General features: G+C 65.0%; 53 protein-coding genes, 1 tRNA gene and 2 pseudogenes (1 of these 56 running past the window's edge). 36 read left to right on the top strand and 20 right to left on the bottom strand.

Features of this window, described 5'->3' with window-relative positions; genetic code table 11:
* Positions 1 to 262 precede the first annotated feature (262 nt).
* From PMN64_RS09095 to PMN64_RS09145, 11 genes are all read left to right on the top strand, one after another.
* Positions 263 to 814: an NADPH-dependent FMN reductase gene (locus PMN64_RS09095; RefSeq protein ID WP_411780455.1), complete on the top strand. Its 552-nt coding sequence runs from the start codon at positions 263 to 265 to the stop codon at positions 812 to 814.
* Positions 815 to 955: 141 nt separating this feature from the next.
* Positions 956 to 1270, top strand: a complete 315-nt coding sequence (locus tag PMN64_RS09100) for an FtsB family cell division protein (protein ID WP_028339710.1) — start codon at positions 956 to 958, stop codon at positions 1268 to 1270.
* Between the two features lie 162 nt (positions 1271 to 1432).
* Positions 1433 to 2452, top strand: a complete 1020-nt coding sequence (gene pdhA, locus PMN64_RS09105; RefSeq protein WP_411780456.1) for a pyruvate dehydrogenase (acetyl-transferring) E1 component subunit alpha — start codon at positions 1433 to 1435, stop codon at positions 2450 to 2452.
* A gap of 45 nt (positions 2453 to 2497) precedes the next feature.
* Positions 2498 to 3904 carry a pyruvate dehydrogenase complex E1 component subunit beta gene (locus PMN64_RS09110; protein ID WP_304495496.1) on the top strand — a complete coding sequence of 469 codons (1407 nt, stop codon included), beginning with the start codon at positions 2498 to 2500 and terminating at the stop codon, positions 3902 to 3904.
* A gap of 5 nt (positions 3905 to 3909) precedes the next feature.
* Complete coding sequence (locus PMN64_RS09115) at positions 3910 to 4215, top strand: DUF5076 domain-containing protein (protein WP_018271806.1); 306 nt, start codon at positions 3910 to 3912, stop codon at positions 4213 to 4215.
* Positions 4216 to 4217: 2 nt separating this feature from the next.
* A complete protein-coding gene (locus PMN64_RS09120) occupies positions 4218 to 5585 on the top strand; it encodes a pyruvate dehydrogenase complex dihydrolipoamide acetyltransferase (RefSeq protein WP_411780457.1) in 1368 nt (455 codons plus the stop codon).
* 12 nt (positions 5586 to 5597) lie between these two features.
* Positions 5598 to 5774, top strand: a complete 177-nt coding sequence (locus PMN64_RS09125) for a hypothetical protein (protein ID WP_162832423.1) — start codon at positions 5598 to 5600, stop codon at positions 5772 to 5774.
* Positions 5775 to 6017, top strand: a complete 243-nt coding sequence (locus PMN64_RS09130) for a hypothetical protein (RefSeq protein ID WP_411780458.1) — start codon at positions 5775 to 5777, stop codon at positions 6015 to 6017.
* Between the two features lie 17 nt (positions 6018 to 6034).
* Positions 6035 to 7456, top strand: coding sequence for a dihydrolipoyl dehydrogenase (lpdA, locus tag PMN64_RS09135; protein WP_411780459.1), 1422 nt, complete (start codon positions 6035 to 6037; stop codon positions 7454 to 7456).
* A 162-nt stretch (positions 7457 to 7618) separates the two neighbouring features.
* Complete coding sequence (locus PMN64_RS09140) at positions 7619 to 8860, top strand: threonine synthase (protein WP_411780460.1); 1242 nt, start codon at positions 7619 to 7621, stop codon at positions 8858 to 8860.
* Positions 8861 to 8939: 79 nt separating this feature from the next.
* Entirely contained in the window at positions 8940 to 9908 is a 969-nt protein-coding gene (locus PMN64_RS09145; RefSeq protein WP_411780461.1) for a tripartite tricarboxylate transporter substrate binding protein BugD, read from the top strand.
* 67 nt (positions 9909 to 9975) lie between these two features.
* Here the strand turns inward: PMN64_RS09145 and PMN64_RS09150 are convergent, their stop codons facing one another.
* On the bottom strand, positions 9976 to 12195 hold the full coding sequence (locus tag PMN64_RS09150; protein ID WP_411780462.1) for a transglycosylase SLT domain-containing protein: 2220 nt from the start codon (positions 12193 to 12195) through the stop codon (positions 9976 to 9978).
* Between the two features lie 300 nt (positions 12196 to 12495).
* Between PMN64_RS09150 and PMN64_RS09155 the strand changes: the two genes are divergently transcribed.
* Positions 12496 to 13344: an SMP-30/gluconolactonase/LRE family protein gene (locus tag PMN64_RS09155; protein WP_411780463.1), complete on the top strand. Its 849-nt coding sequence runs from the start codon at positions 12496 to 12498 to the stop codon at positions 13342 to 13344.
* Positions 13345 to 13364: 20 nt separating this feature from the next.
* Here the strand turns inward: PMN64_RS09155 and PMN64_RS09160 are convergent, their stop codons facing one another.
* Positions 13365 to 13565, bottom strand: coding sequence for a hypothetical protein (locus PMN64_RS09160; protein ID WP_155258393.1), 201 nt, complete (start codon positions 13563 to 13565; stop codon positions 13365 to 13367).
* An 80-nt stretch (positions 13566 to 13645) separates the two neighbouring features.
* On the opposite strand from PMN64_RS09160, the gene PMN64_RS09165 reads away from it, so the two are divergent.
* Complete coding sequence (locus PMN64_RS09165; RefSeq protein WP_155258394.1) at positions 13646 to 13783, top strand: hypothetical protein; 138 nt, start codon at positions 13646 to 13648, stop codon at positions 13781 to 13783.
* 39 nt (positions 13784 to 13822) lie between these two features.
* On the opposite strand, the gene PMN64_RS09170 is transcribed toward PMN64_RS09165, so the two are convergent.
* The 3 genes from PMN64_RS09170 to dctP are packed head-to-tail and all read right to left on the bottom strand — an operon-like array spanning position 13823 to position 16751.
* Complete coding sequence (locus tag PMN64_RS09170) at positions 13823 to 15181, bottom strand: TRAP transporter large permease (protein ID WP_028339719.1); 1359 nt, start codon at positions 15179 to 15181, stop codon at positions 13823 to 13825.
* The gene (locus tag PMN64_RS09175) at positions 15178 to 15732 is read right to left on the bottom strand and encodes a TRAP transporter small permease (protein WP_016842495.1); all 555 of its coding nucleotides are present in this window, start codon (positions 15730 to 15732) and stop codon (positions 15178 to 15180) included. The genes PMN64_RS09170 and PMN64_RS09175 overlap by 4 nt, the downstream gene beginning before the upstream one ends.
* Positions 15729 to 16751 carry a TRAP transporter substrate-binding protein DctP gene (gene dctP, locus PMN64_RS09180; RefSeq protein ID WP_038385172.1) on the bottom strand — a complete coding sequence of 341 codons (1023 nt, stop codon included), beginning with the start codon at positions 16749 to 16751 and terminating at the stop codon, positions 15729 to 15731. The genes PMN64_RS09175 and dctP overlap by 4 nt, the downstream gene beginning before the upstream one ends.
* 362 nt (positions 16752 to 17113) lie before the next feature.
* Here dctP and PMN64_RS09185 point away from each other — a divergent pair, with 362 nt between their 5' ends.
* The gene (locus PMN64_RS09185) at positions 17114 to 17347 is read left to right on the top strand and encodes a pentapeptide MXKDX repeat protein (RefSeq protein ID WP_016842498.1); all 234 of its coding nucleotides are present in this window, start codon (positions 17114 to 17116) and stop codon (positions 17345 to 17347) included.
* Between the two features lie 56 nt (positions 17348 to 17403).
* Here PMN64_RS09185 and PMN64_RS09190 read toward each other — a convergent pair whose 3' ends face one another.
* Both PMN64_RS09190 and PMN64_RS09195 read right to left on the bottom strand, forming a co-directional pair.
* Positions 17404 to 17760 (bottom strand): DUF6481 family protein, encoded by a 357-nt coding sequence (locus PMN64_RS09190; protein WP_411780464.1) that lies wholly within the window; start codon positions 17758 to 17760, stop codon positions 17404 to 17406.
* A gap of 208 nt (positions 17761 to 17968) precedes the next feature.
* On the bottom strand, positions 17969 to 18193 hold the full coding sequence (locus PMN64_RS09195; RefSeq protein WP_411780465.1) for a hypothetical protein: 225 nt from the start codon (positions 18191 to 18193) through the stop codon (positions 17969 to 17971).
* A 188-nt stretch (positions 18194 to 18381) separates the two neighbouring features.
* Between PMN64_RS09195 and PMN64_RS09200 the strand changes: the two genes are divergently transcribed.
* Together PMN64_RS09200 and PMN64_RS09205 are read left to right on the top strand one after the other, a co-directional pair.
* Complete coding sequence (locus tag PMN64_RS09200; protein WP_162832424.1) at positions 18382 to 18558, top strand: hypothetical protein; 177 nt, start codon at positions 18382 to 18384, stop codon at positions 18556 to 18558.
* 140 nt (positions 18559 to 18698) lie between these two features.
* Positions 18699 to 18968, top strand: coding sequence for a hypothetical protein (locus PMN64_RS09205; RefSeq protein WP_411780466.1), 270 nt, complete (start codon positions 18699 to 18701; stop codon positions 18966 to 18968).
* A gap of 91 nt (positions 18969 to 19059) precedes the next feature.
* Here the strand turns inward: PMN64_RS09205 and PMN64_RS09210 are convergent, their stop codons facing one another.
* Positions 19060 to 19236, bottom strand: a complete 177-nt coding sequence (locus tag PMN64_RS09210; protein WP_171947593.1) for a hypothetical protein — start codon at positions 19234 to 19236, stop codon at positions 19060 to 19062.
* Between the two features lie 196 nt (positions 19237 to 19432).
* Here PMN64_RS09210 and PMN64_RS09215 point away from each other — a divergent pair, with 196 nt between their 5' ends.
* The 3 genes from PMN64_RS09215 to PMN64_RS09225 all read left to right on the top strand — a co-directional run bounded on the left by PMN64_RS09215 (position 19433) and on the right by PMN64_RS09225 (position 21352).
* Entirely contained in the window at positions 19433 to 19648 is a 216-nt protein-coding gene (locus PMN64_RS09215) for a hypothetical protein (RefSeq protein WP_026192800.1), read from the top strand.
* A 142-nt stretch (positions 19649 to 19790) separates the two neighbouring features.
* Positions 19791 to 20705 carry a 2-dehydro-3-deoxygalactonokinase gene (locus PMN64_RS09220; protein WP_411780467.1) on the top strand — a complete coding sequence of 305 codons (915 nt, stop codon included), beginning with the start codon at positions 19791 to 19793 and terminating at the stop codon, positions 20703 to 20705.
* A gap of 11 nt (positions 20706 to 20716) precedes the next feature.
* The gene (locus PMN64_RS09225) at positions 20717 to 21352 is read left to right on the top strand and encodes a 2-dehydro-3-deoxy-6-phosphogalactonate aldolase (protein ID WP_411780468.1); all 636 of its coding nucleotides are present in this window, start codon (positions 20717 to 20719) and stop codon (positions 21350 to 21352) included.
* 24 nt (positions 21353 to 21376) lie between these two features.
* Here the strand turns inward: PMN64_RS09225 and PMN64_RS09230 are convergent, their stop codons facing one another.
* Positions 21377 to 21682: a hypothetical protein gene (locus PMN64_RS09230; protein WP_028339727.1), complete on the bottom strand. Its 306-nt coding sequence runs from the start codon at positions 21680 to 21682 to the stop codon at positions 21377 to 21379.
* Positions 21683 to 21915: 233 nt separating this feature from the next.
* Between PMN64_RS09230 and PMN64_RS09235 the strand changes: the two genes are divergently transcribed.
* Complete coding sequence (locus tag PMN64_RS09235; protein WP_016842508.1) at positions 21916 to 22329, top strand: SRPBCC family protein; 414 nt, start codon at positions 21916 to 21918, stop codon at positions 22327 to 22329.
* 697 nt (positions 22330 to 23026) lie between these two features.
* Here PMN64_RS09235 and PMN64_RS09240 read toward each other — a convergent pair.
* The gene (locus tag PMN64_RS09240; RefSeq protein WP_411780469.1) at positions 23027 to 23497 is read right to left on the bottom strand and encodes a DUF992 domain-containing protein; all 471 of its coding nucleotides are present in this window, start codon (positions 23495 to 23497) and stop codon (positions 23027 to 23029) included.
* 920 nt (positions 23498 to 24417) lie between these two features.
* Positions 24418 to 24498: pseudogene (locus PMN64_RS09245) on the bottom strand (peptide deformylase); the annotation flags it as partial.
* A 235-nt stretch (positions 24499 to 24733) separates the two neighbouring features.
* Between PMN64_RS09245 and PMN64_RS09250 the strand changes: the two are divergent.
* Positions 24734 to 25252: a hypothetical protein gene (locus PMN64_RS09250; RefSeq protein WP_411780470.1), complete on the top strand. Its 519-nt coding sequence runs from the start codon at positions 24734 to 24736 to the stop codon at positions 25250 to 25252.
* Between the two features lie 403 nt (positions 25253 to 25655).
* Positions 25656 to 26978 (top strand): alpha/beta hydrolase domain-containing protein, encoded by a 1323-nt coding sequence (locus tag PMN64_RS09255; protein WP_411780484.1) that lies wholly within the window; start codon positions 25656 to 25658, stop codon positions 26976 to 26978.
* Here PMN64_RS09255 and PMN64_RS09260 read toward each other — a convergent pair.
* Positions 26965 to 27125, bottom strand: a pseudogene (locus tag PMN64_RS09260) (transposase); the annotation flags it as partial. The gene PMN64_RS09255 and the pseudogene PMN64_RS09260 sit on opposite strands and share 14 nt — an antisense overlap.
* A gap of 128 nt (positions 27126 to 27253) precedes the next feature.
* Here PMN64_RS09260 and PMN64_RS09265 point away from each other — a divergent pair.
* Positions 27254 to 27886 (top strand): TetR/AcrR family transcriptional regulator, encoded by a 633-nt coding sequence (locus tag PMN64_RS09265; RefSeq protein WP_212057715.1) that lies wholly within the window; start codon positions 27254 to 27256, stop codon positions 27884 to 27886.
* Here PMN64_RS09265 and PMN64_RS09270 read toward each other — a convergent pair.
* Both PMN64_RS09270 and PMN64_RS09275 read right to left on the bottom strand, forming a co-directional pair.
* Complete coding sequence (locus tag PMN64_RS09270; RefSeq protein ID WP_411780471.1) at positions 27876 to 28142, bottom strand: hypothetical protein; 267 nt, start codon at positions 28140 to 28142, stop codon at positions 27876 to 27878. The two genes, PMN64_RS09265 and PMN64_RS09270, sit on opposite strands and share 11 nt — an antisense overlap.
* Positions 28143 to 29015: 873 nt before the next feature.
* A tRNA-Arg gene (locus PMN64_RS09275) sits at positions 29016 to 29092 on the bottom strand.
* A gap of 286 nt (positions 29093 to 29378) precedes the next feature.
* Between PMN64_RS09275 and PMN64_RS09280 the strand changes: the two genes are divergently transcribed.
* From PMN64_RS09280 to PMN64_RS09310, 7 genes are all read left to right on the top strand, one after another.
* Complete coding sequence (locus PMN64_RS09280; protein ID WP_411780472.1) at positions 29379 to 34586, top strand: alpha-2-macroglobulin family protein; 5208 nt, start codon at positions 29379 to 29381, stop codon at positions 34584 to 34586.
* A gap of 80 nt (positions 34587 to 34666) precedes the next feature.
* On the top strand, positions 34667 to 36697 hold the full coding sequence (gene pbpC / locus PMN64_RS09285; protein ID WP_411780485.1) for a penicillin-binding protein 1C: 2031 nt from the start codon (positions 34667 to 34669) through the stop codon (positions 36695 to 36697).
* Positions 36698 to 36860: 163 nt separating this feature from the next.
* On the top strand, positions 36861 to 38525 hold the full coding sequence (locus PMN64_RS09290; RefSeq protein ID WP_304495456.1) for an ArnT family glycosyltransferase: 1665 nt from the start codon (positions 36861 to 36863) through the stop codon (positions 38523 to 38525).
* Position 38526: 1 nt separating this feature from the next.
* A complete protein-coding gene (locus PMN64_RS09295; RefSeq protein WP_411780473.1) occupies positions 38527 to 39372 on the top strand; it encodes a phosphatase PAP2 family protein in 846 nt (281 codons plus the stop codon).
* Positions 39373 to 39438: 66 nt separating this feature from the next.
* Positions 39439 to 40230 (top strand): glycosyltransferase family 2 protein, encoded by a 792-nt coding sequence (locus tag PMN64_RS09300; RefSeq protein ID WP_304495454.1) that lies wholly within the window; start codon positions 39439 to 39441, stop codon positions 40228 to 40230.
* Positions 40230 to 40568: a lipid-A-disaccharide synthase N-terminal domain-containing protein gene (locus tag PMN64_RS09305; protein ID WP_016845896.1), complete on the top strand. Its 339-nt coding sequence runs from the start codon at positions 40230 to 40232 to the stop codon at positions 40566 to 40568. The genes PMN64_RS09300 and PMN64_RS09305 overlap by 1 nt, the downstream gene beginning before the upstream one ends.
* 141 nt (positions 40569 to 40709) lie before the next feature.
* On the top strand, positions 40710 to 42509 hold the full coding sequence (locus tag PMN64_RS09310) for a M23 family metallopeptidase (RefSeq protein ID WP_411780486.1): 1800 nt from the start codon (positions 40710 to 40712) through the stop codon (positions 42507 to 42509).
* 49 nt (positions 42510 to 42558) lie between these two features.
* Here the strand turns inward: PMN64_RS09310 and PMN64_RS09315 are convergent, their stop codons facing one another.
* Entirely contained in the window at positions 42559 to 44256 is a 1698-nt protein-coding gene (locus PMN64_RS09315; RefSeq protein WP_411780474.1) for a Na/Pi cotransporter family protein, read from the bottom strand.
* 338 nt (positions 44257 to 44594) lie between these two features.
* Here PMN64_RS09315 and PMN64_RS09320 point away from each other — a divergent pair, with 338 nt between their 5' ends.
* On the top strand, positions 44595 to 44840 hold the full coding sequence (locus PMN64_RS09320; RefSeq protein ID WP_026192789.1) for a PilZ domain-containing protein: 246 nt from the start codon (positions 44595 to 44597) through the stop codon (positions 44838 to 44840).
* A gap of 140 nt (positions 44841 to 44980) precedes the next feature.
* A complete protein-coding gene (locus PMN64_RS09325) occupies positions 44981 to 45805 on the top strand; it encodes a tetratricopeptide repeat protein (protein ID WP_411780475.1) in 825 nt (274 codons plus the stop codon).
* Positions 45806 to 45824: 19 nt separating this feature from the next.
* Here PMN64_RS09325 and PMN64_RS09330 read toward each other — a convergent pair whose 3' ends face one another.
* The 5 genes from PMN64_RS09330 to metC all read right to left on the bottom strand — a co-directional run bounded on the left by PMN64_RS09330 (position 45825) and on the right by metC (position 51628).
* Complete coding sequence (locus PMN64_RS09330) at positions 45825 to 47093, bottom strand: CpaE family protein (RefSeq protein WP_028339755.1); 1269 nt, start codon at positions 47091 to 47093, stop codon at positions 45825 to 45827.
* Entirely contained in the window at positions 47090 to 47827 is a 738-nt protein-coding gene (locus tag PMN64_RS09335; RefSeq protein ID WP_304500312.1) for a CpaD family pilus assembly protein, read from the bottom strand. The genes PMN64_RS09330 and PMN64_RS09335 overlap by 4 nt, the downstream gene beginning before the upstream one ends.
* A 33-nt stretch (positions 47828 to 47860) precedes the next feature.
* Positions 47861 to 49309 (bottom strand): type II and III secretion system protein family protein, encoded by a 1449-nt coding sequence (locus PMN64_RS09340; RefSeq protein ID WP_411780476.1) that lies wholly within the window; start codon positions 49307 to 49309, stop codon positions 47861 to 47863.
* A 34-nt stretch (positions 49310 to 49343) separates the two neighbouring features.
* Positions 49344 to 50144 (bottom strand): Flp pilus assembly protein CpaB, encoded by an 801-nt coding sequence (gene cpaB / locus PMN64_RS09345; protein ID WP_016842117.1) that lies wholly within the window; start codon positions 50142 to 50144, stop codon positions 49344 to 49346.
* A gap of 287 nt (positions 50145 to 50431) precedes the next feature.
* Positions 50432 to 51628, bottom strand: coding sequence for a cystathionine beta-lyase (metC, locus tag PMN64_RS09350; protein ID WP_411780477.1), 1197 nt, complete (start codon positions 51626 to 51628; stop codon positions 50432 to 50434).
* A gap of 327 nt (positions 51629 to 51955) precedes the next feature.
* Between metC and PMN64_RS09355 the strand changes: the two genes are divergently transcribed.
* The 4 genes in view from PMN64_RS09355 to PMN64_RS09370 are tightly spaced (at most 23 nt apart) and all read left to right on the top strand, a layout consistent with a single transcriptional unit that may run on beyond the window.
* On the top strand, positions 51956 to 52972 hold the full coding sequence (locus PMN64_RS09355; RefSeq protein WP_028331912.1) for an amino acid ABC transporter substrate-binding protein: 1017 nt from the start codon (positions 51956 to 51958) through the stop codon (positions 52970 to 52972).
* Positions 52973 to 52995: 23 nt separating this feature from the next.
* A complete protein-coding gene (locus PMN64_RS09360) occupies positions 52996 to 54201 on the top strand; it encodes an amino acid ABC transporter permease (RefSeq protein WP_411780478.1) in 1206 nt (401 codons plus the stop codon).
* Entirely contained in the window at positions 54198 to 55718 is a 1521-nt protein-coding gene (locus tag PMN64_RS09365) for an amino acid ABC transporter permease (protein WP_411780479.1), read from the top strand. The genes PMN64_RS09360 and PMN64_RS09365 overlap by 4 nt, the downstream gene beginning before the upstream one ends.
* 11 nt (positions 55719 to 55729) lie before the next feature.
* On the top strand, positions 55730 to 55979 hold the 5' end (the start) of the coding sequence (locus PMN64_RS09370; protein ID WP_028331915.1) for an amino acid ABC transporter ATP-binding protein. The gene runs 491 nt beyond the window's last position; the window shows 250 of its 741 coding nt (coding positions 1-250); the start codon lies at positions 55730 to 55732; the stop codon falls past the right edge of the window.

Here is a 55979-nt window from a genome sequence, read left to right on the forward strand (position 1 = left end):
CGTTGCAGGAGACCCTGCAGCTCGACAACATCGCCGTCTACAACAAGCGCGCGACCGGCGAGAAATTCCTGATCAACCCGAACAAGGGCTGAGGATCGAAAACGAAGGGCCGTCCCGACAGGGGCGGCCTTTTTGCTTTGCATAGACCAATTCGGCGAAACGCTGCGTTTCCGGAATTGAACGATCCATGCACTTGCATCTTTCTTGGTGCGCCGGTAGGTGAGGGCCACCAGTTTCACGCGCAACCCGAGGGGAATTTGCTATGGCCTATAACATCGTCACCATCGTCGGCAGCATCCGCAAGCAGAGCTTCTCGCTCAAGATCGCCAATGCACTGGCCAAGCTTGCACCGGCGTCGCTCAAGCTCGATGTGACGACGCTTCAGGAAATTTCCTTCTTCAACCAGGACCTCGAGGCCGCGCCGCCGGCGGACTGGCTCGCCTTCCGAGAGAAGCTGCAGAAGTCGAACGGCGTGCTGTTCGTGACCCCCGAATACAACCGCTCGATCCCGGGCGTGCTGAAGAACGCCATCGACGTCGCCTCGCGGCCCTACGGCAAGAGCTCATTCATCGGCAAGCCGATCGGCATCATCGGCAATTCGCCCGGACCGCTCGGCGGCGTCAGCGCGGTGAAGCACCTGCAGAACATCCTGCCGGGCATTTCCGGCCCGATCCTCGGTCAGCCGGAAGCCTATCTCAACGGCGTCGGCGATGCCTTCGACGACAGCGGCGAACTGACCAAGGAGTCGCTCAAGGGCGTGCTGCAGCAGTACCTCGACGCCTTCGCGGCCTTTATCGAAAAGCAGAACCGCTGAGCAAGAGCCCCGTTCCGATTGAATCGGAACGGGACTCTGAACTTGTTTTGACGCGCTTTCGTTCACGCGAACCGGTATCCACTTCGCTCGAAAACGCTCTGGTTCAGCGTTCGTTAACCCCATGGCCGCATGCTCGCGGCCATGGTTTCCCGCACACGCCTCAAATCGATTCTGACCGGGCTCGCCCTCTATACGCTGGCGGCGCTGATGGTCGGCTATTTCGGCGTCAACGCCTACACCGGCAAATACGGCTTGAACGCGCGGCAGGAGCTCGATCAGGAGATCATCGCGCTGACCTCCGAGCTGGCGCGGCTGAAGAAGGAGCGGGCCGAGGGCGAGCAGCGGGTGTCGCTGTTGCGGTCGGACCGGGTCGATCCCGATATGCTGGACGAGCGTGCGCGCTTCCAGCTCGACTACGCCAATCCGCGTGATCTCGTGCGGATCAACAAGAACTGACGACGCGTTCTCAAATTTCAAAATCATTCGCGTGCTATCACAAAAATGTCGCGCTGCGCTGCAGTGCGGCATAGCAAAATTCCATCGGGCGAACGCAATCCTTCCAAGGCGATTTGAGTTGGGTTAGAGAGGGTTCTCCGACTTCTCTCACCCGGAATTGCCATGGCCGCACCCAAGAAAAGCGTCGCAAAAGAATCAGGGCAGGAGAAGGCCGGTTCTCCCCCCGAATTCACCAAGGAGCAGGAGCTCAAGGCACTGCGGGACATGCTCCTGATCCGGCGCTTCGAGGAGAAGGCCGGTCAACTCTACGGCATGGGCGCGATCGGCGGGTTCTGCCATCTCTATATCGGCCAGGAAGCGGTCGTGGTCGGCATGCAGATGGCGCTGAAGCCGGGCGACGAGGTCATAACCGGCTACCGGGACCACGGCCACATGCTGGCCTGCGACATGGAAGCCAAGGGCGTGATGGCCGAATTGACCGGACGCCGCGGCGGCTATTCCCGCGGCAAGGGCGGCTCCATGCACATGTTCAGCAAGGAGAAGCACTTTTACGGCGGTCACGGAATCGTGGGCGCGCAGGTCTCGCTCGGCACCGGCCTTGCGTTCGCCAACCGCTATCGCGGCAACGATAACGTCAGCGTGACCTATTTCGGCGACGGCGCGGCCAACCAGGGCCAGGTCTACGAAAGCTTCAACATGGCGGAGCTCTGGAAGCTGCCGGTGATCTACGTGATCGAGAACAACCGCTATGCGATGGGCACCTCGGTGTCGCGCGCATCGGCCCAGCAGGATTTCTCCAAGCGCGGCGCCTCCTTCAACATTCCGGGCAAGCAGGTCGACGGCATGGACGTGCGCGCCGTCAAGGCCGCCGCCGATGAGGCCGTGGCCTGGTGCCGCGCCGGCAACGGTCCAATGATTCTGGAGATGCAGACCTACCGCTACCGCGGTCACTCGATGTCCGATCCGGCCAAGTACCGCACGCGCGAGGAGGTCGAGAAGGTGCGTCACGACCAGGACCCGATCGAGCAGGTGCGCAACCGCTTGCTGGCCTCGGGCGCCAGCGAGCAGGATCTGAAGGCGATTGACGCCGAGGTGCGCGAGATCGTCAACGCGGCCGCCGACTTCGCGCAGCACGATCCGGAGCCGGATCCGGCCGAGCTCTATACCGACATCTACCGCTGACCCCACCCGCGCAGACGAATTTCAAGACCGATTTCGGGAGCCGATATGCCCATTCAAGTGCTGATGCCTGCGCTGTCGCCCACCATGGAGAAGGGCAACCTCGCCAAATGGCTGAAAAAGGAAGGCGAGACCATCAAGTCCGGTGACGTCATCGCCGAGATCGAGACCGACAAGGCGACGATGGAGGTCGAGGCAACCGACGAGGGCACGCTCGGCAAGATCCTGATCCCGGAAGGCACCGCCGACGTTGCGGTGAACACGCCGATCGCCACGATTCTCGTCGACGGCGAGAGCGCCGCCGACCTCGCCAAGGCGCCGGCGGCACCAGTGCCGCAGCCGAAGGCCGCCGAGGCCGCGCCGGCCGAAGCCAAGGGGGATGCAAAGGCGGAAGCGCCGCAGCCCGCGGCGAAGGCGCCGGCCGCGCCCGCGACCGAGCCGCTGCCTGATCCGGAAATCCCTGCGGGGACCGAGATGGTCACGCAGACCATTCGCGAGGCGCTGCGCGATGCGATGGCCGAGGAGATGCGCCGCGACGGCGACGTCTTCATCATGGGCGAGGAGGTCGCGGAGTATCAGGGCGCCTACAAGGTGACGCAGGGCCTGTTGCAGGAATTCGGCGCCCGCCGCGTGATCGATACGCCGATCACCGAGCACGGCTTTGCCGGCGTCGGCGTCGGCGCGGCGATGGCGGGCTTGAAGCCGATCGTCGAGTTCATGACTTTCAACTTCGCCATGCAGGCGATCGACCAGATCATCAACTCCGCCGCCAAGACGCTCTATATGTCCGGCGGCCAGATGGGATGCTCGATCGTGTTCCGCGGCCCGAACGGCGCCGCCGCGCGCGTCGCCGCGCAGCACAGCCAGGACTATGCGGCGTGGTACTCGCAGATCCCGGGCCTCAAGGTGATCGCGCCGTATTCGGCCGCCGACTACAAGGGCCTGCTCAAGGCCGCGATCCGCGATCCCAATCCGGTGATCTTCCTCGAGAACGAGGTGCTGTACGGCCACACCGGCGAGGTGCCGAAGCTGGCTGATTTCGTGGTGCCGATCGGCAAGGCGCGGATTGCCCGCGCCGGCAAGGACGTCACCATCGTCTCCTGGGCGATGGGCATGTCCTATGCGCTGAAGGCTGCCGACGAACTCGCCAAGGAAGGCATCGAGGCCGAGGTGGTCGATCTGCGCACCATCCGTCCGATGGACACCGAGACCGTCATCAACTCGGTGAAGAAGACCGGCCGCGCGGTCACGGTCGAGGAGGGCTGGCAGCAGAGCGGCGTCGGCTCCGAGGTCGCCGCGCGCATCATGGAGCACGCCTTCGACTATCTCGACGCGCCGGTGGCGCGCGTCTCCGGCAAGGACGTGCCGATGCCCTATGCCGCCAACCTCGAAAAGCTCGCTCTGCCCTCCGTCGCCGAGGTGGTCGCCGCCGCCAAGGCCGTATCCTACCGGTAACGCCGATGGCCGGTCCCAAGGAGCAGCCGCTGCCGCCTGACGTGATGGGCCGCGACGACGCCATCGAGGTGCTGCGCGCCTTCGTCGTCGATGGCGGCCTGTCGATCGCGTTCCAGCGCGCGTTCGAGGAGCCGGACATGTGGGGGCTGATGCTGGTCGACATCGCCCGTCACGCCGCGCGCGCCTATGCGCGCGAGAGCGAATACACCGAGGACGAGGCGCTCGCGCGCATCGTCGAGATGTTCGAAGCCGAAATCGCCCGGCCGACCGACATGGGCCAAACCAAACCGCGGTCGCAACAAGGTCACTGACAATGCCGATCAATATTCTCATGCCCGCGCTGTCGCCGACGATGGAAAAGGGCAACCTCGCCAAGTGGCTCAAGAAAGAGGGCGACAAGGTCAAGTCCGGCGACGTGATCGCGGAGATCGAGACCGACAAGGCGACGATGGAAGTCGAGGCGGTCGATGAAGGCACGATCGCCAAGATCCTGGTGCCCGAGGGCACCCAGGACGTGCCGGTCAACGACGTCATCGCGGTCATGGCCGGCGACGGCGAGGATGTGAAGGCGGCGGCCAGCGCCGGAGCGGGCGCAGCACCGGCGGCCAAGCCCGCCGAGGCGCCGAAGCCCGCCGCCCAGGCCGCGGCGCCTGCGGCGGCTCCCGCACCGGCGGCGGCGCCCGCGCCGAAGCCGGCCGCAGCGCCGGCAGCGGTGCCGCAGGCCGCTGCACCGGCCGCGCAAGCCAACGGCCACGCGCGGGTGTTCTCATCGCCCCTGGCGCGCCGGCTGGCAAAAGAAGCCGGCATTGATCTCGCCCGCATCACCGGCACCGGCCCGCATGGCCGGGTCATCGCGCGCGACGTCGACGAGGCCAAGTCCGGCAAGGGCCTGAAGGCGCCGGCGGCCGCGCCCGCCGCAGGACCGAGCATCGCGCCGTCGATGTCGGACAAGCAGATCCTCGCGCTGTTCGAGCCGGGCTCCTACGAGGTGGTGCCGCATGACGGCATGCGCCGCACCATCGCGCAGCGTCTCACCGCCTCGGTGCAGAACGTCCCGCACTTCTACCTCACCATCGACTGCGACATCGGCAAGCTGCTCGCCGCGCGCGAGGAGATCAACGCCGCAGCGCCGAAGGACAAGGAGAAGAAGCCGCTCTACAAGATCTCGGTCAACGACTTCGTCATCAAGGCGATGGCGGTCGCGCTGCAGAAGATTCCGAACTGCAACGTCAGCTGGACCGAAGGCGGCATGCTCAAGCACAAGCATTCCGACGTCGGCGTCGCGGTGGCGATGCCGGGCGGCCTGATCACCCCGATCATCCGCAAGGCCGAGACCAAGACGCTCTCGACCATCTCCAACGAGATGAAGGATTTCGCCGCGCGCGCCCGCGCCCGCAAGCTGAAGCCGGAGGAATATCAGGGCGGCACCACCGCGGTCTCCAACCTCGGCATGTACGGCATCAACCACTTCACCGCCGTGATCAATCCGCCGCATGCCTCGATCCTCGCGGTCGGCACCTCGGAGGAGCGTCCGGTGGTGCGCGGCGGCAAGATCGAGATCGCGCACATGATGAGCGTGACCCTGTCGTGCGATCACCGCGCGATCGACGGCGCGCTCGGCGCCGAGCTGATCGGCGCCTTCAAGCAGCTGATCGAAAACCCCGTGATGATGATGGTGTGACGGGCATCCGCCATGTACGCGATCTACGGTCCGTACGTCCTGCTCGCGGCCGTCGCCGTCGCGTTGCTCGTTGCGGTCAACCGCGACCTGATATCGACGATCCAGTTCAGGATCATGATGATCGGCGCCGCGGTGCTGGCGCTGGCGTGGTCCGTGTTCCTCGGTGCGGTATGGCGGGAGTACGGATGAATGGCCGGCACGGCTCGCACGCGCTGGCCCTGGATCTCGCTATTGCTGTCGGCCGCACTGGTGCTCAATCCGGTCGGATTGGATTTTCTACACTCCGCGTTCTTCGCCGGCGAGCAGCTGGCGCGGAACATCGCCCAGCCGATCGTGCTGACGGCCCTGGCCATCATGGCCCTGGTGATCGGGTTCGAATGGCTGGTCAGGTCATTGATCGCAAGAAGCCGCGCCCGCGGCGCCACACGTTGAGTTGAACGGGAGCCGCCATGGCCGACACATCCTTTGACGTCATCATCATCGGCTCCGGCCCGGGCGGCTACGTGACCGCGATCCGCGCCGCGCAGCTCGGCTTCAAGACCGCGATCGTCGAGAAATCCTATCTCGGCGGCATCTGCCTGAACTGGGGCTGCATCCCGACGAAAGCGCTGCTGCGTTCCGCCGAGATCTATCACTACATGCAGCACGCCAAGGATTACGGGCTGTCGGCCGACAACGTCTCGTTCGATCCGAAGGCGGTGGTGCAGCGCTCGCGCGGCGTCTCGAAGCGCCTCAATGACGGCGTCGGCTTCCTGATGAAGAAGAACAAGGTCACGGTGATCTGGGGCGACGCCACGATCGATGCGCCCGGCAAGATCACGGTGAAGAAGTCGGCGGTCGAGGCGCCGAAGGGCGCCAGTGGCGAGGGCACCTATCAGGCCAAGCACATCATCGTGGCGACCGGCGCGCGGCCGCGCGTGCTGCCCGGGCTCGAGCCCGACAAGAAGCTGATCTGGACCTATTTCGAGGCGATGGTGCCGGAGCGGATGCCGAAGTCGCTGCTGGTGGTCGGCTCCGGCGCGATCGGCATCGAGTTCGCCTCGTTCTTCCACACCATGGGTGCCGACGTCACCGTGGTCGAGGTGCTGCCGCAGATTCTCCCGGTCGAGGATGCGGAAATCGCAGGGCTCGCCCGCAAGCGGTTTGAGAAGATGGGGATCAAGATCCTCACCTCGACCAAGGTGACAAAGCTCGAGAAGAAGGCCGACAGCGTGGTTGCGACCATCGACGACGGCAAGGAGAAGCCGCAAGCGGTGGAGTTCGAGCGCGTGATTTCGGCGGTCGGCGTGGTCGGCAATATCGAGAATCTCGGGCTGGAGAAGCTTGGCGTCAAAACCGACCGCGGCTGCATCGTGATCGACGGCCTCGGCAAGACCAACGTTCCCGGCATCTATGCGATCGGCGACGTCGCGGGGCCGCCGATGCTCGCGCACAAGGCCGAGCATGAAGGCGTGATCTGCATCGAGGCGATCAAGGGCCTGCATCCGCATCCGATGGACAAGCTGATGATCCCGGGCTGCACCTACTGCAACCCGCAGGTCGCCTCCGTCGGCCTCACCGAGGCCAACGCCAAGGAAGGCGGCCGCGAGATCCGCGTCGGCCGCTTTCCCTTCGTCGGCAACGGCAAGGCGATTGCGCTCGGCGAGGACCAGGGCCTCGTCAAGGTGATCTTCGACAAGAAGACCGGACAGCTGCTCGGCGCCCACATGATCGGCGCCGAGGTCACCGAGCTGATCCAGGGCTATGTGGTGGCGATGAATCTGGAGACCACGGAAGAGGAATTGATGCACACAGTATTCCCGCATCCGACCTTGTCGGAGATGATGAAGGAAGCGGTGCTCGACGCCTACGGGCGCGTGCTGAATATCTAGTCTCAGCTCCGTCATCCTGAGGTGCGAGCGCAGCGAGCCTCGAAGGATGCACGGCCGAGACCTAGCAGCCGGGCTCGTCGCCCTTCGAGACGCGCTTCGCGCTCCTCAGGGTGACGGATCCGGCAGGGAAGAACTCACGAAGAACAAGAAGGACAGAATCTCGTGAAAGACAACGACAACCTCACCATCGAACGCCCGACCTTCGTCACCCATCTCGAATGCGCGATGGACGGCGATCATTATCCCGCTGACCAGGTGCACAACCTCTCCAAGGCCGGCAAGCCGCTGCTGGTGCGCTACGACCTCGCCGGGGTGAAGAAGGCGCTGACGAAGGATGCGCTGGCCCAGCGTCCTGCCGATCTGTGGCGCTACCGCGAGCTGCTGCCGGTGCGTAAATCCAAGGACATCGTCTCGCTCGGCGAAGTCACGACGCCGCTGATCCGGCTGCCGCGGCTCGGCGCAAAGCTTGGTGGCGGCGAGATCATTGTGAAAGATGAAGGCCGGCTGCCGACCGGCTCGTTCAAGGCACGCGGCCTCGTGATGGCGGTGTCGATGGGCAAGGCGCTCGGCATCAAGCACATGGCGATGCCGACCAACGGCAATGCCGGCGCGGCGCTGGCGGCCTATGCCACCTCCTGCGGCATCAAGACCACGATCTTCTGTCCGGCGGACACGCCGGAGGTGAATGTCAGCGAGATCGAGCTGCAGGGCGCAACCGTCTATCGCGTCAACGGCTATATCGACGACTGCGGCAAGATCGTCGGCGAGGGAAAAGCGAAAGTCGGCTGGTTCGACACCTCGACCCTGAAGGAGCCGTACCGGATCGAGGGCAAGAAGACGATGGGCCTCGAGCTCGCCGAGCAGCTCGGCTGGGACGTGCCCGACGTGATCTTCTATCCGACCGGCGGCGGCACCGGCCTGATCGGGATGTGGAAGGCGTTCGACGAGCTCGAGAAGATCGGCTTCATCGGAAGCAAGCGCCCGCGCATGGTCGCGGTGCAGGCCTCCGGCTGCGCGCCGATGGTGCGGGCCTATGAGGCCGGCACCGAACACGCTGCGCGCTGGGAAGATGCGCACACCATCGCTTCGGGCATCCGCGTGCCGCAGGCGATCGGCGACTTCCTCATTTTGCGCGCGGTGCGCGAGAGCAAGGGCTTTGCGATCGCCGTCGATGACGACAAGATCAGCGCCGCCCTCAACGAGGTCGCGCGCGAGGAGGGGCTGTTGCTGTGCCCCGAGGGCGCCGCGACCTATGCCGCCTACAAGGCGAGCCTCGCCGACGGCCGTGTCAGCAAGACCGACCGCGTGATGCTGTTCAACTGCGCCAGCGGCCTGAAATACCCGCTGCCGCCGATCACCCGCACGCTCGACCGGCACAAGCCGATCGACTTCTCGCAGTTCTGACGCCTCATTCGAAGGGCCATCTTGTCGAGAGGTGGCCCTTCAAAAATAATTGGAAACAAGAAAATTGAGGGAGAGCGTGATGCGGAAGCTGGTTCTGGCCGTGTTGGCGATGTTGGCGTTGACGGGGACCGTTTCCGCGGAAACCTATCCCGCGCACCCGATCACCATCGTGGTGCCGTTTGCTGCCGGTGGCCCCTCGGATGCGATGGCGCGCATCCTCGGCGAGCGCATGAAGCAGTCGCTGGGCGAGGTGCTTCTGATCGAGAACGTGACCGGGGCGGGCGGCTCGATCGGCGTCGGCCGTGCGGTGCGCTCGGCGCCCGACGGCTACACCATCTCGTTCGGCCATCTCGGCACCCATGTCGCCAACGGCGCGATCTACAAGCTCGGCTACGACCTCGTCACCGATCTCGAGCCGGTGGTGCTGCTGCCGAGCAACCCGATGATCATCGTCAGCAAGAACGCCGTGCCGGCGAAATCGCTGAAGGAATTGCTGGAGTGGCTGAAGTCGCGGCCGGCGCCGCCGACCGCGGGTACCGCCGGCGCCGGCAGCGGCAGCCATATCGCCGGGCTCTATTTCGAGAACGTCTCCGGCATCAAGCTGCAATATGTGCCGTATCGCGGCACCGGGCCGGCGCTGAACGACCTCGTCGCCGGCCAGATCGACATCATCGTCGACCAGACCTCGAACTCGATCAACCAGGTCCGCGCCGGCAATATCCGCGCCTATGCGGTCACCGATTCCAAGCGGGTCGCGAATGCGCCCGACGTTCCGACGGTGGACGAGGCCGGTCTGCCGGGCTTCCACATGACGCTGTGGTCCGGCCTCTGGGTGCCGAAGGGCACCCCGAAGGAGATCGTGGCCAAGCTCAACGCCGCAGCGGTCGAGGCGATGGCCGATCCGGCCGTGCAAAAGCAACTCGAGAATTTGGGCTTGCAGATGCCGCCGAAGGACCAGCTCACGCCGGAAGCGCTCGGGGCCTGGCAAAAGGCGGAAATCGCAAAATGGTGGCCGATGATCAAGGCCGTCAACGTGAAGGTGGATTGAACCGCGATCTCTCCGCGTCGTCCCGGCCCCCGTGCGCAATTGCGCACTAGGCCGGGGCGATGCTGGATTATTGCGACGGCATTGTCTCAGCCGGCGCCGCATTGCTCTCCTGCGTCACGACGCGCTCGCCGTTCTTGGCCACCGCGGTGCCGGCGTCCTCGAACCGCGCCTGGTAGACCGCGAAATTCTCCATCACGCGCTGGACGTAGTTGCGCGTCTCCGAGATCGGGATCCGCTCCACCCAGTCGACCGGATCGACCTTGGGATCGCGCGGGTTGCCATAGGCCTTGATCCAGTCGCGAACGCGCCCGCGGCCGGCGTTGTAGCCGGCAAAGGTCATGATGTGGCAGTTGCGATATTCCGACAGCAACGCGCTGAGCTCGGCTGCGCCCATCTGGGTGTTGTAGACGGGATCGGACACCATCCGGGTCCAGTCATAGCTGACGCCGAAGCGCTTGGCGGTGTCGCGGCCGGCTTCGGGAGTCACCTGCATCAGGCCGACGGCATTGGCCGCCGACTTGTCGCGCTGGTCGAACGCGCTTTCGGTACGCGCGATCGAGTAGGTCATGCTGCGCCCGATATCGGGGGCGATCGGCGTGTGCTTGGGAATGCCGATCACCGGGAAGGCGTAATGGTCGAAGGCAAAGCCGCGCGCGAGCGCGATCTTGCCGATCTGCAGCATGGCGCGGGCATCGTTGCGGCGGCCGGTGAGCTCGCCGAGCGCTTCGAGCATCCCGACATCGGTGCTTTCCTCGGCGAGGTCGGCCGCGAAATAGAGCACGATGTCGGGCTCGCCGATCGCATAGAGCATATCGGCGGCGCGGACGCGCTCATCCGCCGCCATGCTGCCGGCGCTGGCGGCCGGCGAGGGCGCGCGCAGCTCGACGCCACCATCACGGCCGAGCCTGGCCAGCGCGAGCTGACCGTAATAGGCCGTCGGGTAGCGCGCGGCGGCCTGGTAATCGGCCCGCATCGCCGCGGAATTGCCAAGTGCCTCGGCGGCGCGGCCGCGCCAATAGGCGGCGCGCGCCAGCACGGTCGGGTTGGTCTGGCCCTCGTCGATATGCGCGAAATGCGCCGCGGCGATCCTGGCGTCGTTGAGATAGCGCAGCGCGATCCAGCCGCGCATGAAGTGCATGTCGGAGCGGTAATAAGGATTGTCCGGCGCCGCCGCGGGCCGGATCACGTCATAGGCCGCCTGGTACTCGCCCTGGTCGAGCAGCTTGCGGGAGAGGATGCGGCGCTCGCGCCACCACTGGTCGGTGTCCTGCTGCGCCATCGTCTCGGGCTCAGCCGCGATCGTCACGCGCGCGGCTTCGTCGACCTTGTTCTTCGCAAGCAGCCATTGAATTCGGCACAGCGTGTAGCCGAGATCGCGGCGGGCATCGGCCGGTACATCGTTGAGTGTGTCCTCTGCCTTGCTGGATTGTCCGCGGACCGCGCCACAGGCTTTCACGATCGCCAGATCGTCGCTGCCGAGCCGCTGTGCCGCGCGCCGCGCGCCGGCGAGGTCCTTGGCGCCGATCCGCTTGTCCATGCGCGCCCGATGGTCGTCGCGCGTCAGCAGGTCCTTGAACGCATCATAGGCGTCGCTCTCGGTGCGATCGGACAGCTCCTCCGAGCGCCAGGCTTCGCGCACCAGGCGGGTGGCGCCGTCGCGGTCGCCTTCGGCCAGCAGCGTGCGGGCAAGCGCGAACTTGCCCTTGGCGCTGATCGGCTGATCGAGGGTGAAGCCGTGCACCGTGGCCGGATCGCTGCGCTCCTGCCACATCCGCGCTTCGGCGCGCTTGCGCAACAGCGTGACGCTTGGCCAATCCGGATTGGCCGTCACGAATGCCGCATAGCGGGTGAACGGCGCGCTCGATTCCGAGTGGCGCAGCAGATACCACTCGACGAGTTTTCGCCCGACCGGGTCGGTGATCTTGGCCTGGATGTCGGTCGCGTCGCTGGTCTTGCCTCTGCGCGCGGCGAGGATCGCGTCCCTGATCGTGGCGAGATCGCCCGACAATTGCGGCCCGGCGGGCTTCTCCGGCTCGGGCGCCTTCTCAGCGGATTTGGAAGGAGCGGATTTGGCCTTCGCGGATTTCCGCTTGTCGGCGCCATGTCTGGCGTGCCGCCGCTTGCCGGAGGCACTCTCGCGCGCGGCCTTGCCGCCATGCGCCTTCTTGTCCCCGTGGCCGCTCTTGGCCTGGTGCTGGTGATGCGGCTTGGCGGTCGCCTGGACCGGAAGCAGCGCGAGCGCGGCGGCGGTGGCGAAGCACGCCAGCGGACGTAGGCAACGGTTCATTCCCTGGTCCCCCCTGAGAAACCATGAGGCACAACAGAACGCGTCATACGGCGGCACAACCGCCGCAGATTATCACTACCCTCGATTCTCGAGTGTTAATGCTGCTGCAACTCAACAGGGAAAACACGGCGAAATATGGAATATGACGTGTGGAACCCGCGGGAACCGGGGTTTTTACGGGCGGAAACGGACAGGCCGCACCGTGCTTTGACCGGTTCCTCCTGAGTTGTATCGTCGTTGCGAACACGCGTGGGGGCTGCCGATGTTACTGACAGATCAATTTTCGCCAGCTGGTGCGCCATGACGGCACGCCTCAGAACCATCCTCGACGGCGGCCGCTATTTCGAAGGCCCGCGCTGGCATCGCGGGCGGCTCTGGTTCGTCGATTGCATGGCGCGGACGCTTCTGAGCATCAGCCCGTCGGGCGAGTTGCAGGAGCATGCTGCGCTGACCGACGACACGCCGTGTGGTCTCGGCGTACTGCCTGATGGCGACATCGTCGTGCTGACGATGTTCAGGAAGCGGCTGCTGCGGTTTTCCGACGGAGCGCTGTCGCTCTATGCCGATCTCTCCGAGGTCGCGAACGGCACGATCGACGACATGATCATCGACGGGCAGGGACGCGCCTATGTCGGCGATCTCGGCTTCAACCTGCCGCCGCCGGAGCGCCGCGGTGCGTTCGGCCGGATCATCCTCGTGACGCCCGACGGCAGTGCGCGCGTCGTCGCGGAAGGCTTGCGGTTTCCCAACGGCATTGCGGTCTCCTCCGACCATCGCCGGCTCGTCGTTGCCGAAATGGATGGCGCAGGTCTCGCCGATTACGACATCGCGCCGGACGGCGGCCTGAGCCTGCGCGGGCGGTTCGGCAGCATCAACGACCCCGACGGCATCTGCCTCGATGCCGACGGGGCGACCTGGGTCGCGTCTTTTACGGAGGATGCTTTTGTCCGGATCGATCGCACCGGTGTGGAGCGTGAGCGCATCACGCTGTCCGGCCGCCGCGCGCTTGCCTGCGCGCTCGGAGGCGCGGACCGCAGGACGCTGTTCTGCCTGAGCGCGGAGACGTCCTACGAGGAGCTACGCAAGGGCAGGTCCACGTCGCGGATCGACGTGGTCGAGGTCGACACGCCGGGTGATGGCTATCCCTGAGCCGCGACCGCAGGCGCGTCTCACTTCTTCTTTTTCTTCTCTTTCCTCTTCAGGATATCGGCCTGGCTCCTGAAGGCGCGGGCGAGGGAGCGCATCTGGTTGGCGACAAGTGCGTCGGCCGTCGTCAATGCAACCCGCTCCGCGGTCTGCGCCTGCTTGCGAATTGCCTTGGCCATTTTCATGAAGGAACCAATCGCGCCGCGTCGCTCCGGTTCCTGCACGAGCGACTGCGTCTTGATCTCGGGGCCTTGAGTTTCGTTCTCGTTTCGTTCATATTGGCGCGCTCCGGGAGAGTGCCGCCATGGACGCCGAGCGAGACCGCGAAATCATCAGGCTGTGGAACGAACTCCGCCGGCTACAGCGCGAGGGGCGTCCGACGGCGTTGCTGGTCCGCCGGATCGAGAAGGCGCTCGCGGAACGCGAGCAGGAGGCGGCCTGAAACTCTCGTCTTGCCGCGTCCCCCCTGCGCGAAAACGGTCTAGCGCCCGCCGTCCGGCCCCATGATCAGATTCGGCAGCCAGGTCGAGATCTGCGGAAAGAAGCAGAGTAACAGCACTGCGAACATCATCAGCAGCACGAACGGCAGCGTGCCCCAGATCACCTCGCTCAAGGGGATGTCGGGCGCGACGTTGCGGATCACGAAGATGTTGAGGCCGACCGGCGGATGGATCAGCCCCATCTCCATCACGATGGTCATGACGACGCCGAACCAGATGATGTCGAACTCGGCCGCGCGCAGCGGCGGCAGGATGATCGGCGCGGTCATCAGGATGATCGAGACCGGCGGCAGGAAGAAGCCGAGCACGATCACCATCACGAGGATCGCAAACAAGAGCTCCCAGCGCGGCAGGTGCATTGCGACGATCGCTTCCGCCGCCGACTGCGAGATGTGCAGGTAGCTCATCACATAAGAATAGAGCAGTGACATGCCGATGATCAGCATCAGCATGGTGGACTCGCGGATGGTCGATTTCAGGATCGGCGACAGGTCGCTGGGTGTCCACACGCTGTAGATCACGGCGATCAGCCCGAGCGCCAGGAGGCCGCCGAGGCCGGCGGTTTCCGATGGCGTGGCGTAGCCGCCATAGAGCGCGATCATCACGCCGGTCAGCAGCAGCACGAACGGGATCACGCGCGGCAGCGCGCTGAAGCGCTCGGCCATGGTGAATTCGTCATGCTGCAGGATCGCCGCGTCCTTGCCGGTCGCGTCATAGACGGCGCGGGCCATGGCGTATTCCTTGCGGAAGCGGAATACGGCGTAGAAACCGAACAGCGTCACCAGCAGCAGGCCGGGGCCGATGCCGGCGAGAAACAGCCGTCCCAGCGATTTCTCGGCTGCGACGGCGAACAGGATCATCGTGATCGAGGGCGGCAGCAGGATGCCGAGCGTGCCGCCGGCGGCAATGATCCCTGCGGCAAAGCCGCCGGAATAGCCGCGCTTGCGCATCTCCGGAATGCCGGCCGAACCGATTGCCGAGCAGGTCGCCGGCGAGGAGCCGGCCATCGCCGCGAACAGGGCGCAGGCGAACACGTTGGCGACGCCGAGGCCGCCGGGCACGCGGTGCAGCCAGGCGTGCAGCGCCGAATAGAGATCCTGGCCGGCGCGCGATTTGCCGATCGCCGCGCCCTTCAGGATAAACAGCGGGATCGACAGCAGCGTGATCGAGGCCATCTCCTCGTAGACGTTCTGCGTCACCGTATCGAGCGAGGCCGCCGGCATGAAGATCGCCATGAACACGACCGCGACGGCACCGAGCGCGAACGCGATCGGCATGCCGGAGAACATCGCAAACAGGGTGGCAAGTCCGTAGGAGATACCAATACCAAACACGGTCATCGGCGTGCACCACCCGTCAGCGGAATGATGATTTGCAGGAGGATCTGCACGCAGAGCAGCGTCATGCCCAGCGCCATCAGCACGTAGGGGATGGCCAGCGGCGGCGACCACATCGAGTTGGACACCTGGCCGTCGACATAGGCCTCATGCGCCAGGGTCCAGGACTTCCAGGCGAAGAAGGCACAGAACGCGAAGCTCGCGACATCGACCAGCCACAGCCTGATGGCATTGGCGCGCGCCGAGAGCAGCCCGACGAACGCCTCGATGCTGACATGGCCGCGCTGGCTCTGCACATAGGCCGAGGTCATGAAGGTGGCGCCGACCAGGAGGAACACGGCGGCCTCGTCCTGCCAGTAGTTCGGGCTGTGGAACAGGGCGCGGCCGAGCACGCTGTAGCTCAGGATCACGCAGGCCGCGACCAGGGCGAGGGCGGCGAACACCACGATGATGTTGTTGCAGATGGACAGCGCGCGCCCAAGCAAGGCCACGGGCGTGTTGCCCGCGGCGATGCTTGCGGTTTCGGCCTGATCCGCTACCGGACCATGCATCATGCGGCGACGTCGCTTGCGAGCTTCAAAAGGTTGGCGGCGGTGGCGGTCTTGGCGCCGTAATCCTTCCACGCGGTATCGCGCGCGATGTCGCGCCACTTGCCGACAATGGTCGCATCGAGCGCGCTGACCTTGGCGCCGGCCTTCTCATAGACCTTGGCGACTTCGGTATCGTCGTCCTGCGCTCCCTTGCGGCCGAACGCCTCGAGCTCGGTGCCGACGGCGAGGATGATGTCCTGCTGGTTTTTCGGCAGCTTGTCGAAGATCGCCTTCGACATCATCAACGGCTCCAGCATGAACCAGTAGGAGGCGCCGGCGCCCGAGGTCAGCGATTTCGCGACCTCCTCGAGGCGGAACGAGATCAGGCTGGTGGAGGAGGTGATGCCGGCGTCGCAGGCGCCGGTCTGCATCGCGGCGTAGAGCTCGTTCGAGGGCACCGAGAGCACGGCGGCGCCGGCGGTCTGCAGCACCATATCCATCTCGCGCGAGCCACCGCGCACCTTGAGGCCCTTGGCATCTTCAGGCGCCACGATCGCCTTGGAGCGGCTGGCGACGCCGCCGGCCTGCCAGACCCAGGAAATCAGCAGAATGCCCTTGTCGGCGAGGAAGTCGGTCAGCGCCTTGCCGACCGGCTCCTTCTTCCAGCGCAGGCCCTGATCGTAGGTGGTGACGAGGCCCGGCATCAGGCCGATATTGGTCTCCGGCAATTCGCCGCCGGCATAAGGCATCGGATACAGGCTGAGATCGAGCGCGCCCTTGCGCATCGCCGAGAACTGCGCGTTGGTCTTGATCAGCGACGAGTTCGGGTAGACCTCGGCGGTGAGGTCGCCGCCCGAGCGCTTGGCGACCTCGGCCGCGAACATCCTGCACAGCCGGTCGCGGAAGTCGCCCTTGTCGATGGTGCCGCCGGGGAACTGGTGGGAGATCTTCAGCGTGGTCGCGGCATGCGCGGTCCCGATGCCCATCCGCAGGACGGCGGGTGCGGCGAGGGCGGAAGCAAGGACGTGGCGGCGTGTAAGCATGGTTCTCCCCTGAGAGCTTCTTGAGTGGCTGTTAGGCCGGCGCGGAGCTTTAGCTTAGCCGGTCTTCGCGTGAATATTCTCTAGTCTGATAGTTCGAGGCGACCTGATAGTGCGAGCCAATACGGGGCTGCAAGTCCTGACGTTCAAGTCCTGACATTCAAGCCTTGCCGTTGTTGCGGCGCACACTGATGCGCGGTGACGCCGCGTCGTCACGCAACCGTCGCGCGACCAGCCGCCGGGCGACCCGCAGCCGTGCTGCTTCAAGAATTCGTTATTGGAGGTAACGACGGCCGGCGCAAGTGCGTCGAGCAGAGAGCGGCAAGTCGTCGCGCTCACATTCGACCACACAAGGGATCATCACCATGACCACCAAGACCCGCCTCGGCCTTTCCGCCGCGCTGCTCTCGTTCAGCCTCGCGCTGGCGCCCGCCGCCTTCGCTCAGGACAAGATGGGCAAGGATGACGCGATGAAGAAGGAAGACACGATGTCCAAGGATGCCATGAAGAAGGACGGTGGCATGATGAAGAAGGACGACGCCATGAAGAAGGACGGCGGCGCGATGATGAAGAAAGACGACGGCATGAAGAAGAACTGACTGCCGTCATCGCCCGCTGTCCGCAGGCCCGCCGCTCTGGCGGGCCTGGTTGCGCCTTAGCGCTTCTTCTTGCCGCGCTCCTTGCGTGCCGCGTAGCGGGCATCGCGCTTGGCCTTCTGCTCGGCGAGCAGCGCCTCCTCGCGGGCGGTTTCCTCTTCCTTTTCGCGCGCAATGCGGGCGGCCTCGGCGGCTGCGGCCTCTTCCTCGCGGCGCTTCTGCTCGGCCTTTTCGGCCTCACGGGTTTCCTTGGCCTTGGCGCGGCGGTCGGCGATCGCCGCGCGCTCCTCGGCACGTGCCTTCACAGTGGGATCGTCAGCTCCCGGCTGGGAGCGAAACTTGTTGAGGAGGTTTTGCCGCGCCTGCAGGGCCGCTTTCTGGCGGTCGGCAAAACCCGGTTCCTTGAAGCCACTCATAGAGGAAGCCTTGCTGCTTTCTGTTCGGGTGATGGATGGGGTTGGTTCGGCGTTTCAATAAGTGAATGGCGACGAAATTGCCAGTGGCGAACGGAGGGCTGTGGAGCAAGGGAGATATGAGCCAGCGTCAAGCGGCCATCGTTCGCCCCGCGGACGCGTGGTGAGTGGCTGGTCACCAAGGGCTATCGAACAAGGGCTGTTGAAAAGTTCAGCCGCGCTGGAGGTGCTCGCGTCGTCCATTACCCAGGACCTTGGCGACCGTCTCAGCGGTCATCGCGCTCCGGTCCGAGGCGCGCTGGGCTTCCAGCCTGTCGCGCGCCTTTTCGGCGATCAGCAGGCTGATCAGCTGCAGCCTGCTGCTCTCATCGACAGCCTCCGAGAGCAACTGCCTGTAACGCTGGTAGTTGTACGTCGTTGCTTCTTGTTCGCTCATCGGCACGCCCCGCACACGCGCTCCACTTCAGCGAGCACTCTTTCGCGAGTCGCCCCTGGCGCGCAACGGAATTGCGGTGCCGACGGCCGCGGCCGTGCATTTCGTAGTGCGACTGTTGCAGAATTGATCGCACGCAACCGTGCAAACGGTCATGATGCGGACCGTGGCAATCGGGAACCGAAGCTGGCATGAGCGAATCCGACGACGGAGGCAGCAGAAGGGGCGCGCTGATCGGACTGCTGGTCGCAGCGGTCATGCTCGCGGTCGGCCTCTGGCTCGCGCATGACCTCACGGCGGCGAGCAAGATGCAGGACTGCCTGATGTCGGGCCGGACCAACTGTAATGTGATCGAGCCGGCGCGCTGACCCCGTCTTGCGGCAGTGCAATATCGATCCCACATCAAGCCCAAAGACTCGGGCTGAACTGTTTGATCCCGGCTGTGATTCCGATCACACGCGGACAGGCGGGCTGCCTCGACTCCCAGAGATCGGCGGGAACCAAGGCCATGATGTCCAAGCTGTGGTCCGGAAAGGGCGCGGCGCTGGCTGCCGCAGGCGCGGCGGGTGCCGTTTTGTTGGCGTATCTATCCCTGACGCTGGCGTCGCCCGAGCCGGTGTCCAATGCGGCGCTCGGGCCGGAATGGCAATGCAGCCGGGTCGCCTTCGTGCTGACCACCTGCACCCGGGCGACCGAGGCGGAGGCTGAGGCCAAGCCGCAGGGCGAGGCCAAGGCGATCCCGGTGCGGGCGAAGGACGATTGTCCGCCGGAGCTCTAGATCTTTTTCTGGCGCGTTGTCCGCACGCGAGGCGGTGCCGATTTCGCTGGAAGGCGCGCCGGCCGGGCCGCCGCAGCGGCCGCATTTCAGGTTATTTCTTGGTGGCACCGCGCGGCTTGATCGACAGGCCGAGGCGCATGGCCATCTTCTTGATCCGCTCCGGCGAGCGGCCGGTCGCCTTCACGACCTCCTCCAGCGACTTTGAGGAGCGTGCCAGTTCCATCAGTCGTCGGTCCTCCTTGAACGACCACCGCGGCTTTCGGGCCATCTTGTTGGTATCCTTGTGCATTGCTGGGCAACAAAGCCGCCAGGCGGGGTCGCCTGACGGCCTTGCCGGTGTGGGCCCGGACCTTGGGGAAATGTCCGGTGGATAAGCAATACTGCTTCCGAATAAGGTCGCAATTGAAACCAGAATTTAACCTAACCGATCAAGGTTACTCGGATAGAGCGTGGCAGGAGGCCTTATGCGCAAGGTCGCCATTTTGAGTGCCGCAGCATTTTTACTGTCCGGTTGCTGGTCCGACCCGGAGGTCACGGGATCGACCAACAGCTGTGCGGCCAATCTTTACAGTCAGTACAATCCCAAGGTCATGGATCAGTGCGTCAACGCCTGCATCAAATGCGACCGGGGCAACGTTACGACCTGCACGACCTCCTGCACGCTGAAGGGCGCGCGGTAATCGATCCCGCGCACCTGATGCCAGCGAGGCCTCGTCGCGTCACGCCAACGGGCCGCCTTGCGTGGCGCGATGATCGCCTTTATCGCGTCTGGGCAGCGGCGCCGTCGGCGCGCCGGACACTGAAAGCGTGGAACAGGGCGCGATGAGCGGGCTTTCCTATGTCGCGGTCGACTGGGGCACCAGCAGCTTCCGGCTCTGGCTGATGAGTGCCGGTGGCAAGGTGCTCGGTGAGCGCCGCAGCGATGAAGGCATGACCGCGGCCGCCAGGACCGGTTTTGCGGCCGTGCTACAATCGCATCTCGATGCGCTGGGCGCGGCGGCCGACCTGCCGGTCGTGATCTGCGGCATGGCGGGCGCGCGGCAGGGCTGGGTCGAGGCCGGCTATATCGATACGCCGGCGCATCTCTCGGACATCCTCAAGGGCGCCGTCGTTGTCAGCGGGCAGCCGCGCGATATCCGTATCCTGCCTGGGATTGCGCAGCGTGCTACCGCCGCGCCCGACGTCATGCGGGGCGAGGAGACCCAGCTGCTGGGTGCGCTCGGCTTGAACGCACCGGGCGAGGCGCTCGTCTGCATGCCGGGAACGCATTCCAAATGGGTCAGGGTCCGCGGCGGAACGGTCGAGCGCTTTGCGACCTTCATGACCGGAGAGTTGTTCAGCGCGGTCGCGCGCGACACCATCCTGTCGCACGCCGTCGCCGGCGCAGAGGAGGTGGTTGACGGCGATGCGTTCCGCGCGGCCGTCGCGGAGGCCTTCGCGGCGCCGGCGCTGTCGGCCAATCTGCTGTTTCGCGTGCGATCGCGGCAGCTGTTGTTCGGCGGCAGCGCCGAGGCCGCGCGTGAGACGATCTCGGGTACGCTGATCGGCGTCGAGCTGGCGGCGGGCCTTGCGGAGCGAAAGCAGGGAGCGCCGGTTACGCTGATTGCCTCGGGCCGGTTGCAGCGCCTCTATCAGATGGCGCTCGAATGCCTTTTGATTCCGCTCGATGCCGTGGACGCGGAGGAGGCGGTTCGCCGTGGTCTCGCCGGCGCGGCGGCGGCGATCTGGAAGAACTGAGGGATCAACGCATGAGCATTCCATTTCCGCCGATGAAGCGACCGCTGGTCGCGATCCTGCGCGGCGTCAAGCCGGACGAGGTGCCGGGCATCGTCAGCGCGCTGCTCGACGCCGGCATGACCGCGATCGAGATTCCGCTGAACTCGCCCGAGCCGTTCCGCTCGATCGAGATCGCGGCGAAGCGCGCGCCGGCCGATGTTCTGATCGGCGCCGGCACGGTGCTGACTGCAGCAGACGTCGATCGCCTGCACGACGTCGGCGGCCGCCTCATGGTGTCGCCGAATGTCGATGTCGAGGTGCTGGCGCGGGCGCGGGACCATGCGATGATCACGATGCCCGGCGTGTTCTCGCCGACGGAAGCGCTGCTCGCCGCGCGCGCGGGAGCGTCGAGCCTGAAGTTCTTTCCGGCCAGCGTGCTCGGCGCCGCCGGTATCACCGCGATCCGCGCCGTGCTGCCGCCGGATGTGATGATCGCCGCGGTCGGCGGCGTCTCGGACCAGAATTTCGCCGAGTATGTGAAGGCGGGCATTCGCGCCTTCGGTCTCGGCAGCAGCCTCTACAAGCCGGGCATGACGGCCGCGGATATTGCGGCCAGGGCAAGGGTGACGATCGAGGCGTATGATGCGGCCGTGCAGGGCGCCGGCTAGGCTCGGTGCTTTTTGGCAAGCGCGCTAATCGTCCCGTTTGCCGCCGTCGATCACCCTGAACAGCGGCGCCGCCTCACGCGGATTCTCAAGCAGCTCTTCGACCATGGCGATCGCGGCCGCGACGTATTTCCCGGTCGCGGCGTCCAGCGGCCGTTCGGCTTCGTCTGACAGCGCGAGCTTGGCGCCTTCGAGCAGCTTGCGGGTGCGGACGGCGGACTCGTCGCCGGCGGTGAGGGCGGCGCGCGCGATCGATCGCAGCACGAACAGTTCGCCCTCCAGCCGCAGCAGGCGGTCGTTCAGCTTGCTCAGGACGGTGTTCAGGTTCCGCATGACGCGCTCTCCGGGCATTGGACCCGTCTTGCATACACGGTCATTCCTGACGAAATTCTTGTGGCGGCCACGCACCATTTGGTTGGTTGAACGGCGTCTCCGGTCTCTTCATGTTCCCGATGGTCCGGGCGTTGTCATTTGACGAAAGCATCTATGGCCCTAATAGAATGGCCGCGGTTCGACGCCGCCCGGGAAGCGCGTCAATTTCACCCCATCGCGACGAGGGAATAGATATGAGGATTGCCGTCGAAACGACCGTTGCCGCGCCGATCGCGGATGTCTGGCGCGCCTACACGACACCCGACGACATCAAGCAGTGGAACGCGGCTTCCGACGATTGGCACACGACCGCCGCGACCGTCGACCTGCGCACCGGCGGCGCCTTCTCGTCGCGGATGGAAGCCAAGGACGGCAGCATGGGGTTCGATTTCGCCGGCACCTACACCAGGGTCGAGGAGCCCCGTCTGCTCGAATATTCCTTCGGCGATCGCAGCGCGCAGGTCGCATTCACGCCGGAGACCGGCGGCGTCAAGGTGCAGGTCAGCTTCGATAGCGAGGATACCCATTCGGTCGAGCAGCAGCGCGGCGGTTGGCAGGCGATCCTGGATAACTTCAAGCGTTACGTCGAAGCCAAGCGGCGGTCCTGATTCGGCGACTGGAGAGCGGCGTGACGTTGAAGCGACCGCGCGCGGCGTGATCGCTGCGTGCTGCGTCCGCATCGCTCGCTTGATGTTTTTAGTCGTGCGAATCCTCATCGAGGAAAAAGGACGATCCCGGAATCGTCCATCGCGGTCCCTGCTATATCGACGACCGCGGAGGGCACTCACAATCCCCTAAGAACGCATTCTTGGATTAAGAAATTGCGAAGCGCGCTGCCGGCGCTCACGGCAAGTGTTGGAACCTGCAACGCACGAACAGAAAGCGATCGGTCTCTCAATCGCCGTCGGAACTTTGTTCACGCACGGAGAACTACGGAATCGTTCGTGCGCTGAGTGATAAAGACGGCGACTGATTTCACGGCACACGGCGAACACTAAAAAAGAAAGGCCTCAGCGCGTGGGCCACGCTGAGGCCAAGTAGACACTTTGGTCGTGAGGCACCGTCGCCGGCGCCTCGGTGCCTAACTTATCTTCGTTTCTGTGTTTCCAAATGGCCCATTTGGGCCATGCCGCGTGATAGCCAATTTGGGACATGCGCCGCTGGCACAAAGTGTGCAGACTTGGAGCTGTCAGGATTTTGCATCACCTTCCTGGGGCTAGGGCCAGCGCCGTCCGCATGTATTTCAAGCGGACGGCGTTGTGCATTCTGGCGACCGCGCCGGCCATCGCCTGGCTACGCTCGGGGTCAGCGGTCCACGGGCCGAATCTCGAGGTTCTCGATTTTCAGGGGCGGCGTTGACGGGACGTTCTGCCCGTTCAACGGATGCAGCGTGATCGGCGTATTCGAGCCGCCGGCGAGAACGTTGACGCCGGCGCCGTCGGCATGGGCGTAGCCGCCGGCGAGATCGTCGCTTCCAAGCCACGGCACGGGCGCCATCACCTTCCAGGCCATGGCGACTTCTTGATCTCCGATCAAAACGCCGAGGTTGCGGATGGCCGCGACATAACGACTGTCCGGCGTGCTATCGACGTGCAGCACGCAATCGAGGTTGGTCACCGGACCGACGACGAACCCGGTATCGGGTCCGCCACGACACTCAAGCGTTCCGGCCTGCACCTGCTGCGCATTGGCGGCTGCGAGCGGCGCAGCGAGAACCGCCGCACCACACAGAGCAGAGGCGATCGAACGGCTTTTCACACGCATGGTGCTGGACAACGCGGATCGGCGCGCAATCGGCCAATGACCCCGCGTGCGGCCTTCGTTTGTGGTTAAGGGAGCCTTAGAGATTGGTTTGATTGCTGCCGACGGTCGACGCTCGCGAGCGACTGGCCAGGAAGACGACGATCAACCAACGGCGATACTTTTTTGATCGTCGTCCCGGCTACACCTCAATGGTGGATCTATCGGCGTCGAACGAGCGTGCGCGCGCAAGGTCGTTTTTTTAGGCAGGAGAGGTAACGGGGCGAAGCAAAGCGACCGGTCCTGGCACTGACGCCAGGCCGTTCGGATCACGGCGGTGAGCCTGTCCCGAAAAATTACGCCGCCGGGCTCGAAATGCATTGTCCCGGCAGCGCCCTGTTCCAATCTGGGCCCGCAATCCCAGTCATGTTTGTGTCTGCAAAACCGGCGCCAGGGTTCGAGCGCCCCCGTAGTCATACGGGGACTGGCGTCCCGTGGTGGACTGATGTTGGCTACTTGTGCGCTGGCGAAGGTCCGATTGTCAGGGTGATCCACGCCGCCGCGCGAGAACGGCTGATCGCCACCGATGCTCCGCCCGATCAGCTATGGTGCTCCAGCTTCCGCATCTCCTGCAGGCGAGCCAGGCAGAAATCCCGATACAACTCGTTGATGAAATCCCACATGACGTAATCCCCTTGGTCCAATGCCGGGACGCTACGCCGGGTTTGTTTCCGGCGGGCTTCGCGGCTTCTTGAAAATGGTTTCATTGAGGGGGAGTAGGGTGGCGATCCCGGCGGGATTCGAGCCTGCAACCCGCGGAGTAGAAACAAACCGGGCGCCGTGCCGCCGTGCGATCTCCTCCTCGCAATCGGCATTAAGCTGGCGCGCTGCCAATGCCCGGTCACGCTCGCGGCGCGCGTCGCTCCCGGCGCAGCTCGCGCGTCCGCAGGTCAGGTGCCGTAGACGTCCTGATACCTGATCCGCGCGTGGCGCTCGCCTTCGTCGTTGACGTCGGGCATCGAGACGCTGCCTTCGCGGCAGGAAACGTGTCCCGACAAAGCGTCGTCAATAAAGAGTGATTCGCGAAATCGCTCGCAGCCAAGTACTAGACGATCGGTCTAATTTAATGGGTCTCGGTAAAACGCAGTGATATCGGCGCTTTGGCGGAGTTCGGTCGCTGCCGAGCGCTGACGGATTGATCGAGACATCCTCAACAAACAACGTTCGCCGACTCCTTCGCGGTCGGCTGGTTTCCAACATGAGAGGTCACGTATGGTTCGCAAGATCGCGCTTGGAATGACGATCGCTCTCGCAATGGCCCTGACCGCTCCGGTGGCCATGGCCCAGCAGAAGCACCATGTCAGCTATGATACCCCGGCAACTCAAACGACATACACCCAACAACATGTCATCGACGTTGGCGATATTCCGGGACATCAAGCTCGGCTCTTCGAAATTCGGCGGACCTATGGGGACGATGCCCCCATGATCAACGGGTCGAAGTTGAAGGAGCAGTGGACGCGCGGCATGTCGGACTACATCGATAACAATGGTCCGGCCCTCATCTACAACGTCTGGATACTGGAGAATGGCGACAAGTTTTTTGTCAGGACGTCTCTGGTCGCCCAAAGCAGTGGAGACGGGAAGCTTACAAACATGACATCGGGCGTCATTACTGGAGGCACAGGTAGCCTCGCCAGGATTCGTGGCATCATTAGCAGCCATGGGCCGTCCGAGCCCACGGCCGGCGTCAATGCCAATCAGACCGACATCGACTATTGGATGGAGTGAGAAGGTCTTCGCGACAGGCGATGGACCGGTGAGAATTGCCGGTCCATCATGTCCGTTTCCACGATGTCTCCCCCTGTGACGATATCTGGACAACGGCGACACCAAAAACGTCATGGCGATCAAGCCGGGAGGATTCCAAATGTTGCACCTGAACAGGCCCATCGTGTCGTTTCTGCTCTGCCTGCTCAGCCTCATCGCTGTGACGCGATCTGCGTCCGCGGAAGTCACCAAAATCGAATTCACCTCGAAGCAGCCGTACGGTACGTTTCGCACCGGCGACTATGTGATCTGGCAGGGCATGATCCATGGCGACCTGGCGCCGCAAGAGGCCATTCCGGGCATCGACAAGGCGGCGCGCAATGAACGCGGGCGCGTCGACTACGCGGCAAAGATCATTCTCATGATGCCGGCGGCTCTGCGCGCCGGCAACGGCGCATTGCTGGTGGATGTGCCCAACCGCGGTCGCGTCTACGCCGAGGCGCTCTACAACTCGCCGCGCGACGCGCCGTTTCTCTCCGGCACGCTGGAGCAGGGCACCGGCTTTCTCCAGGACCACGGTTTTGCGATCGCCGAGGTGCATTGGGAGCTCGGACAGGGCGCGGAGCTACCTTCGTTCGCCGACAGCGACGGCAAGACGCGCTACGTCGAGGGGGTAGGCTTTGCGATCGTGCGCGATGCCGCGGATTTCCTCGCGCACGCAGCCACTGACGCCGGAGGAACGCCGAACCCGCTCAAGGGCGCTATCAGCCGCGTGCTCGCGAGCGGCAAATCCCAGGACGGACGCTTCCTGAAGACCTTTCTCTTGAACGGCTTCAACATGGTGGGCAACCGGCGCGTATTCGACGGCATGCATGTGTTCGTCTCGGCTGCTGGTCTTCTTCCGATCCTGCAGACCGGCCTTGGGCCGAAATCGAGCGGCGAAGAGGCTCCCACCTTCGCCAATCCGGACTTTCCCGGCGTGAATGATGGGCCGCTCACGATCGGCGAGATCACCGCCAAGGTCGCGGCGCGCGGCGAGGTGCCGCCGAAGATGATGCTGGTCAACTCGACCACGGATTATTACTCGCTGCGCGCTTCGCTCGGCCGCACCGGCGCGTCCGGTACCGCGGACCAGCCGCTCCCCGCCAATGTGCGGATGTACGATGTCGCCGGCGGCTCGCATGTGGTGGTTCTAAAGGCGCCCACGTGCACGCAATCGCCCGGCCGTCTCGATTGGGCTCCCTTGTCGCGGGCTTTGTTGCTGCATCTCGATGACTGGGTGAGCCGCAACGCCGAGCCGCCCGCCAGCGAACTGATGCCGCTCGATACCGCGAGCGGCGATCCGCCCGCGCTGCGCGCACCGACCGCGCTTTCCGCTGCCGTGATCCAGGTGCCGAAGCGCGATCAGGACGGCAACGCGCTCGGCGGCGTCCGACTGCCTGACATCGCGGTGCCGACCGGCACCAATGGCGGACAGAACCAGCCGCAGACGTTCACCTGCATGCTGGTTGGATCCTTCTCGCCCTTCGCTGCGACGAAAGCGGAACGGGAACGCACGCCCGACACCCGTCCGTCGATCGAGGAGCGCTATCGCACCCGCGACGATTACGTGAACCGGATCCGCATCGCCGCGCAGGACCTCGTGACGCGCGGCCTCATGCTGCCGGAAGATACCGCGGTGATCGTTCAGGAAGCCGCGTCGAGCAAACTGTTCGCACCCGCCCCTGCGAATGACGCGCCACGCTGAGGGACGCCCGGGTCACGAGCGATCGCCACTTGTAGAACGTCGCATCACTGATGCCGTGCTTCCGACACAGATCACCTGGCGACGACCGGCAGCATGCTCCTTCAGCACCTTGATGATCTGCTCTTCCGAGAACCGGCTCTTGCGCATGGTCGTCTCTTCACTGGAGGACAGAACCGTAACTTAAAACCGGGGCGTTTCAGGGGAGCAGGTCAATCCAAGCAGGCGCCGTCACTTGCTGCTTCCTTCTCCTAGACGATCGGTCTATTATAATCTGCATGAGCAAGACGCTGCCTCTCCGCCGTCGCGGGCGACCACCGAAAGAACTTGCCGGCACTAGCGCGACCCGTGACGCGCTGGTGCGTGCAGGTGTCGTCATGCTGACGGAGAAGGGCTATTCCGCGACGGGAATCGAGGAAGTCTTGCGTAGCGTCGACGTGCCAAAGGGTTCGTTCTACCACTACTTTCCGAGCAAGGAAGCATTTGGAGCGGAACTGATCGACAGCTACGCTGCCTATTTTTCGCGGAAGCTCGACAGCTTCTTCCTGAACGAGCAACACCCCCCGCTGGAGAGGCTTAGGGGTTTTACCGACGATGCTGCGTTTGCCATGAAGCGCTTCCGTTATACGCGCGGCTGTTTGGTCGGCAATCTTGGCCAGGAGATGGGCGCACTTCCACAATCTTTTCGTCAGCAACTATTCGCTGTGTTCATCGACTGGCAGCAGCGCACAGCCAAGTGCTTGAGGTCTGCTCAAACCATGGGTGCGATCTCTTCCAGCCACGATTGCGATTGGCTTGCCGAATTCTTCTGGATCGGCTGGGAGGGCGCGGTCCTGCGCGCCAAACTCGAGCGCCGTTCCGAGCCGCTTCACTCCTTCTCGAAAGGTTTTTTCAAGCTCCTCAGTAAATGAGCCTTTTTGTCATTGGGTCGTTCAATATCAAACTATCGTTTCGCTGCGGAATTGGTTCGGGGATTGGTGCAACATTTGGCGTCAAACAGCTGCATTGATCGGCATCTGTTCTACACAAAGCGGGGCCGCGGCGCGCGCTATGTTCGGCCATGGCTTTCACCGCCTCATCTTCGTCGGCGCAAAAAGCGATGCTTCGCCGATCGGCAAACACGAGCCACTGGCGAAGGCCAACTTCCCTGATGACGTACTCGGTCATTTTCGAGCGTCCTACAGCGAGTAGACTGCATCTTAGGCAAGCGACCTTGCTGTTCCATTAATCAGAATCCGCCGCCCTCACAAATACACGCCCGGCGGCGTTTCCTTCCTGAACTGGGACACTGAAATCCCCAGCATCAAACTAACTGCAGGGGCCACAGGAGAGCTGCCTCAAAAATCTATGGACGGAGCGGTCCTGCGGATTGCAGCCTCATATTGCCGAAGGCAAGGACCGAAAATGACCCGGGGTTCTGAAAAAACCCTCTCGTCGATCGTGGAACAACGCCCTGTGGAGTTATTTCCATCCAATAGAAATAGGTTGGGGCTTGCTGGTTTCCAACCATGGGCAGAGCCAGAACCACAGTTAGGCTCTGAACGTCAGTACTCGATCCGACACTTTGCCCAGCCGCCGTGATAGTCACCCCGCAATAATGTGGATCGTTGGGCGTTGGACACACATAGTCCCATTGAAAAACAGCCGTGCCCGAAGGGAAGGGCGAGGGTGCCGGAATCGGGACCGGGATATGTACGGGTGGCGTGGGCTGCGCCAGCGCGCCGGATATTGTTGCAAGGAGCGATGCTAAAATTAGCCAAGGCAATTTCACGACAGGCCTCCTACGTGTCCGGAAGGCGGCGAGAACCCGGTCTATTAGGGCGCGATCAAGCACCATTTTTCAACTAATGCTTGAGGGGTACCACGGACCAGAACAAACGCAAAACCCGCCGTGTTGCGGCCGTGTTGCGCGGAGTGATTTGTAGGCGTCGGTAATGCGTTGATTTTGCTGGCATCGGTTCGCGAGGCCTGGCAACACGAAACTAGCAGTTAGAACGAAGCCGAAACTGCAAGAAACCCTTATTTTATGGGCATAAGTCGTGGCGATCCCGGCAGGATTCGAACCTGCAACCCGCGGAGTAGAAATCCGCTACTCTATCCAGTTGAGCTACGGGACCGTGGCGGCCTTGTAGCACCGCCAATATGAAAAATCCGCCTTTCCGCCAAGTCCGGCCGAACCGATTTTTGTGGTCGAGCGACAAAGGCGAGCAGGGACCCGCCCTGCGTTGGCCTGTCCAGCCCGTCGCGCCGCACGATGCTGCCGCCGGGGCTGGTCAAAGGAATGTCGGCAATGCGATCTGCGACGTTTTCGTCCGTTCATGTCCGCGCCTTCACTCCGTCACCTTTTCGCGCACTTTTGGCCCCAACGCGGCGTTCGACCGCGGGGCGTTCAGGAGCTCCATCATGATCGGATTGGTTCGTGCCGCCACGATATGCGCCACGCTGGTGCTCGCCCTGGTGGGCGCCCAGGCCGCGGACAAGGCCTTCAAGCGCGACGATCTCGCCGATTCCGCGATCAAGCTGGAAGCCCAGATCAAAAGCGAGGCCGGCGCGGTCAACAAATCGGCCGCGACCCTGCGCACCGACGCCGACGCCGCCTTCAAGCGCAATGATTTCCGCGGCGGGCTGCAGATCCTCGGCCAGATCGCGGCGACCACGCCGGAGGACGGCGCCAACTGGCTGCGCCTCGCCAGGACGATCTTCCAGATCCGCTCGGCGAGCTCCAGCGAACAGACGTTCCTGATGGAGCGCGCCTCCACTGCCGCCTACATCGCCTATCAGCGCGCCGGCAATGCGGGCGAGGAGGCGGACGCGCTCGCCGTGCTCGGCAAAGCGCTTGCCGAGCGCAAGCTGTGGCGCCCGGCGCTGGACAGCCTGCGGCTGTCGCTCGACATGCGCGAGGTCGCCGATGTCCGCGGCCAGTACGAGAAGATGCGCGACGAGCACGGCTTCCGGCTGCTCGATTATACCGTCGATTCCGACGCGGCCTCGCCGCGGGCCTGCTTCCAGTTCTCAGAGGAGCTCGCCAAGCGCGTCGACTTCGCGCCCTATCTGGCGCTGGCCGGCACCGACAAGCCGGCCTTGTCGGCGGAAGGCCAGCAGCTCTGCGTCGACGGGCTGAAGCATGGCGAGCGCTACAACATCAATCTGCGCGCCGGCCTGCCTTCGACCGTCAAGGAGACCCTGCCGAAATCGGCCGAGTTCAACATCTATGTCCGCGACCGCAAGCCGTTCGTGCGGTTCACCGGGCGGGCCTATGTGCTGCCGCGGACTGGACAGCGCGGTATCCCGGTGGTCAGCGTCAACACGCCGGCGGTCAAGGTCGACGTCTTCCGGATCGGCGACCGTAATCTGATCAACACGGTGATCGACAGCGACTTCCAGAGCACGCTGAGCCGCTACCAGCTCTCCGATCTCGGCGATCAGCGCGGCGTCAAGGTGTGGTCGGGCGAGCTTGCGACCGCCGCGACGCTGAATCAGGACGTCGTCACGGCGTTTCCGGTCGACCAGGCGCTCGGCGACCTGCAGCCCGGTGTCTACGTCATGACCGCCGCGGCCAAGGGGCCGGGCACCGACGACGACGGCACGCTGGCGACGCAATGGTTCATCGTCTCCGACATGGGCCTGTCGGCCTTCTCCGGCAATGACGGTATCCACGTCTTCGTCAACTCGCTGGCTTCGACCGAACCGGTCGCCAACGCCGACGTGAAGCTGGTCGCCCGCAACAACGAGATCCTGGCCACCCGCAAGACCGATGCCGCCGGCCACGTGCTGTTCGAGCAAGGCCTGGCCCGCGGCGAGGGCGGGTTGTCGCCGGCGCTGCTGACTGTCATGGGCGAGAAGGCCGACTACGCCTTCCTGAGCCTGAAGACCAATGCGTTCGACCTCACCGACCGCGGCGTCGCGGGCCGGGCGATCCCGGCCGGCGCGGACGCCTTCGTCTACGCCGAGCGTGGCGTCTACCGCTCCAACGAGACCGTCTATCTGACCGCGCTGCTGCGCGACGGGCAGGGCAATGCCCTGACCGGGACGCCGCTGACCATGGTGATCGAGCGCCCCGACGGCGTCGAATTCCGCCGCGCCGTGCTGCCCGACCAGGGCGCCGGCGGCCGGATGCTGGCGGTGGCGTTGAACTCTGCGGTGCCGACCGGCACCTGGCGCGCCCGTGTCTTCACCGATCCGAAGGGCTCGTCGGTCGGCGAGACCACCTTCATGGTCGAGGATTACATCCCCGAACGGGTCGAATTCGATCTGACCAGCAAGGAGAAGGTGATCAAAGCTGAAGTTCCAGTGGAACTTCAGGTCTCCGGCCACTTCCTCTACGGCGCGCCGGCCTCGGGCCTGCAGCTCGAGGGCGACATGCTGGTGGCGCCCGCGGCGAACGGCCGGCCCGGTTATGCCGGCTATCAGTTCGGTGTCGACGACGAGCAGACCGCGAGCAACGAGCGGACCCCGATCGAGGACCTGCCGGAGGCCGATGCCAACGGCGCGGCGACGTTCCCGGTGAAGCTCGAGAAGGTGCCGACCTCGACCCGGCCACAGGAGGCCCAGATCTACATCCGCATGGCGGAGACCGGCGGACGCTCGGTGGAGCGCAAGATCGTACTGCCGGTCGCCCCGGTGGCCTCGCTGATCGGCGTGAAGCCGCTGTTCGGCGACAAGAGCGTGGCCGAGGGCGACAAGGCCGAGTTCGACGTCGTGTTCGTCGCGCCCGACGGCAAGCAGTTGCCGCGCAACGGGCTGCGCTACGAACTGTTGAAGCTCGAGTCGCGTTACCAGTGGTACCGGCAGAACTCGTCCTGGCAGTATGAGCCGGTCAAGTCGACCCGCCGCATTGCCGATGGCGACGTCAATCTTGCCGCCGACAAGCCGATGCGCCTGACCTTCCAGCCGCAGCCCGGCCGCTACCGCCTCGACGTGAAATCGACCGACGCCGACGGTCCCGTCACCTCGGTGCAGTTCGATGTCGGCTGGTATTCCGACGGCAGCGCCGACACGCCCGACCTGCTGGAAACCTCGATCGACAAGCCGGAATATTCCTCGGGCGACACCATGACGGTGTCGGTCAATGCGCGCACATCAGGCAAGCTGACGGTCTATGTGCTTGGCGACCGCCTGCTGACCACCCAAAGCGTCGACGTCAAGGAGGGCACCCAGCAGGTCAGGCTCCCCGTCGGCAAGGACTGGGGCACCGGCGCCTATGTCATGACGACGCTGCGTCGTCCGCTCGATGTCGCCGCCGGGCGCATGCCCGGCCGCGCGATCGGGCTGAAATGGTTCGGCATCGACAAGAGGGCGCGCACGCTTGCCGTCGAACTGTCGCCGCCCGCGTTGGTGCGGCCGGGCTCGACGCTGAAGATCCCGGTGAAGCTCGGCGGGCTCAATCCCGGCGAGGACGCCAAGGTCGTGCTGGCCGCGGTCGATGTCGGCATTCTCAATTTGACCAATTACAAGCCGCCGGCGCCGGATGATTACTATCTCGGCCAGCGCCGCCTCACCGCCGAGATCCGCGACCTCTACGGCCAGCTGATCGACGGCATGCAGGGCACCCGCGGCCAGATCCGCAGCGGCGGCGACTCCGCCGGCGCCGAGCTGCAGGGCTCGCCGCCAACGCAGAAGCCGCTCGCGCTCTATTCAGGCATCGTCACGGTCGGGGCTGACGGGACTGCCGAGGTGAGCTTCGACATCCCAGAATTTGCCGGCACCGCGCGGGTGATGGCGGTCGCGTGGAGCGCAACCAAGGTTGGCCGCGCCAATCTTGACGTGATCGTGCGCGATCCCGTGGTGGTGACCGCGACATTGCCGCGCTTCCTGCTGACCGGTGACAAGGGCACCATCAGCATGGATATCGACAACGTCGAAGGCGCAGCCGGCAACTATGCCATCAGCGTCAAGGCGAGCGGCCCGATCAAGGCTTCCGGCAATTCGACCACGACGGTGAAGCTCGCCGCCAAGCAGCGCTCCTCGCTGTCGCTGGGCCTCGAGGCCGGCGGCGCCGGACGCGCCGAGTTCGACGTCGACATCTCGGGGCCGAACGGGCTGACGCTGGCGCGGCATTATGCGCTCGACGTCAAGCCGGCGACGCAAGTGCTGGCGCGCCGCTCGATCCGCACGCTGGCGAAGGGCGAGAGCCTGACACTGACCTCGGACATGTTTTCCGATCTCGTGCCGGGCACCGGCAGCGTGTCGGTCTCGGCGAGCCTGTCGACCGCGCTCGATGCCGCGAGCATTCTGAAGGCGCTCGATCGCTATCCCTATGGCTGCTCCGAGCAGATCACGAGCCGCGCGCTGCCGCTGCTCTATGTCAACGATCTCGCCGCCAGCGCCCATCTCGCGATGGATACCGCGGTCGACCAGCGCATCCGCGACGCGATCGAACGGCTCCTCGCTCGACAAGGGTCCAACGGCTCGTTTGGTCTGTGGTCGGCGGGCGGCGACGATGCCTGGCTCGATGCCTACGTCACAGACTTCCTGACCCGGGCCCGCGAAAAGGGCTTTGCGGTGCCGGACGTGCTGTTCAAGAACGCGCTCGACCGTGTCAGGAACTCGGTGGTCAATGCCAACGAGCCGGAGAAGGACGGCGGCCGCGATCTGGCCTACGGCCTCTACGTGCTCGCGCGCAACGGCGCAGCACCGATCGGTGATCTGCGCTATCTCGCCGACACCAAGTTGAACAATCTGGCGACCCCGATCTCCAAGGCCCAGCTTGCCGCGGCGCTCGCGCTGGTGGGCGACAAGGCGAGGGCCGAGCGGGTCTATGGTGCCGCGCTCGATGCGCTGAACCCGAAACCCGTGATCGAGTTCGGCCGGGTCGACTACGGCTCGGCGCTGCGCGATGCGGCGGCGCTGGTCTCGCTCGCCGGCGAGGGCAATGCACCGCGCACCACGCTGACACAGGCAGTGCTGCGGGTCGAGGCGGCGCGGGGACTGTCGCCTTACACCTCGACGCAGGAAAATGCGTGGATGGTGCTGGCGGCGCGGGCGCTCGCCAAGGAAACGCTGGCGCTCGACATCAACGGCCAGCCGGTCAAGACTGCGGTCTATCGCAGCTACAAGGCCGAGGAGATGACCGGCCAGCCGCTCAGGATCACCAACACCGGAGACGCACCGGTGCAGGCGGTGATCTCGGTGTCGGGCTCGCCGGTCACGCCGGAGCCGGCGGCCTCCAACGGTTTCAAGATCGAGCGCAGCTATTTCACGCTCGACGGCAAGCCGGCCGATGTCACCAAGGCGAAACAGAATGAACGCTTCGCGGTTGTCCTGAAGGTCACGGAAGCAAAACCGGAGTTTGGGCACATCATGGTGGCCGACTATCTGCCGGCCGGGCTCGAGATCGACAACCCGAACCTGGTGTCATCGGGGGATTCCGGCACGCTCGCGTGGATCGAGGACGGCGTCGAGCCGAAGAACACCGAGTTCCGCGACGACCGCTTCACGGCGGCGATCGACCGGGGCGCCAACGACAAATCGGTGTTTACGGTTGCCTATGTCGTGCGCGCGGTGTCGCCGGGCAAATATGTGCTGCCGCAGGCCTATGTCGAGGACATGTACAATCCCTCGCGCTACGGCCGCAGCGGAACCGGCGCGGTTGAGGTGAAGCCGGCGAAATGAACGGAACGTTGAAGACAGCACCGGTACGCGGATCGCGCTGGCGACGGATCAGGACCTTCCTGACGTTCGGTGCGGTCGCGATGCTAGTCGCAATCGGTGCCTTCGCCGCCTGGGTCGTGTCGCTCGGGCCGCTGCCGCTCGACAAGGCCCAGCAGGTCTCGACCACGGTGATCGATCGCAATGGCAAGCTGTTGCGCGCCTATGCGATGGCGGACGGGCGCTGGCGGCTGCCGGTCGACGCCAAGACATCAGTCGATCCCACCTATCTGAAGCTCTTGTTCGCCTATGAGGACAAGCGCTTCTATGAGCATCACGGCATCGATCCGCTGGCGCTGTCGCGCGCTGCATTACAGCTTCTCACAAGCGGCCATATCGTCTCGGGCGGTTCGACGATCACGATGCAGCTGGCGCGGCTGATCGAGCCGCGCCACCAGCGCTCGGTCTACGCAAAGCTGCGGCAGATGGTGCGCGCGGTCGAACTGGAGCGGCAGCTTTCGAAAGACCAGATCCTCGATCTCTATCTCGCGCTGGCACCGTTCGGCGGCAATCTCGAGGGCATCCGCGCCGCCTCGATCGCCTATTTCGGCAAGGAGCCGAAGCGGCTGTCGCTCGCCGAGGCCGCGCTGCTGGTGGCGCTGCCGCAATCGCCGGAGCGGCGGCGGCTCGACCGTTACCCGGACGCGGCCCACGCCGCCCGCGACCGCGTGCTCGAGCGCATGGTCGAGGATGGCGTGGTGTCGAAGGACGATGCCGCGCAGGCCACGGCGACGGCGGTGCCGAAGATGCGCAAGCAGATTCCGATCCTGGCGCCGCATTCGTCCGATCAGGCGATCGCGACGATGAAGGATGCGCCCGTCATCAAGCTGACGCTCGACGCCACGCTGCAACGGAACCTGGAGGCGCTGGCGCGCGACCGCGCCATTGCGCAGGGGCCTGATGTCTCGGTTGCGATCGTCGTGGTCGACAATGAGACGGGCGACGTGCTCGCGCGCGTCGGCTCGGCGGATTATTTCGACGAGCGGCGGGCCGGGCAGGTCGACATGACGCGCGCCGTGCGCTCGCCGGGCTCGACCTTGAAGCCGTTCATCTATGGCCTTGCCTTCGAGGATGGCTTTGTCCATCCCGACAGCCTGATCGAGGACCGGCCGATCCGCTTCGGCAGCTACGCGCCGGAGAATTTCGACATGACGTTCCAGGGCACGGTGCCGATCCGCAAGGCGCTGCAATTGTCGCTCAACGTGCCGGCAATCGCGCTGCTCGACCGGGTCGGTGCCAGCAGGCTGTCGTCGCGACTGAAGCAGGCCGGCACCAGTCTCGTGTTGCCGAAGGACGAGGCACCGGGCCTTGCGATGGGTCTCGGCGGTGTCGGCATCACGCTGCAGGATCTCGCCCAGCTCTATTCCGGCCTGGCGCGGCTTGGCGCGACCAAGCCGCTGCGCGAGATCATGCAGGCCAATGACGGCCGCGACACGATGCGGCTGATGGATCAGGCTGCGGCCTGGCAGGTCGGCAACGTCCTGCTCGGCACGCCGCCGCCGGAGAACGGCGTGCACAACCGGATCGCGTTCAAGACCGGCACCAGCTACGGCTATCGCGATGCCTGGTCGGTCGGCTTCGACGGCCGCGTCACGATCGGCGTCTGGGTCGGCCGTCCCGACGGCGCGCCGGTGCCGGGTCTGGTCGGCCGTACGGCCGCGGCACCCATCCTGTTCGACGCCTTTGCTCGCACCGGCACAATCCCGGCGGCATTGCCGAAGCCGCCGCGCGGCGTTCTGGTCGCCTCCAACGCGAAACTGCCGCCGCCGCTGCGCCGCTTCCGGCCGCTCGGCGAACTGGTCCGCAGCGGTAACGACCAGGCTCCGCATATCCAGTTTCCGCTGAACGGCTCGCGCATCGATGTCGATCAATCCGAGGGCGGCCGCAATGCGGCGATGCCGGTCAAGGTCGCCGGCGGGGTGCTGCCGCTGACGGTGCTCGTGAACGGTGTCTCAGCCGGAGACATCGACAGCCGGCGCCAGCGCCTGATCGACCCGCCCGGGCCGGGCTTCGCCCGGCTCACCGTGATCGACGCCACGGGTGCCGCGGATACCGTTGTGATCCGCGTGCAATGATCGCACGGGAAAGCGGAGCGGCACGGTCGGAAAGCGGAACAGCACAGTTGTTTGCGCTGCGGTTTCATCGTATGCGAAACCCATGGTGGATGGCCTCCAACCCCGGCGCTTCGGAGCAGGGCAACAGTCTGTAAAACCTGCGCATTCGAGCCGCAGGCTGTTCATGGCGTTCGAGTTCGCAACGGCCAGCCAATGGCGTTCGGTCCTGTTCCTGACGCTGACCTGCTTGGTGCTGTTCCTGCCGGGCTTCTTCACCATCCCGCCGATCGACCGTGACGAGGTCCGCTTTGCCCAGGCCACCAAGCAGATGGTCGAGAGCGGCGATTTCGTCGACATCCGCTTCCAGGACGACGTCCGTTACAAGAAACCGGTGGGCATCTACTGGATGCAGGCGGCTGCGCTGAAGACCGTCTCCGCGCTCGGGGTGCCGCGCGCCCAGGTCCGCATCTGGGTCTACCGCCTGCCGTCCCTGATCGGCGCCATAGGCGCCGTTTTGCTGACCTATTGGACGGCGCTGGCCTTCGTGACGCGGCAGGGGGCCGTGCTGGCCGCCCTGATGATGGCAAGCTGCGTGCTGCTCGGGGTCGAAGCCCGGCTCGCCAAGACCGACGCGATGCTGCTGCTGACGGTCACCGCGGCGATGGGCGCGATGGCGCGGGTCTATCTGTCGTGGCAGCGCGGCGAGGACCCCGCGCACCCGTCATGGGTCCCGCCTGCGGTCTTCTGGACGGCGCTGGCGGTCGGCATTCTGCTCAAGGGGCCGCTGATCCTGATGTTCGTCGGCCTTGCGATGGCGGGGCTTGCGATTCTCGACCGGTCGGCGGCCTGGTTCTGGCGCATGCGTCCGGTCTGGGGCCTGATGTGGACCCTGGTGCTGGTGCTGCCGTGGTTCGTGCTGATCTTCCTGCGCGCCGGCGAGACCTTCTTTGCCGACTCGGTCGGCGGCGACATGCTGAGCAAGCTCGGTGCGCAGGAATCCCACGGCGCGCCGCCTGGAATCTATCTGCTGCTGTTCTGGATCACGTTCTGGCCCGGCGCGCCGCTGGCCGGCATGGCGGCGCCTGCGGTTTGGCGCGCGCGGCGCGAGCCCGGCGCGCAGTTCCTGCTGGCGTGGCTGATCCCGTCCTGGATCGTGTTCGAGGCCGTGCTGACCAAGCTGCCGCATTACGTGCTGCCGCTCTATCCGGCGATCGCGATCCTGACCGTCGGTGCGCTGGAGCGGCGCGTGTTGTCGCGTTCGCCCTGGCTGTTGCGGGGCGCCGCCTGGTGGTTCGCGATCCCCGCCTTCGGCGCGGTGCTGGTGATCGTCGGCGCGATCAAGGCGATCCATCAGCCGGTGTTTCCGGCCTGGCCGTTGTTCGCGGTCGCGATGGTGTTCGGCCTGTTCGCGTGGTGGTTGTTCGAGGACAGCCGCGCCGAGCGCTCGCTGCTCAATGCGGTGATTGCCGCGGCGCTGATGGCAGCCGGCACCTATGGCGTGGTGCTGCCGCGGCTCACCACCGTATTTCCGAGCCAGGAGGTCGCACGCGCCTTGCGCAACGTGACCTGCGTCGGCCCGAAGGCGGCAGCCGCCGGGTTCCACGAGCCGAGCCTCGTGTTCATGACCGATACCTCGACGCTGCTCACCGACGGATCGGGCGCCGCGGATTTCCTCGGGCAGGGCTCCTGCCGCTTCGCGCTGGTCGAACAGCGCTCGGAGCGCGCCTTCGTGCAGCGCGCCGAGGCGATCGGCCTGCGCTACAACGCGCCGGTGCGCGTCGAGGGCTACAACATCTCGCAGGGCAAGGCGGTCTCGATCGCGATCTTCCGTTCCGAAGGGACGGAATGACATGCCGGCGCCGCCAGCGACCCCGGAATCCGCCAACTATTTCGGACGATTGCTGACGCTGGTTTGGCTGTCCCTCGCCCAGCTCGTGCGGGCGCCATCGCATTCGCGCCGCGCCGAGGCGGCGCGCCGCTCCGCGCGCCACGGACTTTTGCTCGTCGTCATTGTCGGTGCCGTGATCATCACGCTGATGTATGCGTTCGATGTGACCGAGATCAGTCTGATGCCGCCACGCGGCACGCCGGGTCTCTGGTGGGTGAAGACGCTCACCGATTTCGGCAAGGACGAGTATGCGCTGTGCGCGCTTGGCCTGCTGCTGATCGCGGTCGCGTTGGCGGCGCCTGCGCTGCGCGGCGTGCCGCGCGCCACCTTGCTTGGCCTCGGGACAAGGCTGCAATACCTGTTTCTGTCGGTCGTGCTCTCGGTCGCTGTCGGTGAATTGATCAAGTGGACCGTCGGCCGCGGACGGCCCTTTGTCGGCGGTAAGGCCAATGCCTTCAACTTCCAGCATTTCGCCGGCACCGAGGCCTATTCGAGCTTTCCATCGGGACATTCGATCACCGCGTTCGCGCTGGCCTTTGCCGTGTCCGCGGTGTGGCCGGGCGCGCGGTTCGCGATGCTGGTCTATGCGCTGGTGATCGCCGCGACCCGGCTCGTGCTGCTGGCGCATCATCCAAGCGACGTGGTGGCCGGGGCGCTGGTCGGGGTGATCGGCGCAATGGTCGTGCGCTACTGGTTCGCCGCCCGCCGCCTTGGTTTTGCCATTCATCGCGACGGCACTGTGGTGGCGCTGTCAGGACCGTCGGACGGGCGTCTCAAAAGGGTTGCGAGGAGCGCCTTCGCCCCATAAAAGCGGTCGCCCGACGGTCGGATCGGGCTGGTTCCATCGCCGACAATACCAACCACGAGTGCCGATTTGCCTGCTCCCGACCAGACGCCGGTCGCCGTTTCCATCGTCGTGCCTGTGCGCAACGAGGCGGACAATATCGCGCCGCTGATCGCCGAGATCGCGGCCGCGCTCGACGGACGCTGGGCCTACGAGATCATCTACATCAATGACGGTTCGACCGATGCCACCGGCGAGCGGCTGAGCGCGGTCATGGCCGAGCGGCGCAATCTCCGGCAGCTCCGCCACGCAGTCTCGTCGGGCCAGTCGGCGGCCGTGCGCAGCGGCGTGCGCGCCGCGCGCGGCGGGATCGTGGCGACGCTCGACGGTGACGGGCAGAACAATCCCGCCTTCCTGCCGGACCTGATCGCGGCGGTCGAAAGCGGCAACGGTCGCGTCGGCCTCGCCGCGGGCCAGCGCGTCGGGCGCAAGGACACCGGCTTCAAGAAGCTGCAATCGCGCATCGCCAACACGGTGCGCGGTATCATCCTGCGCGACGGCACCCGCGACACCGGATGCGGTCTGAAGGCGTTTCCGCGCGAGGTGTTTCTGGCGATGCCTTACTTCGACGGGCTGCATCGTTTTCTTCCGGCACTGGTCCGCCGCGAGGGGCTGACGATTGCCTATGTCGACGTCGTCGACCGGCCGCGCCATTCCGGCGTGTCGAACTATGGATTCTTCGACCGGCTCTGGATCGGGATCATGGATCTCGCCGGCGTGTGGTGGCTGATCCGCCGCAAGAAGCCGACGCCGGTCGTCACTGAAGTGGTCGCTGAAGTGCCCGATGTCGCCGGCGTGCCGGGCGTGACCGAGGTGAAGTGATGCTGATTCAGTACGGTCAGGCGTTGAGCGCCTATCTCTACGACGTGTTCATCGCCAAGTTCGACTTCTGGCTGGCGTTCGGCCTGATCGCGCAACTGTTCTTCACCGCGCGCTTCCTCGTGCAGTGGATCTCCAGCGAGCGCGCCGGCCAGAGCGTGGTGCCGATGGCGTTCTGGTTCTTTTCGATGGGCGGTGGCCTGATGACGCTGATCTACGGGCTTGCCAAGCGCGAGCCCGTCATCATCATCGGGCAGGGGCTCGCCACGCTGATCTATATCCGCAACATCATGCTGATCGTGAAGAACCGCGGCCGCGGGTCGAAGACGCTCGATAGCTGATTGCCGTCACCGTCAGCCCGGCATCAATTGCGACCGGATCTGAACCAAGGTCAAAGATTCGCCCCAAGGCGCATGGCATCTACGGCCTGCCGTGGGCGTGGCGGCATCTCGAGACCGTGCCCCAGGGGATGAGGGGCGTTGATGACCAGCCGTGACGAAGCGACGAAAGCGGGTGGTTATTTATCGGGCGTCCGCGATGTTCCGTCGCTTGACGAGCCGCCGCTGACCGGCGAGCGCAAATTGCCTGACCGGCGCGCCGTCAGTTTCCGCTGGATGGCGGGAACGATTCTGATTGGATCCGCCGCCGTCGCGCTTCTTGCCGGCGCGCTTCGCGGGGCGTTTGGCGATCACGTGCGCTTCGCAGCAGCGCCGATCGTGTCACTTCCGCGCTTCGCAGGGCAGGTGGTTGACGAGGCGCGGCGCGGCGATCGTCTCGACCGGAGACTCGGCTCGCAGGGCAATTCCGCTGCGCTCAAGATTGAGCAGCTGAGCGATGCCGGCGCGGTCCGTCGATTTACCCGCGTGTCAGCGCGGCTCGCGGAGATCGATCTCGAACCACGACAGGAAGCTCGGGGAGACGAAAAGGACGACGCCCGAGCGGGCTCGCAACACGACCTGCTGTCGGAACTGCCAGCCATCATACGGACGGGTCCATCGCGCCGCCCACTGCCGGGCGGCACCAGCGCCTATGCTGACGGTGAGGACGTACCGCATCCGCCGGCTCCGATAGGTGAGGCTGTCAACGTAACCAACCTTCCGAAGTCTCCTTCGTCGTCGCGTCACCGGCGACATGTCGTTATCGCGAGAAGCGGCGACACGCTGGCCGCCATTCTGCGGGCGCTGACGGCGGCCGCGGAGGACGCGCCGGCGATCCTCGCGGCTTTCCCGTCGCCGGGCGCTCGAGAGAGTCTGTCCGGTGGCGACAAAATCACGGTCATCGAACAAGGCGGAGACGCCGGTTCGGCGCACGGCCATGTCGCGAAAGTGTCGATCGAACGGGCCGGCTCCAATGTGTCCGCCGTCGGTCGCACCGACGGCGGCCAATACCAAGCGATCGTGCCGGAACAGCCCGACATCGCCGTGCGGAGCGAGAGCCCGCTGCGTGAGTCGATCGATACGCATTCCGTTCCGGGCGAAACGCTCCGTGACGGCCTTAACGCGCTTGCGCGCTCCAACCACGTCGATCAGGGGATCGTTGCTGAACTGATGCGGCTCTGTGGCCGCGATTTCGACCTCGACGAGCCGCTCGGCGACGCCGATGTGGCTGAGATCATCTACGCGCCGAACGACATCGGTCAGCCGGAGTTGGTCTTCATCGATTTGACGGCGGGCGGACAGACCCGCCGGTACTATCGCTTCACGGCGCCGGACGATGGCAGCTCCGATTTCTATGACGAGACCGGCCAGTCCATCACCAAATTCCTGTTGCGCAAGCCGGTCGTGAGCGGGCGGCTCGGCGACGGCTTTGGTTGGCGGATTCATCCGATCCTTGGCGACCGCCGCTTCCATGAGGGCGTCGATTACGCGGCGCCCTATGGGTCGCCCATCGCGGCCGCCGGCGCCGGCGTCGTCGAGACCGAAGGGTACGAACGGGGGTACGGGAAATATATCCGCGTGCGGCACGACCGCGGCTATGAGACGACCTATGCCCACGTCGCAAGCTTCCCGTCCGGGCTGAAGATCGGAGACCGCGTTCGTCAGGGCGAGACGATTGCCTTTGTCGGATCGACCGGGCTCTCGACCGGACCGCATCTCTATTACGAGGTGCGGATCAACGGTCGCAACGTCGATCCGCTTCGGATGAAGCTCTCAGGCGGCCGGCTGTTGCAAGGCGACCTGCTTGGGGCCTTCGATCGCCAGCGTGACAGCATCAACCAACTCGCTGCCGTCTTTGCGCTTCCACAGCGCCGTTTCGGCTCCGAACATCGGCCGCCGACATAGCGAGCGCAGATCGCATCAGGCCGTGGCGCCGCGGCGGGTCTTGCCGGGGTCAGGAGCCCGGAGAGCTCGATGGCACGGGCGCCGCAACGTCGGTCGTCGCCATCGTGCTCTCGCGATCGGCGGCGGTCTCGCCGGCGGCATCGAGCACGGGATAGGCGACCGAGCAGATGTGCGAATGGATGCGGCGAAGATCGCGCAGCACGTCGAGATGCAGCGAAGTGGTCTCGATGGTTTCGGGCCGGCCTTCGCGCAGGCGCTCCAGATGACGCTCGACGGCGGCCAATTCGGCCGCGCGCAGCGCCGCCTTTTCGGTGAGCAGCTTGCGCGCCTCGTTGGCGTCGCCCGACATGAACACGCCGAACGCGATCCGCAGCGAGTCGATCGTGCGCTTGTGGAACGCCGACAATTCCTCCGCGCCCTCGGTGGAGAATTGCAGGCGATGCTTGATCTTCTTGGTCGCGAGCTCGCTCAGGTTCTTGTCGACGATGTCGCCGATATGTTCGAGATTGATCGCGAACGCGACGATCTCCATCGCGCGCTGGCCCTCGCGCTCGTCCAGGCTGCCGCGGGTGAGTTTCGTGACGTAAAGCTTGATCGCCTCGTTCAGCCGGTCGACGGTGTTGTCCATCTTCGAGACCTGGTCGACCAGGGCGCGATCGTTGGTCAGCATCGCCGCCATCACCTTGCGCAGCATGGCCTCGGTGTGATCGCCCATATGCAGCACCTCGCGCGCCGCATCGGCCAGCGCCAGTGAAGGCGTCTCCAGCGCGCTCTCGTCGAGATAGCGCGGCCGTGATGGATCGGTCTCCTGCGCTCGCTTCGGCAACAGACGCTCGAGCAGCCGCGCCATGTGATCGAGCACGCCGATGAACAGCAGTGCGGTCGCAACGTTGAAGGCGATGTGGAACAGCGCCGTCGCCTTGGCGAGATCGGGCTGCCAGGCGTAGATGATCTCGGTGATCGGGCGCAGGAACGGCGCCACCAGCACGATGCCGACGACGCGGTTGACGAGATTGCCGACCGGCAGCCGGTAGCTCGCCGGATTGTCGCGCCGCGCGCCCTCCAGCAACGGATTGATGGCGCTGCCGAGGTTGGCGCCGAGCACCAGCGCAAATGCGGCATAGGGCGAGATGAACTGGGAAAAGGCCAGCGACATCACCAGCAGCACGCTGGCGACACTGGAATGGACCAGCCAGGTGACGACGGCGCCGATCAGGATGCAGAGCACGGGATCGCCGGTGATTGCGCCCAGAAACACGCGCACGCCCGGGGCATTCTCGGCGGGCGCCATCGTATCGAGCAGGATGTGCAGCGCCAGCAGCATCAGGCCGAGGCCGATCGAGACGCGGCCGAGATCCTTGATCCGGGAGCGCGGTCCGCTGCGGAACGCGACGAGGCCGACAATGAACAGAACCGGCGCGATGGCGGCGACGTTGAACGACAGCACCTGCACGATCAGCGTGGTGCCGATATTGGCGCCGAGCATGATCGCGAGCGCCGGCACCAGGCTGACGATCTCTTCGGCGGCGAAGGAACTGGTGATCAGGGCAGTCGCGGTCGAACTCTGGAGCAGGGCGGTCAGGCCGAGACCGGCGCCAAGGGCGGTAAAGCGGTTGCGCAGCGCCCGGGCGAGCAGCAACCGCAAATCCGGTCCGAAGGCACGCAGAATCCCGCTATGGACCATGTGCAGGCCCCACAGCAGGAGCGCCACGCCCCCCATCAGATCGAGCAGAACAATGCTTCCCATGCTTCCTGGCATCCCGGCGAATTCGAGTCGAAAGGATATAGGTATCGTCTATCGACTGGCGATCAACCCCTTTTTGTTCTCATGCGAGCCCGGGCGGGAGCGACGCACGCAGCTGAGTGGATTGGCCCATCGGGAGAGCGTTATGCGACCTGCAGCGACAATTCTCAACTATTCAATCTTTGATTGAAGCAAGCTTCTGGGGCCCCGACGAGGGCGCCCCGGGTAAACGAATCTCGAACGCGACCGCTCAATTGCGATCGGTTCCGCTAGGCAGTTTCCAATCTTTCCCGGTTATGACGATAGGCCAGGAAGTTGCCCAGAAAGGCTTGGGGATCAGAATGTTTATGAATCGCCGCAAGAGCGAACGCCGCCCGTGCCGGAGCGTCGCCAAAATTCAGCTGGGCACAGGGTCGCTGCCACGCGACTGCATGATCACCGATATTTCGGCCGGCGGCGTCAAGGTGATCGCCGAATATCTGGAGATCCCGCCGGAATTCACCATCATCCTGTCGACCGGCAGTCCGCGTCAGTGCCGGCTGGCCTGGCAAATCGGGCACGAGTTCGGCGCCCAGTTCGTCGACTGAACCAGCGATTTCGCTGCTTTCTCGCCGGGCGTCCGGCACCGGATCTGGGCCGGATGACGGCGACATGATGGCATCCTTAACCGGACCTTAGGGTTAAGCTGTGAGCATCCCGGAACCTTCGCCGTTCCGAGTCTCGCTTTATGTTTGAGAAATTACCCCGACCCTCAGGCCGCGCGCGCCGTCTCGCGGGCACGGTATCTGCCGCAATCCTGCTGATCGGGTTGTCCGCCTGTCAAACCTCCGGCCCGTCTGACATCACCGGCTCATTGGGCGACACGGCGGAGGCCACGCCGGCACCCGCCGATCCGCGGCGCGACATCGCGACCTACCACGAGCGCGTCCGCGCCAACCCGAAAGACACCGACGCTGCGCTGAAATACGCCCGGGCATTGCGCGCCACCGGACAGCGGGCCCAGGCGGTCGCCGTCATGGAGCAGGCGGTGTTGGCGCAGCCCAGCAACAAGGCACTGCTCGCGGGTTACGGACGGGCGCTCGCCGACAACGGCAATTTCCAGCAGGCATTCGACGTGCTCGGGCGCGCGCATACGCCGGAAGATCCGGACTGGCGCATCCTGTCGGCGCAGGGCGCCGTGCTCGATCAGCTCGATCGCCACGACGAGGCGCGGCAGTACTATGCGAGTGCGCTGAAGATCGTGCCTGACGATCCGTCAGTGCTCTCCAATATCGGGTTGTCCTATTTGCTGTCGAAGGACCTGCCGAAGGCCGAGGAGACGCTGCGCCGTGCCCGGGAGCGCGCCCCCGGCGACATGCGGGTGCGGACCAATCTCGCCGTCGTGGTTGGCTTGCAGGGCCGCCAGTCCGAGGCGGAAACCATCATGAAGGCCGATCTGACGCCGGAGCAGGGCTCAGCCAACGTCGCCGCGCTGAAACGGCTGTTGGCGCGCAGGGATGCGAGCCGCACCGACGCCGAGAAGATCCCGGTCGCGGCCAGTCGCCGCGACTAGGACGGTTTCAAGCGGGACGCTAGCCGGCGGCCCGGCGCCCGTCGTTTCGGCGCGACTGCAGCTTCTTGAGGATCGGCGACAGGAACGACTCGCGGGCTTCGGCGAGATCGGGGCGGCCGGTGAGGCGCTGCGCGATCTGCAGGAAAGTCCTTGTGGTGCGGTGACGCGCGGAGACTTCCGCGATCATCTGGCCGTTGTTGGCGGCTTCACCGAACAGCCTGCAGTCGAACGGGATCGCCGCGATGGGCTGGCTCTCGATCGTCTTGGCGAAATCCTTGACCTCGATCTCGGGGCGCTTGGACATGCCGACCTGGTTCAGGCAGTAGAGCGGCGGGCGGTCGTTCGGACGCGCGGTCCTCAACAGGTTCATCATGTTCTTGGTGTTGCGCATGTTGGCGAGGTCGGGCTCTGCAACGATCAGGATATCGTCGGCACCGACCAGCACGCGTTTGGTCCAGGCGGTCCATTGATGCGGCACGTCGAGCACGATGCAGGACGTCGTCATGCGCATCGTATCGAAGATGGCATCGAACGCTTCGGCGCCGAAATCGTAGACCTGGTCGAGGGTGGCCGGCGCCGCCAGCAAGCTGAGATGATCGCCGCACTTTGCGAGCAGGCGTTCCATGAACGCGGAGTCCGGACGTTCGGGCGAGAACACGGCGTTGGCGATGCCCTGCACCGGGTCCTGATTGTAGTCCAGGCCGGCGGTACCGAAGGCGAGGTCGAGATCGACGACCACCGAGTCCAGCCCAAGGTCGCGCGCGATGGTCCAGGCGACATTGTGGGCAACGGTCGAAGCGCCGACGCCGCCCTTGGCGCCCGCGACCGCGATCAGGCGGCCGACCGAGACCGCTTCGGAGGCCGAGAACAGGCTGCAGATCGAGCGCACGATGTCGAGCACCTTGACCGGCCCGATGACGTAGTCGTTGACGCCGCGCCGGACCAATTCGCGATACGGCGCAGTCTCGCCGGGCATGCCGAGCACCACGACGCGGGTGCCGGGATCGCAGACCGTGGCGAGCTCGTCGAGACCGGCGAGGAAATCATGATCCGGCTCGGTCTCCAGCATGATGACGTTGGGCGTCGGCGCCTTGTGGTAGGCGTCGATCGCCGCGGCGATGCCGCCCATATGGACCGAGAGATGAGCCTTGGCGAGCCGGCGGTCGTCGGCAGCCGCGCGTGCGTTCGCGGCGGTCGCGACGCTGGCGCAGAACGCCTGCACGGAAATCCGCGGCGCCGGCGCGATGTAATCGTTGGCGTGCTGCGGCTCGTCTTGCTGTTCGGTCATTTCGCGGCGTCGCTCAGCTTGGCTTTCTCGGTTTCGGGGTAGGCGGTCGCGGTCGACTCACCCTTGCGGTATTTATCGAACGCGATCGTACGGCGCGGCGTATAGGCTGCGGTCTCGGTTCGCGGCTGTTCGAGGTCGGACGGATTGGCGACCATCGCGGCAAGGTTACGCTGCGTGGCGCAGCCGAAATTGTCGTACTGTTTGTTCTCGTTGTAGCTCGGATTGTAGATCGAGGGACCGAGGTCGCTCGGCCACACTCCGCAGGGACCGGCGACGGCGGCCATCTTCGGATAGCTCAGCCGAATGGTCGGAAGCGCACGCGGATCATCGAGATGATAGGAGCGCCTGGTGATGGCATGGGCGGGCACGCCCATCGACGCCAGCAGGCCGCGGATCTCCTGATACACCGCCTGTGCCGAGCGCGCGTTCGAGCTGTCGGCCGGCACGTCGATCGCAATCGCGCCGGTGCCTTCGCGGCGCCAGGTGCGCGCCAGCCCCATGACGTCGTCGCGCTGGGTTTCGGTGAGGTTGCCGCGGGCGCGGCCGACGAAGACGACGATCGATTGCTCGCCTTCGGTGACGGCGATCGGATGCCGCTGCCGGTAGTCGTCGGGCACCGTGCCGGTGACGACATCGCTCGTCAGATTGCAGCCGCCGAGCGCGATCGCGCTGACGGCGAGGGCGCCGAACAGCCACAGCGTCCTGGCACGACCGGCTTGTGTGTTGCGTGTCATCATAGGATCCCCCAACCCCTTCAGGTCCGCGCCTCAGTCGATGATGAAGCCGAAATTGACCGGCGTGGCGCCGATCGGCTCGCTGCGGGCGGCAACGCCGTAGATGCGATTGACGCGCGCCAGCAGCGCCGACTGCGCGTCGGAAGCCGGGGCAAATCCGTCGTCGGGACGAGACAGCTCCTTCTGCGCAACGGCGCGCACCACGTAGGGCGTCACGATGACCATGAGCTCGGTCTCGTTGTTGACGAAGTCCTGGCTCCTGAAGAGCTGGCCGAGGATCGGGATCTGATCGACGCCGGGCATGCCGTTGATGGCCTGCTTGGTCTGCTCCTGGATCAAACCGGCCATCGCAATCGAGCCGCCGGAGGGCACCTCCAGCGTGGTGTCGGCGCGGCGGGTCTTGATCGAGGGAATGGTCGTGCCGTTCTGACCGCCGGTCAGGGCGTTCTCCATCGAGACTTCGGAGACCTCGGTCATCACCTTCAGGCTGATCCGTCCCTCGGTCAGCACTACCGGAGTGAAGTTGAGCGAGATGCCGAACTTCTTGAAGCTGACGGTCTGGACGCAATTGCCGATCGTGCCCGACGTCGTCGTCTGGCAGGTGACACCGGTCGGAATCGGAAACTCGCCGCCCGAAATGAAGGTCGCCGACTCGCCGGAGATCGCGGTGAGGTTGGGTTCGGCCAGCGTCTTGACGACGCCCGCGCTCTCCATCGCGCGCAGCGTCGCGGTGACGGTCGGTACGCCGAGCTTGTTCAGGGCTGCGCCCGTCAGCCCGTTGCTGGGGGCGAGCGCACCATTATTGGCGGTAAAGGCGTTGGCGTTGTTGAAGACCACCGCGGCGGTGCCGTAGTTCATGTTGGCGCTGAGGTCGACGCCGAGCTGTTTCACGACGTCCCGGCGGACTTCGGCGACGGTGACTTTCAGCATCACCTGGTCGCGGCCGCGGACCACGATGGAATTGACGACCTTGTCGGCGCTGCCGACCAGTTTGGCGGCGATGTCACCGGCCTGCTGGGCCTCGACCGGGCTTGCCACCGTGCCGGTCAGGACGACGCTGTCGCCGACGCCCTCGATCTGGACGCCGGGCAGCATCTGCTTCAGCGCGGCGCGCATGCCGTTGAGGTCGCGCTTGATCGCGATGTCGTAGGAGGCGACCTGGTTGCCGTCGGCGTCGAAGAACACCACGTTGGTCTGGCCGACCGCCGCGCCGATGATATAGGCGCGCTGCGCCGAGCGGATCACGGCGTTGGCGATCTTGGGATCGGCGACCAGAACGTCCTTGGCCTCGCGCGGCAGATCGACCACGACCGACTTGCCAACGCCGAGCGAGACGGAGCGCGTCTTGGCGGCGATGCTGCTCGTCACCGCGACATCCGCGTTCTTGTCGGGATCGGTCGCGCTGGCAAGGGCAGGGATCAGCATCAGCGCAGTGATCGCCGAGAATGACAGCGCGCGGACCAGCGTGGTCGACGTCGCCATTTGTTTCGCACCCGTCGTCATATCGAAGCCCCCATCACTTCTGTGTCGTCAGAGAGCTCGGGATGCCGAAGCGCACCACCTTGATGCTCTCGCCCCGCTTCGGGGCATGGTCTCTGGTCTCGTCGGTCTGTTCGTTGACGTCGGCGATGCTGCGCAGCGCCAGCGCCAGCGTGCCGCTCTGCCGGGCGCGCGCCAGCGTCTCGGCCTGTTCAGGCTTGAGCTCGAGGGTCACGGTCTTGCCGACGAGGGAGTTGTTGCCGTCCTTCTCCTTCGGCGCCTGGTCGATCGCCAGCACGCGGACGTTGGACAGCAGGATTTCAGTGGTAACGATATCGCGGCCGCCTTGCTGGTCTGGATTCTTGTCGCGTCGCGACAGGATCACATCGACGCGGTCGTTCGGCAGAATGAAGCCGCCGGCGCCGGTCTCCGGCGAGATTTCGGTGGAGATCGCGCGCATGCCGGAGGGCAGGATCGCGGCCATGAAGCCGCTTCCATTGGCCTTGACCAGCTTTTGCTCGCGGATCGGTTCGCCGACGATGAAGGGCGCGCGTGCGATCGAACCGATGACGTCGTTCATGGCATTGGCGTTGGCGTCGTGACGGATGAACGCGCTGCTGGCAGTTTCAGCCGGCCAGCGCTGCCACTGGATGTCTTCGGCCTTGACCGATTGACCGAGCCCGATGTCGGACTTTGCGACCAGCACTTCGACGGTCGGCAGTTGCGCGACGGGCGGCGCAACCGGCGCCGGTTTGCGATCGCCAACGCTCGCGAGATACATGGCCGCGAGGCCTGCGACGCCGGCGATGCCGAGGACCACGATGCGTGCCGTTTTCATGCGATTGTCTGAATGCCCTTCACACAGGGCAGTCGCGTCCTTGCGGCACTGACAGCCCTTCCCGAGGCATCACTACGGCCGCAAAAGTATAAGGGAACTTGATGGAAGGTCCGGACAATTAAGGGATTGGTGGGGATGGTGAACGGCGAGTTATCGGCGCCGTCGCATCTCCGCAGAATCCCGGAGATCGCGCTCGCGCAACGTGTGCGATGTGGGAGTCGCAACGCGGCGTCAAAGCCGGTCGGTCGTGGTTAATGTCGCCTGATGCGCAATCCCGCGCGCACGGATCAGAGCGCGGCTTTCAACGCGGCAAAGCCGCGATCGAGATCGGCCTTGAGGTCATCGAGGTTCTCGAGCCCGATATGCAGCCGCAGCGTCGGGCCGCCCGGCGACCATTTGGTCGCGGTGCGATAGTCGCTGCAGTCGAACGGGATGGCGAGGCTTTCGAAGCCGCCCCAGGAAAAGCCCATGCCGAACAGCGTGAGCGCGTTCAGCATTGCATCGACCGCGGTCTGCGGCACCGGCTTCAGCACGATGCTGAACAACCCGGAGGCGCCGGTGAAGTCGCGTTTCCAGATCGCGTGCCCGGGATCGGTGTCGAGGGCAGGGTGCAGCACGCGATCGACCTCGGGCCGCGCGCCGAGCCAGCGCGCGATCTCGAGCCCGGAGCGGTGGTGCTGCGCAAGCCGCACCGATAGCGTGCGAACCCCGCGCAGCGCGAGATAGACGTCGTCGGGGCCGGCGCAGACGCCGAGCAGGCGGATCGCCTCCTGGATCAGCGGCCAGGCTTTCGCATTGGCTGCGACGGTGCCGAACATGATGTCGGAGTGGCCGCCGATATATTTGGTGCCGGCCTGCATGCTGATGTCGACGCCCTGTTCGAGCGAGCGGTGATAGAGCGGCGTCGCCCAGGTGTTGTCGTCGATCATGAGCGCGCCGCGGGCGTGCGCCACGGCCGACATCGCCCGCACGTCCGGCATCTCGAACGTCTGCGAGCCGGGCGCTTCGATCAGCACCGCGCGGGTGTTCGGCTTGAACAGCGTCTCGATGCCGGCGCCGATCAGCGGGTCGAAATAGCTGGTCTCGATGCCGTAGCGCTTGAGCATGTTGTCGCAGAAATTGCGGGTCGGCCGATAGGCATTGTCGCACACCAGGAGGTGATCGCCGGCCTTCAGCACGGCAAGCAGCGTGGTGCTGATCGCCGCCAGCCCCGACGGGGCGAGGCCGACGCCGGCGCATTGCGGGCCTTCCAGCGCCATCAGCACGTCCTGCAGCGCCCGCGTGGTCGGGCTGCCATGGCGGCCATAGGTAAATTCGGCGCGATGGGCGTGGAGGTCCTCCGCGGTCGGATAGAGCACGGTCGAGCCGTGAAACACCGGCGGATTGACAAAGCCCTTCTGGGCCTTGGTGTCGCGGCCGGCCGTGACCAGACGGGTCGCGGCCTGTTGCGGGTGGGAGGGCGTGGAGCCGTCGGAGGAGGTCATGGAGCGCTGCCGTTAGACTTTAGACTTTTTGCCGCAGCCCTACCGCGTCGGAAGACAGGGCTGGGCCGGGCGGTGCTACTAACAAGAGGTAGAAGACATGCGTCAACCCCTTGACCCGGCTCGTCAGTCGCTATGTGATGCGCCGCAACTACCAGTCGCCGCACGTTGAGGGGCCTGCCGCGACCTACGATCCGTTGCCTGACCGGTTTGCAAGTCAAACTGCCGGTCAAATCGGCATTTTTGCTGCAAGGGATCATTGGGATGGCCCGTGAACGCGAGGCGATCACAAAGTAACCGTCCACCGGACGACCCTGAAAGGCCCCGCCCATGAAACGCGTATCCCTGGCTGTCACCCTTGCCGCCGCCGCCGCCCTGTCGGTCCAGGCCGCCTCGGCGCAAACCCTCAAGACGGTCAAGGACCGAGGCCAGCTGTCCTGCGGCGTCAGCGGCGGCCTGCCGGGCTTCTCGTCGCCGGACGACAAGGGGAACTGGACCGGCATCGACGTCGACATCTGCCGTGGCATCGCCGCGGCGATCTTCGACGATCCGTCCAAGGTCAAGTTCGTGCCGCTGTCGGCCAAGGACCGCTTCACCGCGCTGCAGTCGGGCGAGATCGACGTGCTGTCGCGCAACACCACCTGGACGCTGTCGCGCGATACCTCGCTCGGCGCCAACTTCACCGGCGTGACCTATTATGACGGGCAGGGCTTTCTGGTGAAGAAGTCGCTGAAAGTGAACTCGGCGCTGGAGCTGAACAGCGCGTCGGTCTGCGTGCAGACCGGCACCACGACCGAGCAGAACCTCGCCGACTACTTCAAGGGCAACAACATGAAGTACGAGGTGATCGCGTTCGCCGGCGCCGACGAGACCGTGAAGGCCTACGAGACCGGCCGTTGCGACGTGTTCACCTCCGACGTGTCCCAGCTCTATGCGCAGCGGCTGAAGCTCGCCAACCCGGCCGACCACGTCGTGCTGCCCGAGATCATCTCCAAGGAGCCGCTCGGCCCGATGGTTCGCCATGGCGACGACCAGTGGTTCGACATCGTGAAGTGGGCGCTGTTCGCCCAGATCAATGCCGAGGAACTCGGTGTCACCCAGAAGAACGTCGACGAGATGGCCAAGTCGGACAAGCCCGACCTCAAGCGCGCCTTCGGCACCGACGGCAATCTCGGTGAGCAGCTCGGCCTGACCAAGGACTGGTTCTCCCGCATCATCAAGGCCGTCGGCAATTACGGCGAGATGTACGATCGCAACGTCGGCGCCGGATCGAAGCTGCAGATCGCACGCGGGCTCAATAATCTCTGGAACAAGGGCGGCATCCAGTACGCGCCTCCGATCCGCTGATCGGCGACGAGGCGGCTGCGGCGATGACGACCGAGCCCCGAAAACCACCGCCGCAGTTCATCTTCCGCCTGAAGCGCGCGCTCGGCGGCCAGTCCGGCTGGACTGGCCTTGCCGTGCAGATCGTGTTCGCGGCGGTGTTGGCCTGGGTCGCCTATGAGATCGTGGCCAATGCCCGTGCCAACCTGGAGACGCAGCGCATTGCATCCGGGTTCGGGTTTCTCAAGAACAATGCGGGCTTTGATGTCAGCCTGAACCTGATCCCGTATTCGGGGTCGGACACCTATACGCGGGTGTTCTTCGTCGGCCTGTTCAACACGCTGCTGGTTGCGGGCATTGGCATCGTCTTCGCCACCATTATCGGCTTCATCATTGCGCTGTGCCGGCTGTCGCCGAACTGGCTGCTGGCGCGGCTCGGCGAGATCTATGTCGAGATCGTCCGCAATCTGCCGCTGCTGTTCCAGCTGTTGTTCTGGTACCTTGCGGTGCTGGCGGCGCTGCCGGGGCCGCGCCAGAGCATCTCGCTGTTCAACGCCTTCTTCCTCTCCAATCGCGGGCTGGTGATCCCGCGGCCGATCGGCGAGGCCGGGCTTGATCCGTTTCTGATCGCGCTTGCGATCGCCATCGCAGGCGCGCTGGCGCTGCGCGGCTACGCAAGGCGGGCGCTGTTTCAACGCGGGCAGGCGATCCGGATCTGGCCCTATGTGCTCGGCCTGCTGGTCGGATTGCCGCTGGTGACGGTGCTGGTGTTCGGGCTGCCGGTGACCTTCGAGTTGCCGCAACTCAAGGGCTTCAACTTCGCCGGCGGCGCGCGGGTCATTCCGGAGCTGGTTGCGCTGGTGGTTGCGCTGTCGACCTATACGGCGGCCTTCATCGCCGAGATCGTCCGCGCCGGTATTCTATCGGTCCATAAGGGACAGATGGAAGCCGGCTCGTCGCTCGGCCTGTCGCGCGGCACCACCTTGCGGCTGATCGTCGTGCCGCAGGCGATGCGCGTCATCGTTCCGCCGCTGACCAACCAGTATCTCAACCTGACCAAGAATTCGTCGCTGGCGGTCGCGATCGGCTATCCCGACCTTGTCTCGGTATTTGCCGGAACGACCCTGAGCCAGACCGGCCAGGCGATCGAGATCATCGCCATCACCATGGGCGTGTACCTGCTGATCTCGCTGGTCACCAGCGCGGTCATGAGCGTCTATGGCTGGCGCATCAACCGGAGCCTTGGGGCATGACCGACGTCACCGCGTCATCCTTTGTCCGGCAGGACCTGGTGCCCGAGCGCCGGGCGCCGGTGAGGACCACCGGCCTCGTCGGTTTCATCCGCACGCGGCTCTTGAATTCGCCGACCAACATCCTGCTGACGATCCTGGCGCTGGGGCTGCTCTGGTACATGATCGTTCCCGCGTTCAGGTTCCTGCTGGTCGATGCGGTCTGGAGCGGCAAGGACCGCAATGCGTGCCTTGCCGAGACCGCCGGCCGTCAGGTCGGCGCCTGCTGGCCCTATATCCAGGCCAAGCTCACCCAGCTGATCTATGGCTTCTACCCGGAAGCCGAACGCTGGCGCGTCAACCTGACCTTCGTCCTCGCGGCTGTTCTGTTGCTGCCACTCCTTATTCCGCGCCTACCGGCGAAGGGCTTGAATGCGAGCCTGTTCTTCTTCGCCTTTCCGGCGGTCGCATTCTTCCTGCTGCGCGGCGGCGGGCTGACCGGTTTCGGCGTGAGCTGGGTCGCGAGCCTGTTGCAGCTGTTCGACGACAGCATCGGCAATGCCGGGCAGGTACTGGTCAATCTCAGCCAGAATTCGGCGATCGGACCGCCGCTGTGGGCCGTCGGCAAGATCATCGTGCTTGTCGGCAGCCTGATCGGCTGGCTGATCTTCCCGATGACCTGGCTGCGCGAGCAGCTTCAGATGTCGAGCCAGCCGCTCTGGTTCGACTTCCTGCTGACCACTGGTATCGTCTCGCTGATCCTGTTTTTCCTCGGCGGCGGCATACGGACCGGACAGCGCGCGCTGCTCGCGAGCCTTGTCGGCTTTGCCGGCATCGCGATCGTGATCAAGCTGATGGGGCTCGACCGCGGCGGACTGCCCATCGTCGACACCAGGCTGTGGGGCGGCCTCTTGGTGACGCTGGTGGTGTCGGTCACCGGCATCGTCACCTCGATGCCGATCGGGATCGCGCTGGCGCTGGGCCGCCGCTCGACCATTCCGCTGATCCGGATATTCTCGATCGCCTTCATCGAGTTCTGGCGCGGCGTGCCGCTGATCACGGTGCTGTTCTTCGCAACCTACATGCTGCCGCTGTTCCTGCCGGGCAATTTCAACGTCGACGGACTGGTCCGCGCGCTGATCGGCATCGCGCTGTTTGCCGGCGCCTACCAGGCCGAGGTGGTGCGCGGCGGCCTTGCCGCGATCCCGCGCGGGCAGGGCGAGGCGGCGAGCGCGCTCGGCCTGTCCTGGTGGAAGACCACGTCGCTGATCGTGATGCCGCAGGCGCTGCGCCACGTCATTCCGGGTCTCGTCAACAGCTTCATCGCGCTGTTCAAGGACACCTCGCTGGTTTCGATCGTCGCGCTGTTCGACCTCTTGGGGTCGTTGCATGCGACGTTCTCCGATCCGACCTGGTCGACGCCGACCACGGCCTTTACCGGCTTCGCTTTCGCTGGAATGATCTACTTCGTGTTCTGCTTTGGAATGTCGCGCTACTCGCTGTTCGTCGAAAACCGGCTCAACGCTCACCGCCGCCACTGAACAAGGTCATCATGTCCACAACCCCGATCGTCAACATTTCCGCTCTCAACAAATGGTACGGCGACTTCCACGTGCTGCGCGACATCAACCTGGAGGTCGGCAAGGGCGAGCGCATCGTGATCTGCGGGCCGTCCGGTTCGGGCAAGTCGACCCTGATCCGCTGCATCAACGCGCTGGAGGAATTCCAGGAGGGCGAGATCGTGGTCGACGGCATCGACCTTGGCCCGAACCTTCGCCGTGTCGACGAGGTCCGCCGCGAGG

It is taken from the genome of Bradyrhizobium sp. UFLA01-814, assembly GCF_046718885.1.
In the GTDB taxonomy this organism is placed as follows: domain Bacteria; phylum Pseudomonadota; class Alphaproteobacteria; order Rhizobiales; family Xanthobacteraceae; genus Bradyrhizobium; species Bradyrhizobium elkanii.

Excerpts from the sequence above, each read along its gene's own strand:
- PMN64_RS09095 (WP_411780455.1), top strand. The coding sequence starts at position 263 with ATGGCCTATAACATCGTCACCATCGTCGGCAGCATCCGCAAGCAGAGC.
- PMN64_RS09100 (WP_028339710.1), top strand. The coding sequence starts at position 956 with ATGGTTTCCCGCACACGCCTCAAATCGATTCTGACCGGGCTCGCCCTC.
- pdhA (WP_411780456.1), top strand. The coding sequence starts at position 1,433 with ATGGCCGCACCCAAGAAAAGCGTCGCAAAAGAATCAGGGCAGGAGAAG.
- PMN64_RS09110 (WP_304495496.1), top strand. The coding sequence starts at position 2,498 with ATGCCCATTCAAGTGCTGATGCCTGCGCTGTCGCCCACCATGGAGAAG.
- PMN64_RS09115 (WP_018271806.1), top strand. The coding sequence starts at position 3,910 with ATGGCCGGTCCCAAGGAGCAGCCGCTGCCGCCTGACGTGATGGGCCGC.
- PMN64_RS09120 (WP_411780457.1), top strand. The coding sequence starts at position 4,218 with ATGCCGATCAATATTCTCATGCCCGCGCTGTCGCCGACGATGGAAAAG.
- PMN64_RS09125 (WP_162832423.1), top strand. The coding sequence starts at position 5,598 with ATGTACGCGATCTACGGTCCGTACGTCCTGCTCGCGGCCGTCGCCGTC.
- PMN64_RS09130 (WP_411780458.1), top strand. The coding sequence starts at position 5,775 with ATGGCCGGCACGGCTCGCACGCGCTGGCCCTGGATCTCGCTATTGCTG.
- lpdA (WP_411780459.1), top strand. The coding sequence starts at position 6,035 with ATGGCCGACACATCCTTTGACGTCATCATCATCGGCTCCGGCCCGGGC.
- PMN64_RS09145 (WP_411780461.1), top strand. The coding sequence starts at position 8,940 with ATGCGGAAGCTGGTTCTGGCCGTGTTGGCGATGTTGGCGTTGACGGGG.
- PMN64_RS09150 (WP_411780462.1), bottom strand. The coding sequence starts at position 12,195 with ATGAACCGTTGCCTACGTCCGCTGGCGTGCTTCGCCACCGCCGCCGCG.
- PMN64_RS09155 (WP_411780463.1), top strand. The coding sequence starts at position 12,496 with ATGACGGCACGCCTCAGAACCATCCTCGACGGCGGCCGCTATTTCGAA.
- PMN64_RS09165 (WP_155258394.1), top strand. The coding sequence starts at position 13,646 with ATGGACGCCGAGCGAGACCGCGAAATCATCAGGCTGTGGAACGAACTC.
- PMN64_RS09170 (WP_028339719.1), bottom strand. The coding sequence starts at position 15,181 with ATGACCGTGTTTGGTATTGGTATCTCCTACGGACTTGCCACCCTGTTT.
- PMN64_RS09175 (WP_016842495.1), bottom strand. The coding sequence starts at position 15,732 with ATGATGCATGGTCCGGTAGCGGATCAGGCCGAAACCGCAAGCATCGCC.
- dctP (WP_038385172.1), bottom strand. The coding sequence starts at position 16,751 with ATGCTTACACGCCGCCACGTCCTTGCTTCCGCCCTCGCCGCACCCGCC.
- PMN64_RS09185 (WP_016842498.1), top strand. The coding sequence starts at position 17,114 with ATGACCACCAAGACCCGCCTCGGCCTTTCCGCCGCGCTGCTCTCGTTC.
- PMN64_RS09190 (WP_411780464.1), bottom strand. The coding sequence starts at position 17,760 with ATGAGTGGCTTCAAGGAACCGGGTTTTGCCGACCGCCAGAAAGCGGCC.
- PMN64_RS09195 (WP_411780465.1), bottom strand. The coding sequence starts at position 18,193 with ATGAGCGAACAAGAAGCAACGACGTACAACTACCAGCGTTACAGGCAG.
- PMN64_RS09200 (WP_162832424.1), top strand. The coding sequence starts at position 18,382 with ATGAGCGAATCCGACGACGGAGGCAGCAGAAGGGGCGCGCTGATCGGA.
- PMN64_RS09205 (WP_411780466.1), top strand. The coding sequence starts at position 18,699 with ATGATGTCCAAGCTGTGGTCCGGAAAGGGCGCGGCGCTGGCTGCCGCA.
- PMN64_RS09210 (WP_171947593.1), bottom strand. The coding sequence starts at position 19,236 with ATGGCCCGAAAGCCGCGGTGGTCGTTCAAGGAGGACCGACGACTGATG.
- PMN64_RS09215 (WP_026192800.1), top strand. The coding sequence starts at position 19,433 with ATGCGCAAGGTCGCCATTTTGAGTGCCGCAGCATTTTTACTGTCCGGT.
- PMN64_RS09220 (WP_411780467.1), top strand. The coding sequence starts at position 19,791 with ATGAGCGGGCTTTCCTATGTCGCGGTCGACTGGGGCACCAGCAGCTTC.
- PMN64_RS09225 (WP_411780468.1), top strand. The coding sequence starts at position 20,717 with ATGAGCATTCCATTTCCGCCGATGAAGCGACCGCTGGTCGCGATCCTG.
- PMN64_RS09230 (WP_028339727.1), bottom strand. The coding sequence starts at position 21,682 with ATGCGGAACCTGAACACCGTCCTGAGCAAGCTGAACGACCGCCTGCTG.
- PMN64_RS09235 (WP_016842508.1), top strand. The coding sequence starts at position 21,916 with ATGAGGATTGCCGTCGAAACGACCGTTGCCGCGCCGATCGCGGATGTC.
- PMN64_RS09250 (WP_411780470.1), top strand. The coding sequence starts at position 24,734 with ATGGTTCGCAAGATCGCGCTTGGAATGACGATCGCTCTCGCAATGGCC.
- PMN64_RS09255 (WP_411780484.1), top strand. The coding sequence starts at position 25,656 with ATGCCGGCGGCTCTGCGCGCCGGCAACGGCGCATTGCTGGTGGATGTG.
- PMN64_RS09265 (WP_212057715.1), top strand. The coding sequence starts at position 27,254 with ATGAGCAAGACGCTGCCTCTCCGCCGTCGCGGGCGACCACCGAAAGAA.
- PMN64_RS09270 (WP_411780471.1), bottom strand. The coding sequence starts at position 28,142 with ATGACCGAGTACGTCATCAGGGAAGTTGGCCTTCGCCAGTGGCTCGTG.
- PMN64_RS09280 (WP_411780472.1), top strand. The coding sequence starts at position 29,379 with ATGATCGGATTGGTTCGTGCCGCCACGATATGCGCCACGCTGGTGCTC.
- pbpC (WP_411780485.1), top strand. The coding sequence starts at position 34,667 with ATGCTAGTCGCAATCGGTGCCTTCGCCGCCTGGGTCGTGTCGCTCGGG.
- PMN64_RS09290 (WP_304495456.1), top strand. The coding sequence starts at position 36,861 with ATGGCGTTCGAGTTCGCAACGGCCAGCCAATGGCGTTCGGTCCTGTTC.
- PMN64_RS09295 (WP_411780473.1), top strand. The coding sequence starts at position 38,527 with ATGCCGGCGCCGCCAGCGACCCCGGAATCCGCCAACTATTTCGGACGA.
- PMN64_RS09305 (WP_016845896.1), top strand. The coding sequence starts at position 40,230 with ATGCTGATTCAGTACGGTCAGGCGTTGAGCGCCTATCTCTACGACGTG.
- PMN64_RS09310 (WP_411780486.1), top strand. The coding sequence starts at position 40,710 with ATGACCAGCCGTGACGAAGCGACGAAAGCGGGTGGTTATTTATCGGGC.
- PMN64_RS09315 (WP_411780474.1), bottom strand. The coding sequence starts at position 44,256 with ATGGGAAGCATTGTTCTGCTCGATCTGATGGGGGGCGTGGCGCTCCTG.
- PMN64_RS09320 (WP_026192789.1), top strand. The coding sequence starts at position 44,595 with ATGTTTATGAATCGCCGCAAGAGCGAACGCCGCCCGTGCCGGAGCGTC.
- PMN64_RS09325 (WP_411780475.1), top strand. The coding sequence starts at position 44,981 with ATGTTTGAGAAATTACCCCGACCCTCAGGCCGCGCGCGCCGTCTCGCG.
- PMN64_RS09330 (WP_028339755.1), bottom strand. The coding sequence starts at position 47,093 with ATGACCGAACAGCAAGACGAGCCGCAGCACGCCAACGATTACATCGCG.
- PMN64_RS09335 (WP_304500312.1), bottom strand. The coding sequence starts at position 47,827 with ATGACACGCAACACACAAGCCGGTCGTGCCAGGACGCTGTGGCTGTTC.
- PMN64_RS09340 (WP_411780476.1), bottom strand. The coding sequence starts at position 49,309 with ATGGCGACGTCGACCACGCTGGTCCGCGCGCTGTCATTCTCGGCGATC.
- cpaB (WP_016842117.1), bottom strand. The coding sequence starts at position 50,144 with ATGAAAACGGCACGCATCGTGGTCCTCGGCATCGCCGGCGTCGCAGGC.
- metC (WP_411780477.1), bottom strand. The coding sequence starts at position 51,628 with ATGACCTCCTCCGACGGCTCCACGCCCTCCCACCCGCAACAGGCCGCG.
- PMN64_RS09355 (WP_028331912.1), top strand. The coding sequence starts at position 51,956 with ATGAAACGCGTATCCCTGGCTGTCACCCTTGCCGCCGCCGCCGCCCTG.
- PMN64_RS09360 (WP_411780478.1), top strand. The coding sequence starts at position 52,996 with ATGACGACCGAGCCCCGAAAACCACCGCCGCAGTTCATCTTCCGCCTG.
- PMN64_RS09365 (WP_411780479.1), top strand. The coding sequence starts at position 54,198 with ATGACCGACGTCACCGCGTCATCCTTTGTCCGGCAGGACCTGGTGCCC.